The organism is Labrys sp. 22185 (assembly GCF_052045555.1).
Classification (GTDB): Bacteria; Pseudomonadota; Alphaproteobacteria; order Rhizobiales; family Labraceae; genus Labrys; species Labrys neptuniae.
Genome location: NZ_JBQEPH010000015.1, coordinates 1 through 40,750 on the forward strand (window position 1 = coordinate 1; position 40,750 = coordinate 40,750).

Annotated in this window: 42 protein-coding genes and 1 tRNA gene; 30 read left to right on the top strand and 13 right to left on the bottom strand. The window is 61.1% G+C overall.

What is annotated here, in order from left to right; all coding sequences use genetic code 11:
* Window positions 1-10 precede the first annotated feature (10 nt).
* From ACTJKX_RS24325 to ACTJKX_RS24345, 5 genes are all read left to right on the top strand, one after another.
* On the top strand, window positions 11-349 hold the full coding sequence (locus ACTJKX_RS24325) for a P-II family nitrogen regulator (RefSeq protein ID WP_068296275.1): 339 nt from the start codon (window positions 11-13) through the stop codon (window positions 347-349).
* Between the two features lie 167 nt (window positions 350-516).
* Window positions 517-1,926 (top strand): type I glutamate--ammonia ligase, encoded by a 1,410-nt coding sequence (glnA, locus tag ACTJKX_RS24330; protein WP_322430268.1) that lies wholly within the window; start codon window positions 517-519, stop codon window positions 1,924-1,926.
* Window positions 1,927-2,144: 218 nt separating this feature from the next.
* Window positions 2,145-3,296, top strand: coding sequence for a carboxylate-amine ligase (locus ACTJKX_RS24335; protein ID WP_440726805.1), 1,152 nt, complete (start codon window positions 2,145-2,147; stop codon window positions 3,294-3,296).
* A gap of 165 nt (window positions 3,297-3,461) precedes the next feature.
* A complete protein-coding gene (locus ACTJKX_RS24340) occupies window positions 3,462-5,093 on the top strand; it encodes an HAL/PAL/TAL family ammonia-lyase (protein WP_440726806.1) in 1,632 nt (543 codons plus the stop codon).
* Window positions 5,094-5,102: 9 nt separating this feature from the next.
* Entirely contained in the window at window positions 5,103-6,032 is a 930-nt protein-coding gene (locus ACTJKX_RS24345; RefSeq protein ID WP_311934894.1) for a carbohydrate kinase family protein, read from the top strand.
* A gap of 54 nt (window positions 6,033-6,086) precedes the next feature.
* Here ACTJKX_RS24345 and ACTJKX_RS24350 read toward each other — a convergent pair whose 3' ends face one another.
* Complete coding sequence (locus ACTJKX_RS24350) at window positions 6,087-6,482, bottom strand: DoxX family protein (protein ID WP_367622955.1); 396 nt, start codon at window positions 6,480-6,482, stop codon at window positions 6,087-6,089.
* An 856-nt stretch (window positions 6,483-7,338) separates the two neighbouring features.
* Between ACTJKX_RS24350 and ACTJKX_RS24355 the strand changes: the two genes are divergently transcribed.
* The 11 genes from ACTJKX_RS24355 (at window position 7,339) to ACTJKX_RS24405 (ending at window position 15,455) form a co-directional block, all read left to right on the top strand.
* Window positions 7,339-9,150 carry a DUF6538 domain-containing protein gene (locus ACTJKX_RS24355; RefSeq protein ID WP_440726807.1) on the top strand — a complete coding sequence of 604 codons (1,812 nt, stop codon included), beginning with the start codon at window positions 7,339-7,341 and terminating at the stop codon, window positions 9,148-9,150.
* A gap of 112 nt (window positions 9,151-9,262) precedes the next feature.
* Window positions 9,263-10,537, top strand: a complete 1,275-nt coding sequence (locus tag ACTJKX_RS24360) for a phage portal protein (protein ID WP_440726808.1) — start codon at window positions 9,263-9,265, stop codon at window positions 10,535-10,537.
* Entirely contained in the window at window positions 10,530-10,925 is a 396-nt protein-coding gene (locus ACTJKX_RS24365; protein WP_440726809.1) for a gene transfer agent family protein, read from the top strand. The genes ACTJKX_RS24360 and ACTJKX_RS24365 overlap by 8 nt, the downstream gene beginning before the upstream one ends.
* Window positions 10,918-11,421: an HK97 family phage prohead protease gene (locus ACTJKX_RS24370; RefSeq protein ID WP_440726810.1), complete on the top strand. Its 504-nt coding sequence runs from the start codon at window positions 10,918-10,920 to the stop codon at window positions 11,419-11,421. The genes ACTJKX_RS24365 and ACTJKX_RS24370 overlap by 8 nt, the downstream gene beginning before the upstream one ends.
* Window positions 11,422-11,457: 36 nt before the next feature.
* Window positions 11,458-12,726 (top strand): phage major capsid protein, encoded by a 1,269-nt coding sequence (locus tag ACTJKX_RS24375; RefSeq protein WP_440726811.1) that lies wholly within the window; start codon window positions 11,458-11,460, stop codon window positions 12,724-12,726.
* Between the two features lie 21 nt (window positions 12,727-12,747).
* On the top strand, window positions 12,748-13,356 hold the full coding sequence (locus tag ACTJKX_RS24380) for a hypothetical protein (RefSeq protein ID WP_440726812.1): 609 nt from the start codon (window positions 12,748-12,750) through the stop codon (window positions 13,354-13,356).
* Window positions 13,350-13,613: a spike base protein, RCAP_Rcc01079 family gene (locus ACTJKX_RS24385; protein ID WP_440726813.1), complete on the top strand. Its 264-nt coding sequence runs from the start codon at window positions 13,350-13,352 to the stop codon at window positions 13,611-13,613. The genes ACTJKX_RS24380 and ACTJKX_RS24385 overlap by 7 nt, the downstream gene beginning before the upstream one ends.
* A 3-nt stretch (window positions 13,614-13,616) precedes the next feature.
* Window positions 13,617-14,279, top strand: coding sequence for a tail assembly protein (locus tag ACTJKX_RS24390; protein ID WP_440726814.1), 663 nt, complete (start codon window positions 13,617-13,619; stop codon window positions 14,277-14,279).
* Complete coding sequence (locus ACTJKX_RS24395; protein ID WP_440726815.1) at window positions 14,272-14,601, top strand: HNH endonuclease signature motif containing protein; 330 nt, start codon at window positions 14,272-14,274, stop codon at window positions 14,599-14,601. The genes ACTJKX_RS24390 and ACTJKX_RS24395 overlap by 8 nt, the downstream gene beginning before the upstream one ends.
* Entirely contained in the window at window positions 14,598-14,807 is a 210-nt protein-coding gene (locus tag ACTJKX_RS24400) for a hypothetical protein (RefSeq protein ID WP_440726816.1), read from the top strand. Before ACTJKX_RS24395 ends, ACTJKX_RS24400 begins: the two co-directional genes overlap by 4 nt.
* Window positions 14,808-14,810: 3 nt before the next feature.
* The gene (locus ACTJKX_RS24405; RefSeq protein WP_440726817.1) at window positions 14,811-15,455 is read left to right on the top strand and encodes a hypothetical protein; all 645 of its coding nucleotides are present in this window, start codon (window positions 14,811-14,813) and stop codon (window positions 15,453-15,455) included.
* Between the two features lie 421 nt (window positions 15,456-15,876).
* On the opposite strand, the gene ACTJKX_RS24410 is transcribed toward ACTJKX_RS24405, so the two are convergent.
* Complete coding sequence (locus ACTJKX_RS24410; protein WP_440726818.1) at window positions 15,877-16,515, bottom strand: hypothetical protein; 639 nt, start codon at window positions 16,513-16,515, stop codon at window positions 15,877-15,879.
* A gap of 189 nt (window positions 16,516-16,704) precedes the next feature.
* On the opposite strand from ACTJKX_RS24410, the gene ACTJKX_RS24415 reads away from it, so the two are divergent.
* From ACTJKX_RS24415 to ACTJKX_RS24450, 8 genes are all read left to right on the top strand, one after another.
* Complete coding sequence (locus tag ACTJKX_RS24415) at window positions 16,705-16,998, top strand: head-tail connector protein (protein ID WP_440726819.1); 294 nt, start codon at window positions 16,705-16,707, stop codon at window positions 16,996-16,998.
* A gap of 2 nt (window positions 16,999-17,000) precedes the next feature.
* Window positions 17,001-17,420 carry an HK97-gp10 family putative phage morphogenesis protein gene (locus ACTJKX_RS24420; RefSeq protein WP_440726820.1) on the top strand — a complete coding sequence of 140 codons (420 nt, stop codon included), beginning with the start codon at window positions 17,001-17,003 and terminating at the stop codon, window positions 17,418-17,420.
* Window positions 17,413-17,826, top strand: a complete 414-nt coding sequence (gp17, locus tag ACTJKX_RS24425; RefSeq protein WP_440726821.1) for a tail completion protein gp17 — start codon at window positions 17,413-17,415, stop codon at window positions 17,824-17,826. Before ACTJKX_RS24420 ends, gp17 begins: the two co-directional genes overlap by 8 nt.
* Window positions 17,823-18,143 (top strand): head-tail adaptor protein, encoded by a 321-nt coding sequence (locus tag ACTJKX_RS24430; protein WP_440726822.1) that lies wholly within the window; start codon window positions 17,823-17,825, stop codon window positions 18,141-18,143. The genes gp17 and ACTJKX_RS24430 overlap by 4 nt, the downstream gene beginning before the upstream one ends.
* A complete protein-coding gene (locus ACTJKX_RS24435; protein ID WP_440726823.1) occupies window positions 18,140-18,544 on the top strand; it encodes a phage terminase small subunit P27 family in 405 nt (134 codons plus the stop codon). The genes ACTJKX_RS24430 and ACTJKX_RS24435 overlap by 4 nt, the downstream gene beginning before the upstream one ends.
* Complete coding sequence (locus ACTJKX_RS24440; RefSeq protein WP_440726824.1) at window positions 18,519-20,153, top strand: terminase large subunit; 1,635 nt, start codon at window positions 18,519-18,521, stop codon at window positions 20,151-20,153. Before ACTJKX_RS24435 ends, ACTJKX_RS24440 begins: the two co-directional genes overlap by 26 nt.
* Before the next feature lies 1 nt (window position 20,154).
* Window positions 20,155-23,031, top strand: coding sequence for a tape measure protein (locus ACTJKX_RS24445; RefSeq protein WP_440726825.1), 2,877 nt, complete (start codon window positions 20,155-20,157; stop codon window positions 23,029-23,031).
* A 112-nt stretch (window positions 23,032-23,143) separates the two neighbouring features.
* On the top strand, window positions 23,144-23,410 hold the full coding sequence (locus ACTJKX_RS24450) for a hypothetical protein (protein WP_440726826.1): 267 nt from the start codon (window positions 23,144-23,146) through the stop codon (window positions 23,408-23,410).
* A 104-nt stretch (window positions 23,411-23,514) separates the two neighbouring features.
* On the opposite strand, the gene ACTJKX_RS24455 is transcribed toward ACTJKX_RS24450, so the two are convergent.
* Window positions 23,515-24,225: a hypothetical protein gene (locus ACTJKX_RS24455; RefSeq protein ID WP_440726827.1), complete on the bottom strand. Its 711-nt coding sequence runs from the start codon at window positions 24,223-24,225 to the stop codon at window positions 23,515-23,517.
* A gap of 73 nt (window positions 24,226-24,298) precedes the next feature.
* Window positions 24,299-24,778 carry a hypothetical protein gene (locus tag ACTJKX_RS24460; protein WP_440726828.1) on the bottom strand — a complete coding sequence of 160 codons (480 nt, stop codon included), beginning with the start codon at window positions 24,776-24,778 and terminating at the stop codon, window positions 24,299-24,301.
* An 896-nt stretch (window positions 24,779-25,674) separates the two neighbouring features.
* On the opposite strand from ACTJKX_RS24460, the gene ACTJKX_RS24465 reads away from it, so the two are divergent.
* On the top strand, window positions 25,675-26,208 hold the full coding sequence (locus ACTJKX_RS24465) for a hypothetical protein (RefSeq protein WP_440726829.1): 534 nt from the start codon (window positions 25,675-25,677) through the stop codon (window positions 26,206-26,208).
* Between the two features lie 80 nt (window positions 26,209-26,288).
* Here the strand turns inward: ACTJKX_RS24465 and ACTJKX_RS24470 are convergent.
* Together ACTJKX_RS24470 and ACTJKX_RS24475 are read right to left on the bottom strand one after the other, a co-directional pair.
* Window positions 26,289-26,362 (bottom strand) — tRNA-Gln (locus ACTJKX_RS24470).
* A gap of 244 nt (window positions 26,363-26,606) precedes the next feature.
* Complete coding sequence (locus ACTJKX_RS24475; RefSeq protein WP_440726830.1) at window positions 26,607-26,909, bottom strand: hypothetical protein; 303 nt, start codon at window positions 26,907-26,909, stop codon at window positions 26,607-26,609.
* 383 nt (window positions 26,910-27,292) lie between these two features.
* Here ACTJKX_RS24475 and ACTJKX_RS24480 point away from each other — a divergent pair, with 383 nt between their 5' ends.
* The gene (locus ACTJKX_RS24480; protein WP_440726831.1) at window positions 27,293-28,030 is read left to right on the top strand and encodes a hypothetical protein; all 738 of its coding nucleotides are present in this window, start codon (window positions 27,293-27,295) and stop codon (window positions 28,028-28,030) included.
* Between the two features lie 20 nt (window positions 28,031-28,050).
* Here ACTJKX_RS24480 and ACTJKX_RS24485 read toward each other — a convergent pair whose 3' ends face one another.
* Window positions 28,051-28,914: a hypothetical protein gene (locus ACTJKX_RS24485; RefSeq protein WP_367622958.1), complete on the bottom strand. Its 864-nt coding sequence runs from the start codon at window positions 28,912-28,914 to the stop codon at window positions 28,051-28,053.
* Window positions 28,915-29,185: 271 nt separating this feature from the next.
* Here ACTJKX_RS24485 and ACTJKX_RS24490 point away from each other — a divergent pair, with 271 nt between their 5' ends.
* Both ACTJKX_RS24490 and ACTJKX_RS24495 read left to right on the top strand, forming a co-directional pair.
* Entirely contained in the window at window positions 29,186-30,295 is a 1,110-nt protein-coding gene (locus tag ACTJKX_RS24490; protein WP_440726832.1) for a hypothetical protein, read from the top strand.
* A gap of 303 nt (window positions 30,296-30,598) precedes the next feature.
* Window positions 30,599-31,345 (top strand): hypothetical protein, encoded by a 747-nt coding sequence (locus ACTJKX_RS24495; protein ID WP_394308540.1) that lies wholly within the window; start codon window positions 30,599-30,601, stop codon window positions 31,343-31,345.
* Between the two features lie 28 nt (window positions 31,346-31,373).
* Here the strand turns inward: ACTJKX_RS24495 and ACTJKX_RS24500 are convergent, their stop codons facing one another.
* Genes ACTJKX_RS24500 through ACTJKX_RS24525 form a run of 6 tightly spaced genes read right to left on the bottom strand, consistent with a single transcriptional unit; the run spans window position 31,374 to window position 37,620 of the window.
* The gene (locus ACTJKX_RS24500) at window positions 31,374-32,300 is read right to left on the bottom strand and encodes an RDD family protein (RefSeq protein WP_440726833.1); all 927 of its coding nucleotides are present in this window, start codon (window positions 32,298-32,300) and stop codon (window positions 31,374-31,376) included.
* 27 nt (window positions 32,301-32,327) lie between these two features.
* Window positions 32,328-33,479 carry a stage II sporulation protein M gene (locus ACTJKX_RS24505; RefSeq protein WP_440726834.1) on the bottom strand — a complete coding sequence of 384 codons (1,152 nt, stop codon included), beginning with the start codon at window positions 33,477-33,479 and terminating at the stop codon, window positions 32,328-32,330.
* The gene (locus tag ACTJKX_RS24510; protein WP_440726835.1) at window positions 33,476-34,786 is read right to left on the bottom strand and encodes a DUF58 domain-containing protein; all 1,311 of its coding nucleotides are present in this window, start codon (window positions 34,784-34,786) and stop codon (window positions 33,476-33,478) included. The genes ACTJKX_RS24505 and ACTJKX_RS24510 overlap by 4 nt, the downstream gene beginning before the upstream one ends.
* Window positions 34,783-35,739, bottom strand: coding sequence for an AAA family ATPase (locus ACTJKX_RS24515; RefSeq protein WP_311934914.1), 957 nt, complete (start codon window positions 35,737-35,739; stop codon window positions 34,783-34,785). Before ACTJKX_RS24515 ends, ACTJKX_RS24510 begins: the two co-directional genes overlap by 4 nt.
* Complete coding sequence (locus ACTJKX_RS24520) at window positions 35,708-36,943, bottom strand: DUF4350 domain-containing protein (RefSeq protein ID WP_440726836.1); 1,236 nt, start codon at window positions 36,941-36,943, stop codon at window positions 35,708-35,710. Before ACTJKX_RS24520 ends, ACTJKX_RS24515 begins: the two co-directional genes overlap by 32 nt.
* On the bottom strand, window positions 36,940-37,620 hold the full coding sequence (locus ACTJKX_RS24525) for a hypothetical protein (protein WP_440726837.1): 681 nt from the start codon (window positions 37,618-37,620) through the stop codon (window positions 36,940-36,942). Before ACTJKX_RS24525 ends, ACTJKX_RS24520 begins: the two co-directional genes overlap by 4 nt.
* Window positions 37,621-37,914: 294 nt before the next feature.
* Between ACTJKX_RS24525 and ACTJKX_RS24530 the strand changes: the two genes are divergently transcribed.
* Together ACTJKX_RS24530 and ACTJKX_RS24535 are read left to right on the top strand one after the other, a co-directional pair.
* Complete coding sequence (locus ACTJKX_RS24530) at window positions 37,915-40,002, top strand: ATP-dependent helicase (protein WP_440726838.1); 2,088 nt, start codon at window positions 37,915-37,917, stop codon at window positions 40,000-40,002.
* A 31-nt stretch (window positions 40,003-40,033) separates the two neighbouring features.
* Window positions 40,034-40,732: an SOS response-associated peptidase gene (locus tag ACTJKX_RS24535; protein WP_440726839.1), complete on the top strand. Its 699-nt coding sequence runs from the start codon at window positions 40,034-40,036 to the stop codon at window positions 40,730-40,732.
* Window positions 40,733-40,750: the final 18 nt, after the last annotated feature.

Here is a 40,750-nt window from a genome sequence, read left to right on the forward strand (position 1 = left end):
AGGAGACCCCATGAAGAAAATTGAAGCCATCATCAAGCCCTTCAAGTTGGACGAGGTGAAGGAAGCGCTGCAGGAGGTCGGCCTGCAGGGCATTACGGTGACGGAAGCGAAGGGCTTCGGGCGGCAGAAAGGCCACACGGAACTGTATCGCGGTGCCGAATATGTCGTCGATTTTCTTCCCAAGGTGAAGATCGAGGTCGTGGTGCCGGACGAGCGCGTCGAGCGCGCCATCGACGCCATCCGCAAGGCCGCCCAGACGGGCCGGATCGGCGATGGCAAGATCTTCGTCCTCAACATCGAGGAAGCCATCCGCATCCGCACCGGCGAGAGCGGCCTCGACGCCATCTAGAGCAAAGCGCGTTCCTGACCGAACGCTTATTTGCCCTAGCCTTCTGTTTAGACGCGTCTTTGTGATTCCAGGTGATCCCGTCCAATCGCAAAACGCTCTGGCAATCGGCGGGCTTTAGCCCGCACCGTAAAAAGATCGTGCCGAAACGAACGAAAGGTTTACACAAGATGAAGACCGCCAAGGATGTCCTGAAGGCGATCAAGGACAACGACGTCAAATATGTCGATTTCCGCTTCACCGATCCGCGTGGCAAGTGGCAGCACGTGACCTTCGACGTCTCCCTGGTGGACGAGGAGATCTTCACCGAGGGCACGATGTTCGACGGTTCCTCGATCGCCGGCTGGAAGGCGATCAACGAATCCGACATGTGCCTGATGCCCGACCCCACCACCGCCACCATGGACCCCTTCTTCTCGGCGGCCACGATGTCGATCACCTGCGACGTGGTCGAGCCCTCCACGGGCGAAGGCTACAGCCGCGACCCGCGCGGCATCGCCAAGCGCGCCGAGGCCTATCTGAAGTCGACCGGTATCGGTGACGTCGCCTATTTCGGCCCGGAAGCCGAGTTCTTCGTGTTCGATGACGTTCGCTTCAAGGCCGACCCCTACAACACCGGCTTCAAGCTCGATTCGACCGAGCTGCCCACCAATTTCGACACCGAATATGAGGGCGGCAATCTCGGCCACCGCATCAACACCAAGGGTGGCTACTTCCCGGTTCCCCCGCTGGATTCGGCGCAGGACATGCGGTCGGAAATGCTCGCCGCCATGCAGCAGATGGGCGTGGTGGTCGAGAAGCATCACCACGAAGTCGCTTCCGCCCAGCATGAGCTCGGCATGAAGTTCGGCACGCTGGTGACGATGGCCGACCACCTGCAGATCTACAAATACGCCATCCACAACGTCGCCCACACCTACGGCAAGACGGCAACCTTCATGCCCAAGCCCGTGTTCGGCGACAACGGCTCGGGCATGCATGTGCACCAGTCGATCTGGAAGGACGGCAAGCCGGTGTTCGCCGGCAACAAATATGCCGACCTCTCGGAGACCTGCCTTCACTACATCGGCGGCATCATCAAGCATGCCAAGTCGCTGAACGCCTTCACCAACCCGGCGACCAATTCCTATAAGCGCCTGGTCCCCGGCTACGAGGCCCCGGTGCTGCTGGCCTATTCGGCCCGCAACCGCTCGGCCTCCTGCCGTATTCCCTACACCACAAGCCCGAAGGCCAAGCGCGTCGAGGTTCGCTTCCCCGATCCGGCGGCGAACCCCTATCTCGCCTTTGCCGCCCTGTTCATGGCCGGCATGGACGGCATCCTCAACAAGATCGATCCCGGCCCGGCGATGGACAAGGATCTCTACGACCTGCCGCCCAAGGAACTCAAGAAGATCCCGACCGTCTGCGGCTCGCTGCGCGAGGCCCTCGCGGCCCTCGACAAGGACCGCGAATATCTCAAGAAGGGCGGCGTGTTTACCGATGACTTCATCAACAGCTTCATCGAGCTGAAGATGCAGGAAGTGATGCGCTTCGAAATGACCCCGCATCCGGTCGAATTCGAGATGTACTACTCGGTCTAAGAACTCAAAAACCATCCAGAGAGAGCCGAGCGGGGGGGGCCGGTGCAGCAATGCACCGGCCTTTCCCTTGCCACCGGCATCGCGGACAGCTGCACGAGAAGCACTCCGCCTTCGCCGATATGGGGGAATTGTATCTGCCCGGGACCTTCTGCGGGCGACCTGCGTTAGAGAGCTGGATCGAGGCCCGGATCACTGCCCGACACCGATCGGAGGACAGCATGGAGCATCCCTACACCTTCGGTATCGAGGAGGAGTATTTCGTGTTCCAGCGCCGGACCGGCGCCGTGCAGGAAACCATGTCGGCCCAGTTCTTCGACGAGGCCCGGCAGATGCTGGGCAAGCACGTCACACGCGAATTGCTGCAATCGCAGATCGAGATCGCGACGACGCCCTGCCGCAACATGAGGGATGCGAGGCTGCAACTGGTGGGCTGCCGCCAGGCCTTGCAGGACCTGGCCTTCAAGCACGATCTCGGCATCCTGGCCGCGGGAACCCATCCTTCCGCCGAATGGTCCGAGCAGCATCCCACCCAAGCCTCGCGCTATGGCAAGGTCACGCGTGACCTGCAGATGCTCGCCCGCCGCAAGATGATCTGCGGCATGCACGTCCATGTCGAGATTCCCCAGGAACGGTCGCGGGTGGACTTGATGACCCGCATGCTGCCTTATCTGCCGCTGCTGCTGGCGCTTTCCACGTCCTCGCCCTTCTGGCAGGCACGCCCGACCGGCCTGATGGGTTACCGCCAGAACATCTATGCCGAATTGCCCCGCTCGGGCCTGCCCGACCTCTTCCGGAGCGAGGAGGACTATCGGACCTATGTCGACACGCTGGTGAGCAACCGCATCATCGACGACGCCAGCTTCCTGTGGTGGGCGATAAGACCCTCCAGCCATCTGCCCACGCTGGAGCTGCGGATCACCGATGTCTGCACGAATGTGGAGGACGCCCTTGCCATTGCTGCGCTTTATCGCAGCCTCGTGCGGTATCTCTCCCGCAAGCCGGATCTCAACCGTGGCCTGACGTCGCCGGGGCGTGCGATCGTCGAGGAAAACAAATGGCGGGCGCAGCGCTACGGCATCCACGGCTCGCTCATCGACCTTCATAGCGGGCAGGCGCGAAGCGCCGCCAATATGCTGACCGAACTGCTCGATCTCGTTTGGGAAGACGCCGAACTGCTCGGCTGCAGCGAGGAATTGGCGACGGCCCAGATGATCCTGCGCACCGGCACCAGCGCCGATGGACAATTGGCAGTCTATGAGGAGCGCATTGCCGCCGGCGCCACAGCCGAAGAGGCTATCCGCGCGGTGGTTTCCTGGCTTGCCGACAGGACCGCAGCGCCACTTGCCGCAGGCCTTGCCGCCAGCGGCTGATGGCCGGTTGCGTTTCGATCCGCTTCTGCTAGAGCAAAGCGCGTTTTGACGGAAACGCTTGTTTGCTCTCACTCTTTGGTTCGACGCGTCTTTGCGATTCTTGGCGTACCCCCCAAATCGCAAAACGCTTAGGTCAAGGATATCGAGCGTGACGCGGGAGGGGCCATGACTGTCACCATAGACGGGCGACGTATGACCAGTGCCAAGGTCGTCCGCGTCGCGCGCTCTGAGAAGGCAGGCCGGTTCGAGAAGGCAGGCATCGAGGCCAAGGCCCGCGCCGCAGTGGCGACCGCACGCGACTACATCGATGCCAACTGGCTGAACGATCAGGCTCCGCTGATGTACGCCTTCAACACCGGCGTCGGCCTGTTCAAGGAAGTACGCATCCCCATCGCGAATATGGCGCATTACCAGGACCAGACCATTCGCGCCCATGCCACCGGCATCGGAGAACCCTTCGCGCGTGAGATCGTGCGGGCGACCATGCTGCTACGCGCCAATGCCTTTGCTTCCGCCTATTCAGGCGCGACACTGCCGCTGATGGACCGTCTCGTCGGCTTCCTCAATGCCGGCCTGCACCCCGTGATTCCTTCCAAGGGCTCGGTCGGCGCTTCCGGCGACCTCGCTCCCCTCGCCTATCTCGCCGGCGCCATCCGAGGGTTCGAGGACGTCCAGGTCGAGTATAAGGGCAAGGTCTATCCGGCGCCCGAAGCCGCGCGCCGGGCCGGCTTCGAGCCCGAATACAAGATGGGGGCCAAGGAAGCCTCGGCCATCGTCAACGGTTCCACCGTATCGCTGGCCATCGCAGCCCTTGCCCAGGAGGATGCCAGACGCATCCTCAAACATGCCGACATCGCGCTCGCTCTGACGCTGGAGGCCCTGCGCGGAGAACTGGCCGCTTTCGACCCGCGCGTGCATGCGGCGCGGCCGCATCGCGGCCAGGCGCGCACCGCCCGCAACCTGCTGCGCATCGCCGGCGATTCCAAGCGCTGCTCGGAAGGCGCTCGCGCCATCCTCTATCCCGACGAGGCGCGCGATCCCTCCAAGCCCGTGCCGCCGCGCGTACAGGACGTCTATTCGCTGCGCTGTGCGCCTCAGGTCCATGGCCCGGTCTTCGAGGCCCTCGCCTATACCGACGGCATACTCGGGGTGGAGATGAATTCCGCCACCGACAATCCGCTGATGTTCGCCAATGACGACGCCAGCTACGTCTCGATCTCGGGTGGCCATTTCCACGGCGCCTATGTCGCCCAGGCCATGGACCTTCTCGCCATCGCCATGACCGATCTCGGTGCCATTTCCGAACGGCGCCTTGCCCGCCTGATCGACCCTGTGATGAGCTATGGGCTGCCGCGAAACCTGCTCGCCGGCGAGCGTGGCCTCAACACCGGCTTTGCCACGGTGCAATGCTCGATGTCCGCGCTGGTCATGGAAAACCGCGGCCTCGCCACGCCCGGCTCGGTCGACTCCATCCCCGGCAAGAGCAATGCGGAGGATCATGTCTCCAACTCCACCTGGTGCGCGCGCAAGGCCCGCACCGTGGTGGAGAATGTCGAGCAGATCGTCGCCGTCGAGATGCTGATGGCGGCCCAGGCGCTTTCGCTGGTTGCCGATCGCAGCAAGGACTACCCGATCGGCAAGGGCTCGCAGGCGGCCCTGGAGGCCATCCGCGCCGAAATCGCGCCGGCCCTTGACGGGGACCGCTGGTACCACCACGAAATGCAATCCATACTCGAACTTGCCCGTAGCGGCCGCATCCTGGCGGCCGTCGAAACGGCAGTCGGCGGCCTGGAGTGAGGAGACCCCATGATTCTTGTGTGCGGCGAAGCCCTGATCGACTTTCTGCCGGTCAAAAGCGCCGATGGCCGGAACGCCTATCGGCCGGCTGTCGGCGGCAGCCCGTTCAACACGGCCGTCGGCATCGGCCGGCTCGAAGGTGATGTCGGGTTCTGTGCCGCGCTGTCCACCGACTTCTTCGGCGAGGACCTTGCCGCTGCCCTGACCCGGTCGAAGGTCAAGCAGCACTACGTCGCCCGCTCGAAGCACTCCTCGATGCTCGCCTTCGTCTCCGTCGGTGAAGGCGAACCCGAATATGCCTTCATCGACGAAGCCTCCTCCAATCGCCTGTTTTCGCCCGAACGCGACGTTCCACCGGTCGGGCCGGAAGTTTCGATGATCTGGACGGGCTCGGTCGCCCTCATCAACGACCCGATCGCTTCGGCCTATGAGACGCTGTATTTTGCCAACAAAGGCAAGCGCGTGCTCGGCATGGATCCGAATGTGCGGCCGACCGTGGTGGGCGATGCCGTCGAATACCGCTCCCGCATGAAGCGCATGACGGAAGCCGCCGAGATCATCAAGATCTCCAAGGCAGACCTCAACTGGCTCTATCCCGGCATCGATCCCGCGGCCTGGGCGCAGGATCTGGTGGCCAAGGGTGCTCATTTCGTGGTGCTGACGGATGGCGGCAATGGCGCGGAAGGCTATGGCAAGGGTTTTGCCGTGAAGAGCCCCGTGGTCAAGGTCGAGAAGGTCGCCGATACGGTCGGCGCCGGCGACAGCTATTCCTCGGGCCTGCTCACCATCCTGCAGCGGCGCAACGTGGTTTCCATCGATACCGTGAAGAATCTCGATGAGGCCATTGCCCAAGAGGCCATGGACTACGCCGCACGGACGGCGGCAATCACGGTCTCGCGCGAGGGCGCCGATCCGCCCTGGAATCACGAAATGGCCTGATCGCCATCCCGTCCGGTATCTCATCCCTGAAGAGCGGCATTGTCACCGATGCCGCTACTTCTCCAGTTCAGCCAACTTCCTGTCGAAACGCCCACTCTGCAGGCTGATCAAAGCGAGCAGCGGCAGCGCGAACAGCGCCAGATGCACATAGCCGCCGCGAACCAGCAGAAATTGCGCAATCAGCGTGCCCGCATCGATCAAGAGCAAAAGCACGGCCGCCGCCAGGCTTGCCACGGGCACGAGCACCAGCAGTGCCGCGAGCACCTGCGTCGACGATAAGGCGATGCGCATCCAGGGCGCAAAGCCGAGCGCGTCGAACTGGCGAACCATGATCCGATGCCCCCACAGGGTGAGCAATGCGGGCGCGAGGAAAATCAATGCCACAAGAATACGCAAACCCCAGGTAACCAGAAGCTTGGTACGGGACTGGGGAGAAGACTCGGACTCCATTCGTGTACTCGCCAACAACGCCTTTGACGCGGCTCACGCACGATGAAAGTGCTTGCAGACGTCCACGAGGCCAACATTGAATAATCCGCCTGCTTCACCGTATTGGCAACTGTTAAAATTGCACGAGAGCGCGATCTGTAACCTGCGAAACGCCCTGCCCCTCTTGCCACCTGAGGTGGCCTCCACTTGCCGCCGCAGAGGAACACTTTCCGCAGCGCGCCGGAAGGACAGTTTCATTCTGGCAACGGCGCCGTCGCAGGTGCGTTACTACACGGTGCACCGCATGCCCCGGCGGACCTCACCATGCTGGATGCCTGACGCCGGCAGGACAGACAGCGGGCGGAAACGCGACGTTGGATGGCAGTGAGGGCGCAACATGGTTTTCCCAGCGCGCCTCCAGTCATATCCTTTCCGGAGATTGACCGGCTCAACAATACGTTCGCCGAGCTAACGGCCCGACCGGCTGGAAGACGATACTACCGGCCCTTGCGGGCGGTGTCTCTCGATCACACGTCATGTCGGAAGCTCATCTCTGTGCCCGGGTCCCGGTTGCCCGTCAGAGATTGATTCTTTCAACGAGCGCCTTGCCAATCACCGATTCCGAATGGCGACACTGCGCCGTCTTTGGGAACAGAATGACCAATGGCCAGCCGACCCGGCTCTGTATCTTCGGCGATTTCCTGGAGAAAGTGGCTCGGGGACCTGGACCCCGAGCCATTTTCGCTTGCAGTGCAATAAGGCATTGAAAACGCTAATTTTCGGCCATTATTGCCTCATTTCTCTTGCGAATACCCCAAAACCTCATATCAAGGGTGGACACAATTTAGTGTGTCCATCGCACGCGACAGAGGAACAGATGGCGAATTCGAGGAACGGCATTACGTGGCGCGGCAAGCGCGACAACGGCCCTAAGCGAGCGTTCCTAAAGGTCAGAGTTCCGACCGATGTTGCGGCAGCAGCCGGTAAGCAGTTCATCCAAGAGGCACTTGGCACAAGCGACCCGAAGGAAGCGGCGAGGCTCGCGGCCCACCGGCTTGCCCAGCTTCGTGATGAGTGGAAAGCATACCGTGAGCACCAACTCACGCCCGATGACTTCCGGCGAATCGGCGCGGCCTTCTATACCCGCGAGATCGAACAGGATCGAAAGCGCCGGGCAACCTATGCCGACGCGGTTGAGATCGATGCTATCAAGCTGCCCCCGGCGCAAACTGATAGCGACGAAGCGCTAGATGACGACGCGCTGGCATTCCTCGACGCGCTGATTCAGCCTGAACAAGACGCCGACGACAGGCAGGAAACCCTTGCGGCACTCCGAAGCGGCCTCCGCACCGGGCGTCCTGCCCTTCTCAGCCAGCTATCAGCTAAGCTCTCAGTCGAGACGCGACGCTCGCTGGCCGATGCGAAGCTTGCCGTCACCGACAACGCGCCCGAGTTCCGCGAGGCCCGAGACACGATCCGCCGTGCATGGATTGCCAGCCTAGAAACAGCGATCGAGCGGGATGCTGGCAACTTCGGACATCAACCCGCCGACGAGATCGTGATACCGCCTCCCGCCGCCCCCAAGATCAAGGGCGATGACGTGATGAGCCTATGGGCGATTTACGAGCGCCAGAATCCGAACAAGGTCGCGACCGACACGCTGACCTACAGCCGGCGCGCCATCGAGCAGTTTGCACAATGTCAGCCGAAGGGATTCATCGCCCAGCAGATAGACAAGGCGGCGGTCCGCCGCTGGCACGACATTCTCGTTGAAATGCCGGTCAAGGCTAGCGAAACGAAGGAGTTCAAAGGCCTCACGCCGTCGCAGACAGTGGCGCGCAACAAGGTGATGGAGGCCCCAAAGCCCGCGATCAGCACAAAGACTGTCAACAAGAGCCTATCGGCTCTTGGCTCATTCTGTGTGTGGCTGATCAAACGCGGAACGATCGACACAGCGAATCCGGTCGAAGGCTTCTATCACGCGAAGCCAGAATCGACCGTACGCGCTTATTCGAGCGCCGAACTAACCAGTCTCTTTTCCTCGCCGGCTTTCATCGGATGCTTGGGAGACGACAAACTCAGCCAGAACATAAAACCCGGTGATCTCAAGATCCGCGACGAGAGATTTTGGTTGCCGTTGGTGAGCTTGTTCTCTGGCGCTCGCCTTGGCGAGCTGGCGCAACTGCTAATCGATGACGTTCGCATCGAGCATGGGCGGCACGTGTTTTTCATTACGCCCGAAGGCGACGCGTCGAAAACTCTCAAGACGAAGCAGTCAGCCCGCATCGTTCCAGTGCATCGCGAGCTAGAGCGCCTTGGATTCATCGCCCATTGGCAAAGCATGAAAGACAAGGGTGAAACTCGCCTATTTCCAGATATCGAGCGCAACGACCAAAACCGCATCGGCGGCGGCTTTTCTCGCTGGTATGGGCGCTACGCTACAGCGATCGGTCTCAAGAGCGACCGAACCGTGAATTTCCATAGCTTCCGGCACTCATTCATTGATGCGTGCAGGAGCGCCGATTTCCTCGATAGTGAGTTTGCTTTTGCCGTAGGTCATGCTCGGTCAGGAACGAAGACGACACGCGGATATGGCAGCATCAGCGAAGGAACGATCAATCGTGCATGTGAAATCGTTGACGCGGTATCTTACACTGGCTTGGACCTGAAGCACCTATACGCTCAATAATTCCTTTCAACTGGCTAAAATCAAATAGTCACTTAAATATTTATTAAAAATTCCGTTTGGTAATCCATGAAAAGCGCGGTACACTTATGGGGTTCATAGGTGTTGCGTAGCGTTGCGTTGGTTTTCTAAAAAGAACCGGGTAGTTAGTCAGCAGGCAGTAGCTAGTCTGTCTGATGAAGCGGAAGTGAAGACGCCCTCCGAAAACGAGCAGAGGCAGGCGTCTTCACTTTCCACGCCCGAAGCTTGGCTTCTCGAAATCATGGGCGCGCAGCCCGCACTATCTGGCGTTACCGTCAATCCGCGCACTGCAATGGGATGCACGCCAGTCCGCGCCGCTGTGCAAGCAATCGCGGAACCGCTCGGCTCCCTCCCCGTCATCGTCTACAAGCGTACCGGCGACGGCAAGGAACGCGCCTCCGATCATCCCGTCTATCGCCTCTTGCACGACAGGGCGAACCCTTGGACCTCCGCAACCGATTTCCGCGAACAGCTTGCCCGCGACGCCCTGCTTCACGGTGACGGCCTCGCATTCATCAACCGCGATAGCTCCGGCCAGCCCGTCGAGCTTCTACGCCTCACCTCCGATGCAATCCAGATCAGCCAGGACGATCTAACCGGCGAGCCCAGCTATAAGGCCACGACCGGCAGCCAGCGCGTGTTTGCCGCCTCTGACGTTATCCATATCAAGGCCCCGTCGCTCGACGGCTATTCCGGCCTTTCGATCGTGTCGAGCTGCAAGGAGGCGATCGGCCTCGCCCTGGTGCTCGAACAGCATGCGGCCCGGCTCTTTGGTAACGGCGCAAAGCCTTCCGGCATTCTCAGCGTCAAGAATACGCTGAAGGATGGTGCGCTCGCCAATATCCGTGCAGCTTGGGTAGCAGCGCACGGCGCTGGTAAGAGCGGCAACACCGCCGTGCTCGACGCTGACACCGAATATCAGCAGCTCACCATGTCGAGCGTTGACGCGCAGTTTCAGGAAATGCGCGCCTTCGCCGTCGCTGAGATCGCCCGCGCCTTCCGCGTCCCGCCGATCCTGTTGCAGGATCTTGGCCGCGCCACCTTCAACAACTCCGAAGCGCTCGGCCAGCAGTTCCTCACCTTCACGCTTCTCCCTTGGATCAAGCGCATTGAGGGTGAAATCGCCCTGAAGCTCTTTGCCGGCGATGACGAGCACTTTGCCGAATATCTGGTGGATGACCTGTTGCGCGCCGACTTCGCGGCCCGCGCTGAATCCTATTCCAAGCTGATCGCGGCCCGCGTGCTCAACCCGAACGAATGCCGCGCCATGGAAAACCGCCCGGCTTACGAGGGTGGCAACGCCTTCGAAAACCCCAACACCTCGACCCAGGGCGCGGCCCAGACGAAGGAGCCCGCAGCCAATGGCTGACACCTCAATCACCCGGTTTTTCGGTGACGCTGAATATCCCCTCAAGCTCACCGGCGTGCAGATTGTGGAGCTTGAGCGCCTCACCGGGAAGGGTATCGGCGCGATCTATTCCGACGCTCTCGCAATGCGCTTTGCCTATGCCGAAGTTGCGGAAACGCTGCGCATCGCCCTGATCGGCGGCGGCATGGATCACAAGCGCGCTTCCGAGTTGGTCGCGGCCTACACCCTCCCGCTCACGCCCTCTTACACGCTCGTCGTGGAAGTGCTGAGCGCCGCATTCTCCGGCCCCCAGGCAGAAGCCGCGCCGGATGATGAGCCCGCTATCTCCCCTGACATTTCAAACGCGACCTATGCCGACGCCATCAATGCGAGTTTCAACAATGGCTGATCATCTCGACCTTGAAACCCGCTTTACCTCCGTCTTGGATGACGGAACCATTGAAGGCGTTGGCGTTGCCTACAATGTGGTCGATTCCTACCGCAGCGAGTTTGCCCCCGAGGCCTTCAATCCCAAGGGCAAACTCCCCATGCTCTGGGCGCACGACAGCACCCTTCCGATTGGCAGTTGGTCCCGCTTCGAACAGCGTGCAGACGGCTTGCACGTTACGGGGAAGCTCAACCTCGCTGTCGCCAAGGCCTTGGAAGTGCGCGCCCTGCTTCAGGCTGGCGATATTAACGGCATGTCGATCGGCTTCCGCACCCTCAAGGATACCCGTCTCGCCAATGGCGTCCGCCGCATTCTTCAGGCTGATCTCCGCGAAATCTCGATTGTGACCTTTCCAGCCGTTCCCGGCTCGACTGTCTCGACCGTGCGTACGATCGGCCCTGACCTCACCGAATTTCACCGCGCCCTTACCGGCGCAATTGCAACGCTTCGCCGCTAAGGAGATCCAATGTCGAAGCACGTAGACCCCGCCGGTTTGGAGATCCGCTCCGAAGTCGGTAGCGACGCCCTCGCCGCAAGCTGGGAAGCTCTCTCACGCGCCGTCGAAGGCTTCACCAAGGAAGATTCGGCGGCCCTTGCTCGCTTCATTGAGGAGCGCGCCGCCCCTCTGGAAACTCGCTCGGACGATGGCAATGCCGACCTCGCCGCCGTGACGCGCGCCGTCGAAGAATTCCGCACCTCGGCAGAGGCCTTCCAGACGCGCCACACCGACGAGCAGAAGAAGCTTGCCGACACGCTCGATAAGCGCATGTCCGCCCTGGAGGTTCGCTTGAACCGTCCCGGCCATCAGGAGCAGCGCCAGGACGAAACCCCGATCGAACAGCGCGCCTATGGCCGTTTCCTCGCCCATGGCCGCGCCGCCCTGGAGCCCGAAGAAATTCGCGCCCTCACCGTCGCCACGGATGCCACGGCGGGTTATGTGCTGGCACCGGAAGAAATCAGCAAGGAATTCATCAAGAATCTTGTCGAGTTCTCCCCGATCCGCACCGTTGCTGATGTGCGCAGCACCGGCTCGCACACCGTTGTGCTGCCGAAGCGCCTTTCGATCACGAACGCCAAGTGGAAGGGCGAAACCGTCGCTTCCGAAGGCTCCGAACCGACGTTCGGCACCGACGAGATCGAAATGTTCACGCTGAAGACGCACGTCGATCTTTCGACGCAGCTTCTGCGGGATTCCGTCAACAACCCGATCGCCCTGGTGAATGAGGCCCTCGCCGAAGATTTCGGCCAGAAGGAAGGCCTCGCTTTCCTGAAGGGCAGCACCGCCGGTCAGCCCGAAGGTTTCATGAGCAATGCCGATGTTGGCATTTCGCTCAACGGCCACGCCACGAACCTGTCGGCTGATGCTCTGATCAAGATGAAGTATGGTTTGCAGGCCGCATACCGCAATCGCGGCACGTGGATCATGAATGCGAACACCCTCGCCGTGCTCCGCACGCTCAAGGATGGCGCGGGCAACTATCTCTGGCAGCCGTCCTATCAGGCTGGTCAGCCCGAGACCATTCTCGGCTCTCCGGTGTTGGAAGCGGTCGATATGGACGACATCGCCGCCAACGCTTTCCCGATCGCGTTTGGTGACTTCAAGAGCGGCTATCGCGTTTATGACCGCGTTGCTCTTGAAACCTTCTCGAACCCGTTCCTTCTGGCAACCGAAGGCCTTGTGCGTATCCACGCCCAGCGCCGTGTCGGCGCGAAGGTGATCCGGCCCGCCGCTATCCGCAAGCTGAAGATGGCGACGGCCTAACCAATGCTCGGAGCGGAACCCTTGGCGGTCGCCTTAGGTCGCAAGACCTTTGCGCTTGGGTTTCCGCTCCGCGCTGCGCTCCGTCTGGTGCGCTGCTACCCCGCTCCCCTCGACCTGCTACAGGCCCTTGCGGAGTGCAACACCTCGGCAATGGCCCAGGTCATCAGCGAATGTTCCGGCACCCGCTACAGCCCCGAACAACTCTTTGATGACCTCGCCCCGGCGAACCGTGGAATGCAGTTGCGCACCCTTGCCGGCATGCTTGGCGCGCATGTTGCTTCACTTCTCACAGATGGTCTCGACATCAAAGACGACGAGCCCGCCAAAGAGCCCCAAAAACCCGTGAAGCACGCCAGGAAGCTCGAAACCCGCGCCGAAGGCTATGAGGCCTTGTACGAGATCGCCGGTGGTATCGGCTGGCCTCCAAATGACATTTGGAACGCCTCTCCTTCAGAGATCTTGAGGGCAGCTAAAGGGCGCGGCGAACTAATCGGGGACATTCTCAAGGCCGTCTTTGGCAGCGCCGACGACGAACCAGACAACGACAATCGCACCTACGATCCGGCCCGCGATGACGGTGTTTTCGACCGCGAAGGCCTTCAAGCACTCAAAGGAATGGGAAAATGGTAGTAGCTAAGGACGAATTCGAAAGCTTCAGCGGCGGCCCGTATAATGCGCATGCCGCCGCCGAAATCGTCCCGTCTGATGATAACGAGCTCGCTTTCATCACGCTCGCCATTTGGATTGGCACTGCCGGCAATCTCAAGGTGACAATGATGAATGGCAGTACCGCCACATTCCAGAATGTGCACGGCTATTTTATCGGTCGCGTGCGCAAGGTATGGGCAACCGGCACCACGGCAACCGGCATTGTTGCGGTGTGGTGATTCATGCGTGACGTTGTTCTTCATGGCCGCCTCGGCAGCACCTACGGTCGACGTTTCACGCTCGACGTGGTTTCCCTTGCCGACGCTATGCGCGCCCTTGGCGCTCAGCTTCCCGGCTTTCGTAAGACCGTTCATGACGGGAATTTCCGCGTCATCGTACGACGCGCTGGCAAGGATATCTTGCACCTTGGCGAAGACGAGATCGGCATGAATCTCCCCAAGGGCGACCTTCATGTCGTTCCCGTGGTGCAGGGCGCTAAGAAGGGCGCGGGCATCGGCAAGATTATCGCCGGGCTTCTGATCGCCGCCGTTGCATGGTGGAATCCCGCTGGCGCTTTCAGTGCTGGTGGCATGCTCGCAAACGCCGGTATGACCTCCGGTCACGCCATGATTACGGGCCTTGGTATCGCAGCCGGTGGCCTCGCTCAGGTGCTTTCACCAACTCAGAAGGCAGGTAAGGACGAGAAGAAGTCCGACAGCTTCACCCTCGACGGCGTGATGAACACCGGCGAGCAGGGCGTGGCTGTGCCGCTGATCTATGGCGAGATCATGGTCTCCGATCCGACCCCGATCAGCGCGGGCATGAGCACCACCAAGATTCCGAACGGTTCGACAAAATCCTCGGGTAGCTCGGGATCTATCGGCTTCGGTTGGACCAATGCCTAGCCGTGCGCCTCGCCTATGCATTTGCGGCAGGATTGTTGCTGGCGGCGCTCGTTGCGTATGTCAGCAACAGCGTAAGGCCGAAACAGACCGACGCCGCCCCACCGCCCACGATCGAGGTTATGGGGCGAAATGGCGCTCGGCACGCGAAGGATTCCTAGCCAAGCATCGCCGTTGCATCAGGTGCGATCAGCCGGCGACCGTTGTCGATCACAAGATCCCGCACAAGGGCGATATGCGGCTGTTCTGGGACCGCAACAACTGGCAACCGCTTTGCAGCCATTGCCACAACAGCTTTAAGCAATCTTTGGAGAAATCACGATGAGCAACACTCCCCATCAGGACGCTAATCTTAAGCAGCAGATTAAAGAGCACGATGCCGCCCTTCCGGCAAACGTTCCCCTTCTGTTGTTTAAAGAACAGGAAGCTCATTCGCTTGAATTTCACCTCGCCTTGCGTAAGGCGTGCGGCAATAAAGCCCGCGTGCTCGTTATACCCTACGGGCTCGAATACCTCGGCACCATTGACTAAACCATGAGCGCCTCTAGCGACAAGCGGCTTTGGGCTGCTGTAATCCATCAGGCCATTGTAGACGCAACCGCAACGGTCACAGCGAGTTCGGGTGGCATCTCGGAATACGAGGTAATGCAGGCCCGCAACTGGTTCGAACGCGCCGGCCCTGACTTCCGACGCGCATGTGCTCTTGCCGACCTTGAGCCCGACTACGTGCGCACCAAGGCCCTTGCTGCCATCGCCGCTTGTGACGCAGGCGAGAAGATTCAGCGCAAGCCAGAGAAGCCAGTACCCGGTCACTCGGTTCGCACTCACTTGTATCAAGGCAAGCCCTACACGATTGCCGAATTGGTGAAGCTCAGTGGCCTGAAATACAGCATGATCACTTGGCGTCTCAATAACGGATGGACCGTTGAGCAAGCGGTTTCGACGCCCAAGCGCAAGCCCGGTACCAATTGGGGTAGCAGCACGGCCCGCAAGCCCACCAAGCGTTACGACTACGAAGGCCGCAAGATCACGATCAGCGAAATGGCAGCGCACTGCGGTGTCTCGCGCCCGGCAATCCATCAGCGCCTAAGCAAAGGATGGAGCATCGAGAAGATTATGCAAACGCCCGCGTCATCCAACAATCTGGCCTATTACGAAGGCCTTAGAGACGCGACCTGATAAGCTCATCGCCTCGCATCCTCACCACGCCCACGATCAGCCGGGAATGCGATGAAGGCCTAACAGAAAGGGCGCCCTTTTGGGGCGCCCCTCTGCTTAGAACAGCCTCGCAAGAGCGAAGATCCATGAAGCCAGATACAAATCGCATCCAAAGGCCACGCGGCGCATCGTTCCGTCCGGCTGGCTGGCTTCGATAGTGACGAACACCGACATGCGGAGTTCTCCTCTATCTTTGTGGGAGGGCCCTTATAGTAGCCGCCATCCCACACCAGGCCATCGCTTGAGGGTTTTGATTTTAGCCATTCGTCGACCCTCGGCACGCTCGGCTATTTCGGTGTTAGGATCGAAGATACGGTCAGCGGGCGAATCCCGCAATAGCTCACCACATCGTTACACATTAAAATTTTCTCAAGGCAGCGGCCTAGAAGTCCCGGCTCATCAAATGCCCAAGGGTCTGTGTCTTAAATAGTGTGTAAGGCCACTCTCCCGACATTCCCAAGATAGCCATTAGCTTATGATGAAAATTATTCTCGGTAATATCCATCTCTTTAGCTTGTTGCAGCGTCAGAGTAGACGTTTCCCAAAAATCATCCATCATCAGATTTGGCCTATACGCCATATATAGCGCATAGAAAATCTTCATTGGTTCGGTCCAGATCTCTCCAAATTTACAATAGCGTGCGATATTAAGAAACGTCCGCAGACGATCGCCCCGCATTAAGCGTTCCTCGCTTGGCCAAGGATATTCACTTCCTCGACCGCGAATCTTTCTACCTACATGTTTCAGGTAATTATAGGTTTGGCCGACAAGCTTATTATAATCGCCAACATATTCCGGCTTAATCCTATTCCTCATATCCATTTCATCGAAACGACCCGCATCTTGATACATGCGAGACAGCACCTCTTGCGCTGCCATAACTACAAGGTGCGTTGTGTAGGGACTGGCATTGATCGCGATTAGCTGAATGCAGGTATCGATGTGATGCCGTGCTACATCAGGTTGGCTAAGAGGGTGGTCTGAATCATCCCACGAACGCCTAACACCTTCCAACATCATTGATTCCCCAAACAGAAACCGACGGGCAACTATACGCCTCGACCCGGTCTAGAGGTAGGTATGGGGGGTAGAGCCGAATATTTGCCCACAACGAAAAGACCGGCGGACATCCTTCGTGCAAGATTTTTCCTAAATAGGATTTTTTAGAATAAATATTCCATTATTGGAATGCCGTGCTATCATAGTGGCATGATGATTTCGCTCGAAGATATGAAGGCCCATCTCAACGTCACCTTTGACGATGACGATGCATTGATCACGGCAAAGATCGAAGCGGCCCAGGCTTGGATTGAATCCTACATTGGTGCGCCCTTCGCGGATGCTGAAGCTATTCCTGCCGATGCCAAAGAGGCATGCCGGCAGCTCGCCGCGTTGTTTTACGAGAACCGCGAGACTTCCATTATCGGCAACGGTCTCACCATGCATGACATGCCGTTTAGCGTGCAGGCCTACGTTCTCAACAACCGGGCTTGGAGCTTCTGACGATGGCCGATGATGGCGGATTGTCCCGAATTCAGAAGCGCCTTGCTGCTATCCCGGCGAAGGTGAAGGAGGCAGCGGCTCAGGCCGTTGTGAAGGGCGCGGAAGAGCTTGCTGACCTTCAGCGCGACCTTGCCCCGGTCGAGACTGGCGCGCTGAAGGATAGCATTCACGTCACCCTCCCCGGCGAAACGACGCCGCCCTATTCGCAGCCAGGAGGCCAGCAGGTCGCGCCCGAAACCGGCGCGCTGGTGACGGTCGGCAACAGCGAAGTGCGCTATCCGCATTTGGTTGAGTACGGCACCGCCGACGCGCCGGCCCAGGCCTTTTTCTGGCCCGCCTATCGGTTGCTTCGCAAGCGCATCACGAACCGCGTGAAGCGCAGCATTCGCACCGCCATCAAGAGCACGAAGAACAATGGTTGAGGCTGGCCTTTCCCTTCAGAAGCTCATTGCCGATCGCCTACTAGCGAGCGCTGACTTGCTCGCCCTGGTCCCGGCTGATCAAATCCGCGCATCGAATGCACGGCCCGAAGCTGATCGCGTAGTCATCCTCGGCTCTGGACATACCGTCTATGGCGACGACTACACGCAGTTTTATGACCGCCCCGCGCTGGATATCCACGTCTACACCCGTGAGTCGCACCCCAACATCGCCCGGCAGGTCGCGGGCATCATCCGCGAAGTGTTGCGTGCCCGGCCCTGGTCTGCCGATGGCTGGATCGTGCATGGCTTATCCGCGAACAACGGTAGGTTCTTTCGCGATCCCGGTGGTGAGTACGCCCACGCCGTTATCTCGATTGACGCCGTGATGCAGAAGGCAGCAGCATGAGAGCTGGCAAGCTTGATCGCGTTGTCTATGTCGAGCGCGTGAGCGTGACCTATGACGAGTTGCGCGCCCCGGTTGAAGCGTGGACACGCCTCTTCTCTTTGCGCGCCGAAGCGATCCAGAACGGAATGAAGGATTTCCTTCTCGGCGGTGAGGAGCATGCCAGCCGGAACACGATCGTATTCCGCACCCGATTCGTTCCCGGTATCACCCTTAATGATCGTGTTTCCTACGGAGAAAATCTCTTTAAGATCCTCGAAATCAAGGAGATCGGCAGGCGGCGCGGCCTTGAGCTTCGATGCGAGAGGATCGGCAAATGAGAGGCCGCAAGCCCGCCGCTATCGTCGCAGGATCCTCCCCGGTGGTTTCCGTTCCCAAGGCCCCGGCTTGGCTTAGCGCCGACGCCAGGAAGGAATGGAAGCGCACGGCGCAGATCATGGTCGAGCGCAAGACCCTCACCGAAGGCGACCTTGCCGCCCTTGAGGCCTTTTGCGTTGCCGTGGCGACCGTGCGCGAATGTCAGCGCGCCCTCGCCGCCGATGGCATGTTTGTCACCAATGCCAGGGGCGAGGTGAAGCGCCACCCCGCAGCCGGCACCATGGACGCGGCGAGCAAGACCTTGCGCCTCTATGCGGCGGAATTGGGCTTAACGCCCGTCAGCCGCAGCCGGCCCGCAATTCGTAATGATAGCGAAGATGACGAAAACCCCTTCGACATCTGAAAGCTTCCCGCATTGGATCTATGACGGCTCCCCGATCGAAGACCCCTTTGGTTACGGTCAAAGGGCCGTCGATTTCGTCCGCAGCCTGAAGCATCCGCAGAGCAAGCTTCCGGGTAAGCCGCTCATTATCCCTATGTGGGTTGAGCGCTACCTTATGCGCGTCTATGGGCCACGACACCCCGACGGCACGCGCATCGTCAAGACGGTGGTGCTTTTGCTCCCTCGCGGCTCCGGCAAGACCACGTTTGCCTCTGCGCAGTCTCTCTTGCATCTGCTTGGCCCCGAACGCCGCCCCTTCGGACAGTCGATCCTAGCCGCCTCCGATCGGTCGCAGGCTGGTATCGCCTTCATGGAGGCACGCGGCATTGTCGAGTGCGACAAGCGGCTCTTCAGCGCTACGAAGATCTATGACGCGCATAACAGCCGGAAGAAGCTCGACTATCGCAAGATCGGATCATCGCTCGAGGTGATTTCCGCCGATGGCGGTAAGCAGCATGGGCGTACGATCAGCTTTGCCTTGTGCGACGAATTGCACGTTTGGAAGGGCCGCGACCTCTGGCAGGCGATCCAGACCGGCGTCGATAAGGTGGATGACAGCTTGCTTGTGATCGCCACGACCGCAGGCACCGGGCAGACCTCCGTCGCTTATGAGAAGATCGAAGAAGCTCGCAAGATCGCCCGTGGTGAAATTGTCGATCCGTCGATCCTGCCAGTGCTCTTTGAGGCAGACCCGGATTGCGATTGGCGCAACGAAGAGCTTTGGCACAAGGTTATGCCCGGTCTCGCCCACGGCCTCCCGCCGATCGGTGGCGTGCGCCGCCATGCCCGGCGTGCAGAACGCAGCATGAGCGAGCTTCGCGACTTCCTGCAATTGAAGCTCAATGTGTGGCAGGACGCGAGCAAGTCGCCTTTCGTGAACATGTCCGTTTACGACGAAGGCGCGGCACCCTTCGACCTGCAGGATATGAAGGGGCTTCCGTGCTGGCTCGGCGTCGATTTGTCATGGCACGGCGACCTTACCGCCCTGGTTGCTTGCTGGCGCGCAGAGGATGACACCTATTTCGTGCATCCCTGGTTCTTTGCTCCGCGCGGCAATCTCGACGAGCGCGAGCGTATGTCTAAGCTCCCCTATAAGCAGTGGGAGAAGGACGGCCTTATCGAGATTCACGAAGGCCGCGATATCGATCACGGCTTGGTTGAAAAGCGCATCCGGCAGCTTTGTGAAGACTTCGACGTTCAGCAGATTGCCTTCGATCCCGCGCATGGGCGCGACGTGATGAATCATCTTGTAGACGATGGATTGCCGGTTGTTCAGCACCGGCAGATTCCCGGCCTCATGATGCCTGCTATCTCCGCGACCGAACATATCATTGTGGGCGGTAGGTTCCGGCATGGCGGTCACAAGCTTTTGCGTTCCAACTTCGCAAACGTCGAAGTTGAGAAGACCGGTTACGGCGACAAGTCGAAGCTGACGAAGTCGGAAGAATGGCTTTCGATCGATGGCGCGACGGCTACCGTTATGGCTGTAGGCCTTGCCAGCTTGGGCGAGGTTCGCCGCAGTATTTATGAATCCCCTGACTTCGACCCCTCTATGATGGTGCTTGCGTAACATGGCAGACGATACCGAACGGCTTTCGATCCTCTTAGAGGCCCGCGTTAATCAGCTTGAGAAGGATATGGCGCGGGCGAACCGCATCACCACGAATTCTTTCGCCCAGATGCGCAAGGCCTCCAAGCAGGCAGCCGATAACATGGCGAAGGATTTCGAAGGCGCTGGTAGCAAGATCGGCAATGCCCTCTCTGGCCTCGGCAAGGGCGGTATCGGTGATCTCTTCAGCGGCGGTATCGGCAAGGCTATTCCCGGCCTTTCTGGCGTGACTGTCGGGTTTGCCGCCGCTGGCGCTGCCGTTGTGGCAGCGGCAGGGAAGGCCGTCGCAGCCGGCGACACTTGGAATCAGCTTGGAAACCGCCTCAAGACTGCCGGTGTTGCGGCTGGCGATCTCGCCTTCGAACAGAACCGCATTGCCGACATGGCGCTCGCCTCTCATTCGAGCCTTGAGAGTGTCGCAGACGTCTATTCGAAGATGCTTGGCGTCTCGAAGGAGTTTGGCAAGAGCAACGAAGATGCCGCCAAGGCGACGGAGGCCGTTGCTAAGGCCCTCTCCCTTGCCGGTGTTGACGCTGGTACCGCAAACGGCGCTATCCGACAGCTTGGCCAGGCGCTTGGTTCCGGCGTGCTGCGTGGCGATGAATTCAACAGTCTGATGGAGGCGCTCGGCACCTCTTCACCGCTGATCAAGTCCATTGCGCGGGAATTCGGCATTGCGACGTCGCAGCTTCGCGCCTTCGCTGCCGAAGGTGGCTTGACCTCCGATCGTGTCTTTAAGGCCCTGGTCGCGGCAAAGCCCGAAGTGGACAGGCTGGCGCGTGATTCCATTCCGTCGCTCGCCCAGGCTTGGCAGAACCTCGACACGGCAACGACCCGCGCCGCCGCCACGATCGCGCAGGGAAGCAGCGCAGCGGGTTTCCTCGCCCGATCCTTCGACGGCCTCGCCCAGGCGATCAGCGATGCCGCTACCGCCTATGATCGGTGGCAGAGCAAGACCAACCCCAAGCAGGGTGATTTGCTTGGCTCGATTTCCGCCGCCGCTCAGCAGATGGCCCAGGCGCAGAGCGACCTCGATGCCGCCGTGAGGCAGGGGTACAGCATCGATGATCCCCGGCTTGCTCACCTGCGCGATAAACTCGCTTTGTGGAAGAGCATTGCAAGCGCGCTGGAACAGGCCGCAGCGGCACAGAGCACCGTCAACGAACAGGAGCGCATTGCCGCTCAGCAGCAGCGTGAGCGCGACAAGACCGAACCTAGCGCCGCCGATAAGAAGGTGCTCAGCGACCGCGACAAGGCCGCTGGCATCGGCATGAACGATCGCGAACAGAAGATCGCCGCCGCGACCGACAAGATTATCGAGGCCCTGAAGAAGTCGGGTAGCAAGCTCTCCGATGCGGCAATGCAGGATCTCGCCCGCACCCAGGCGACGCGGGAATATGATGCCGGCGTGTCGTCGGAAGGCGTTGCTTCGATCCTCAAGAGCTACACCGATCGCGTCATCCGGGCAGAGAGCGGCGGCAAGGCCAATGCGGCGAACCCCAATAGCTCGGCAGTAGGCTTCGGGCAGTTCATCGCCTCGACGTGGGTTGATCAGTTCAAGAAGGTGTTTCCGCAGCAGGCGGAAACCATGTCCCGGGAAGGCATTCTTGCCCTTCGCAGCGATATGGGCATCAACCGGGCGCTAATTGAGAACTACGCCAAGGAGAACGCCGACGCCTTGCAGAAGGCTGGCGTTGCCGTGAATGAGGCCGCGCTTCACCTGTCGCACTTCCTCGGCGTGGGCGATGCGATCAAGGTTTTGAAGGCCGCGCCGGGCACGCCCCTCGCCGGTCTGATCAGCGGCGCTAGCATCCGGGCAAATCCCACGATCTTGGGCGGCGGTCGCACGACCGACGATGCAATCGCTTATGCCAACAAGCGGGCGAACAACGCCCGCGTAGCTGCCGGCGACCTCAACCCGGCAGAGCGCCGCGCCAAGACGATCAAGGATCTTATCGACGCTTCGAAGCAGGACACGGCAGAGATCGAGCGCAACACCTCGACGCTCGGCAGGAACAGCTACGCCCAGGCCTACAGCGCCAAGCAGGCGGAATTGTTGAATCAGGCAAAGCGCGAAGGCGTCGAGATCACCCCGCAGCTTCGCGCCGCTATCGATCAGGAGGCAGCGGCTTACGCCCGCGCCACGACCGCCCAGGAAAGCCAGAAGAAGAGCCTTCAGCAGACCGCCGAAATGAAGGATTGGCTTGGCGGCGAGTTGACGAGCGTGTTTTCGGGCATCGTCACCGGCTCCATGAGCGCTTCCCAGGCGTTGCAGCGCCTCGCCGCCGCTTTCGCAGAGGCGGCAATTCAGGCCGCGTTGCTCGGCAAGGGACCGTTCGGCGGCATGTTTGGAGGTGGCGGCGGCATCTTGGGCGCACTGTTTAGTGGCTTTGGTGGCGGTGGCGCGGTCTCTGTCGGCACGGCTGGCTTGTATGCCGATGGCGGCATGATCAGCGGTCCCGGTGGCCCCAGGGATGACCGGATCATGGCGATGGTCTCGAATGGCGAGTTTGTCGTCAATGCAGCGGCGACAAAGAAGTATGGCGCGTTGCTTGAGGCGATCAACTCCGGGCAGATTCCTCGGTTTGCCGCTGGTGGTTTCATCGGCCCCAGGCGTGCCGGTGGTGCTGGCCTTGTCGGCGCGGCTGGACCTGCGATCACCTATTCGCCGGTGATCAATGTGAACGCCCAGGGCGGCACGAAGGAACAGAATCAGGACGCCGCCGACAGGACTGCGAAGGCGATCGAACAGCAGATCCGCGCCATTGTCGGTCAGGAAATTATCCAGCAGATGAGGCCGGGCAACGCGATCTATCACGCAGCAAGGGGGCGGCGGTAATGCATGAATCCTATGCTTATGCTATGCCAGACGACACAGCTTCAGGTTGTTACCTGGGATACTGACAACCGTAGTGACGATGGTTGTCACCACTCCAGATGGAACGAAGATCATGAAGAAGATTTTCCTCGCGACGGCCACAGCTATCATTCTTTTCGGCGCAACTTTCGGTTCTATCCATCATGCGTATGCGGTTAGCGATGCCGAAGCGGCTGCTGAGGCTAAAGCCGCCGCAGCTGACGCAAGAGCGCAGGCCGCCGCCGAGAAGGGTCGCATGTTGCAAGCGATTAAGGAGGCGGCCGAGTACGAGAAGCAGCAAATGAAGCAACTTGACGCTGAAGATGCGAGACGCTCCGGCAAGACAGATTCGAGCCAGTAATTTGTTTAGGCACCTCGACGCGCCCGGCAACGATCCATTGGCCAGCAAGGGCGCTGAAAATGGAAGGGCCGGCATCGTTGCCGCCCCTTTCCATAGGTCGATTATTATTTCTTCGCGAGACCGTGCCAGGGCATGCCGGGCATTTCGAGCGCCCGGATGGTCGCCTGAAAATTTCGCGTCCGACGATCATGTGCCCGATGCAGCGCCGGGACATCAGCAGCAGACAAGACCGGGATAGGGAATTCCTGCGTTGTCGAAATCGCCTCTGCCATCTGGCCGATTGCCCAGCGCGTCGGCGCGGCGAAGGTTTTCTTGAGTGATGCCTCGGCAAGCCAGAAGCCGCAGAGATAGGAAACATGCGCCCGGCCCTTCGCCTTGATACGCCCAAGCCGGCGATCAAGCTTGCCGCTGGATAGCGCCTCTGTCAGTGCCCGATGCCTCCGGCTTGCAACCTCGCGAATGTCAGCATCGTTCAAGGCCGAAAGCTTGACGTCCTTTCTAGCCGCTTCCTCCGCCTCATTCTTCTCGCGCCGCGCCCGTTCCCGGCGCTCCTTCTGCTTCATGACCTTGCGCTCTGAAGCCTTCTCTACGCGAAGGTCACGATAGGGCTTAGACGCCGCAGGCGACACAACCGGCAGTGCAGCGGCCGAGCCGCTAGGAGTAGCCAACACGACCTCAGAGACGGGCGCGGCCTCATATACCGACCGACGAAGCTCTTCCGCCTCAATATCGGCCCCAATACTATCGATTAACGCAAGTTCTTTAGCGCTTAGCGTATTATTCTTAACGCCATTATCTTGACTATCTTCGCCCATTGCGCTACAAATACCTTATTCCATCTCTATCTTTCAAAGAATAAGCCCGGCGATTTCGATTGCCGGGTTTTTTCTATAGCGACTTAGGGATGGTCTCGATAGCCGACCTGATGAGCCGGACAAGATCCAGCGCGACCGCGCCAGTCATGCTTACCGCATCAGTGCTGGCGCCCTCGACCTTCACCACGATACCGCGTCCGGTGCGCCCCAGGGTCACAAGGCAATCGGCCTCAAGCTGGATCTTGTAGCCGCGTCCGACCATGTCATTCGTCGCCAGACGTTCAATCATCGTCGCCATGCTCTGAATAATCAGCCAGTCGGTCGCCGGAAGCCGCACAAGCCCTTTCTGGCCCGGCATGGAAACGACGACGCTCTCCCCCACGACCTGGACAGCGAACCCCGGAAGTTCATCGGGGAGTTCGCCTCGCGCAACAGCCTCAGAGAGCAGCCCCTCAAGAGCCGCAACAACGGAAACGTTCCGAGCCGCAGCCAGCCGGCGAAGCTGCTCAGCGCGTGCGGCGGGTAGCGTGATCGTGGACGAAGGGCGCGACATAGGAACCTCTTGAAAGCATCAACCTTCCCATAGGTTAACATGACCCGGCCCATAATGCAATTGCATTAATGCTTCACTTTTAGACCCGTAAATATCGGCTAATGCCATTGCGTCAAGGCTTCACTTCTTGACCCGGAAACCTTCACTTTTAGACCCGGATACCTTCACTCTCCAGACCCGGAAACATTGCCATTTGCTTCACTTTTTGACCCGATAAGGGTATCTAAGTGCTTGTTTTATCTCGACAATGTTTCCGGGTCAAAAAGTGAAGCAAAAAGGAATAGAAGAGAAGAGAAGGAAGAAAGAGAAAGATACATATAATTTTGGCGCCGGGGACGCGGTTACGGCTCGCGCTTCGCGCTCGCGTTCCTCCGCTCGCTTCGCTCGCTGCGTGCATCCTCGCTGCGCTCGGCTGCGGCATGAAGATAACTCTGCCCGGGAGTAGGAGCAGGAAGAGGAAGACCTCAAGCCAGGACACACCCCGGGAACGGCTTGCTCGCTGCGCTCGCCGCCGTTCCGGGCATGGATGACACCCAGGCCCACGCGACAATCACCCACCGGCCCCGCCTAGTCGCGTGGATGACTCACAGAATCCACAGGGAAGGCCGTCGAGCGCCCTCGGCTGGCATCTCGGCTACCCTGGTAGCTGCCGGCACCCGACGCCCGCCTGCGGACTCCACAGCGGAAAATCGTAAACGGCTCCACACCACATCACCGGACACATGTATAGACGACGATTAAACCGACTATATACAAACAATCATTTGAATAGAAAGCCCCAAAGAACAGTAAGTAAGCGCTTACTTATTGTATTTATTTTAGAAATTGGCTTGCAAATGCACCGCATTCGGGCAACACTTGCTGCGTCGAAAGAATTTTCACGCAGGAGAAATGCCTTGAGTAGTTTTTATGTTCAGGACGACCGGTATCAGACTTTGGTTGAGGCCGTCACAACCTTGGTTCGCGATCCCGGCATCATTCGTAACCCCGATCTAGCCAAGGTCGAGATCGCCAACGGCTTGACCGTCAAAGGCGATTTGGCCGTGATCAGCCCCGCCCTGCTCGCCCACTACCAGCCCTTGATCAATGTTATCAGCGCCATCTCCGCAGCCGGGCTTGACGACAGGTGCGAGCATCTAATCGAAGCCGCATCGGCACTCGTTGCGGATCCCGAGATCGTTCGCGATCCCAACTCCGGCGAGATCGATCCGAGCCTGATTAAAATCGAGATCGGAGAGCGGGCAGATGTTTGGCCCGAGGCGATCCGGGCAGATGTCGAGGGTGAGAAAATGCGCGTGGCGCGCCACAGGTTTCTCAAGGCTCAGGAGCGCCGCGATGCTGGTAACGCCGCCCTTACCGCGCTTCATACCCGGCAGCCCGATGACGATCACGCGCTGCGAATCCTCGACGTCGACGCACTCGGCGCATAGCACAGAGGTGCACACAACCGCGCCACACGCGATTTAGCGTGAAGTCGTTTTTCTCTTTAAAATCAACGATTTAGCTTGGATGGCTCGGGGACCTGGATTCGAACCAAGATTAACGGAGTCAGAGTCCGCTGTTCTACCGTTGAACTATCCCCGAACAAGGGGCCTTTCGATCAAACACTTAGCGGCAATGTTTTGCAATTCCGCCGAATGTTTTGCGGTGGGTGGCCCCGTTCCGTCCGGGCTTCATATTGAAGTCGCTGCCGCATTGCAAGAGGGCTTGTCGTTTTTCTGTGGCCGGAGCTTCTGTTTGCAACATCAAGGGGCAACGGCACCGGAGATCCCGGGGCTGGTTCGGAAAAAGGGGCGCCAAAGGGCGCCCGTGCCAATTGGAAAATGGCTCAATATCCGTCGTCGTAATAGCCACGGTGATGGTAGCTGCGATAGCCAAAACCGAACCCGAAGCTGGGTCGCTCTTCGTAATAGTAGTTGTTCGGGTTCTGGCCGGGATGGCGACGCAGATAATGGCTGAGCTTACAGCCACCATGGCTGGTCACCTTGTAGCCAGGCGGACAGCCACCGTGATACCGGACCTGGGCGACGCTGGAACCGTTGTCGGCCAGACGTGGCACGAGCGGGAGCGCCACCGACGAGCCCGTAATGCTCGCTGCCGCCACAAGACCTATCAGTATCGAGCGGGTCATCGAGCCCTCCTTTCTGAATCGATCTCCAATAGACTCAATGAGTCAAAACCTATTTTTAGCGCAAACGTTCCCTCTTCTGGATTTTGACGAAGCAAGATTCTTGGCGAACAACCGGAAAATCCCAGTGAGCGCCCGCCTTATGCGATCGAAAAAGCGCAATCCAAACTGCTCGTCGCGACGCTGACCGAGCTGAGACCAGGCAGAACGCCAGCCGCTTCTCCTGGATCGGTTGCTGTCCCGCATATCTCCACAAGGCACGCCCGGCGCTTCGGGGACCAAAGCGCGGCTCGGGCGTTAAAGCACTGCCACGCAGGCCCTTCCTCTTGCCGCCTACACGCGTCATAACAGAGTGATCGGCGTGGCCAGTCTCGATCGAGGTGCCCATGAGCAGACCTGCCTCCTCACGACCGCCCCTGCGCCTGTTCCTTCTTCTTGCGAATGCAGCGACAGGTTTGTGGCGTGGCCTCCTCCCGATCGTCCTGCTCAACACCCTGCCGAGCCTGCCGACCCTGCTCGCCTTGCTGGTGAACGGCGGGGTCTCGCAAACGCCGACGCTCGCCGACCTGGTAGCCTTGCCTATTGCCGTGATTCTCCTGGTCTTCGCCCAGAGCGCCACCATCGCAGGCACGCATCGCCTGCTGCAAGGCTCCGATTTCGGCCTGCTTCTGTCGATGCGGCAAACCTGGCAGAGGCTCCCCACCCTGCTGGGCACGGCCTTTCTCAGCGGCATTCTCGTCCTGCTCGGCCTCGCCGCGCTGGTGGTGCCGGGCCTGATGGCAATCGCGCTGCTCTATCTCGCTCTGCCGGCCTGCATGATCGAACGCACGGACATGGTCGAGAGCCTGGAGCGCAGCGGACAGCTCACCCAGGGTTATCGCTGGTCCATTCTCGGTCTCTTCCTGCTGGCGCTGCTGCCGACAGTCGGGCTCGGGGCTGTCACCGGCGATTTCGCCTATGCGCCCGTAACCGTGATGCAGGTGCTTGGCCAGGAAGCAGGTATGATGCTTTTCAGCATGTTCTCGGCCGTGATGGCGACGGCCGCCTTCGAACGGTTGCGCGAGATTCGCGGCATGCCGGCAGCCCCGCAGCCCTTGCCGGAATGGGCCAGCGGCAAGACCTGAAGGCTGCCCGTTGCCGTCTTTCAGGAGGGCTCTTCCCAGAGGAACGGATGATCTGGTGGCAGCTTGGCGTTGCTGATCCTGTCCCACCAGTTCGTGGGCTTGCGGCCATTGCACCAATAGGAATCGTAGATGGTGTCCACCTGCCAGCCCCACAGATGGGTCAGTCCCTTGAAGTCCAGAGGATACATGATGTTCTTGGCCGTCGCCGAACCGGCATCCGATTGCTGATGGTTGAGGCGGCAGGCGTGTCCCATTTCATGGATCAGCAAGGTCTTGGGATTGTCCTGCATCAGTTTGGGATCGGCGATGACCCAGGGCAGCCACTCCTGGCGCAGGACCGTGTAGCCGTTCGGCCCGCCATCGATGTGGGCGAACACCACGACCAGCCGCGTTTCATCCGGAATCGTGCCGAGGCTTTTCCTGAGGGCAGTGAGGCCGTCGATGGGAGCCTCGCCCTCCATGGGCACATGGACCGAGCCGCTGAAACCCAGGAGGCCGCGTGCCGCGGGGCCCTGCTCCTCGATCGCCTTGGCGGCAGCCTCGGTCTGCTTCTTGGCGACCTCTCCCTTGGCCTTCTTTTGCCGTGCGACCTGCTTGCCTACGGACCTGTCGAATTTGCGGGAGGCCTTGTCCTTGGCTGGAGCAAGTGCTGCCGGTTCGGTTTGCAGCGGCAGCATGTCGAGCGCCAGCGTATATTTGCGAAGAATCTCGTCGGCTCCCTTGAGCAATGCCCAGCTGTTGTTCCACAGCGATACGTCCCGCCAGATATCGGCAGCCCAATAGACCTGCACCCGCACGCCCTTGCCGCCAAAATTATGATATTGCTGGGGTTTGTTGTCGATGTCGTTGGCGGGATCTTTGTTGAAGTCGAGAAAACTCGTCATTTGAAGGACTCTCGCGCCATCGTCGCCTTGGGCTGAAGAAGGCGGCATTGACCGGATGTACGGCGTCGATCGGAGCGCCCGCTCTGGCGCTCCACGGCCTTGATTGGAGCACGAAAAAGACGGGGCCGCCTCCTCCGAACTCGGGATGACCGGACCGCTCTGCCTGCCCATACTATCCCACCAGGCAGGCGTCGCAGGCTGGTTGCGGGCGGCTCACCACGAGCCGCGATCATTCCGCCTCGCAGGCATGCTGCCGTTACGGGAGACAGTCATGGCTACACCGCTTGAAACAAAGCCCGCCAAGCTGGCCGCCATTCCCCGCGGCCGTCCCTACCGGGTGAAGGATGGCGACGACTGGCTTTCCGTCGCCAGGGCGCACGGCATCAACGTGCAATATCTGATCAGCTACAATTTCGACACGCTCAACACGCGCGAGGTGAACTGGTATCTGCGCCATCGTGTCGGCTGCGTCGTGCCAAGTCCGAAGGGCTGGAACTGGCGGTTCAGCAGCGGGGCCAATCCCGGCATCATCATGATTCCCCCCGATGACGGCCAACTCGTTCTCAAGATAAACAGCTTCACTTATTCGATTGCCACCATGAGCTGGATCGACCCGCGCTCCGGCCTGCCGGAACACGATGCCGGCAGCCCTGGGGAGCTCGTCGATCGCAAGCTCATTCTCGGCAGCAGCGGCTATCGTTTCGCCAATTTTCTCGAAGCCACCATCGAGAGCACCGATACCTCCTCCAAGGCGATCCGACTGCTCCACCGCGTCGCCTACGAGAAGGATACCGGCCTCTACCGCTCGCCATCCTTTCTCGGCTTTCCCTCCTATCCCTATCCGATCAAGCTGGAGGAGCCGCAATATATCGATGAAGGCGTGGTGTTCCGCCAGACCGTCGGCGCCCGCACCCAGAGCGCCGAACTCGCCGCGGGCGTGGCGCCTGCGCCCATCGGCTTCGTCGCCGGCAAGATCCTGCAAAAGGCCATGAACTTCCCGCCGATCTGGACGGAACTGAAGCTGACGATTCGCTATGACGGGACTTATGAGGGCGAACTGGTCGCCCACAGCCTCTATCCGAGCTGCTCCTATTATGAACGCTCGCCCCTCATGTGCCTCAATCTGGGCCCCAAGCCTGAAGCCTGCGAGGCCTATGAGCGCAAATACGAATATGACGGCCTGCCGAATTTCACCCGCTGGTTCGAACAGGACAAGGGCTGGGGTGCCAAGAGCGGCTATATGCCGGCCGACGGCAACCCCTGGGGGGTCACGGAGCCCGATCCGGACGTGCTCTTCGGACAGCAGCCGCCGGACCCAAACGAGGAGGCGCGGCACCCGCGCCAATACCCGCCAGAGACCTGGCGCCCTTCCAGCCGCTGAGGCCGCCCTCCTTCGAATGTTCCTCAGCTTCAGCGGCGCGCCCTGCGGCGTTGTCCGGACCTCGCGCTCTTTCCCTGCGCATGACGGACGTCATCCCCACGCCTCTTTCGCAAGAACAGAAGCAACAATTGCACTCCCAGTTCGCGTGGCTTAGGTTTCCGTACGCTTTCCTGAATGAGCTTTCTTGTCGTGTACTTGGCGGTTCGCAAAGGAAATCGTCGTCGATGGGTACTTCCATAAATATCGAACGCTACTGCCCCGGCCCAGCCGGGGGAACACCCTTGGTTAACAGGACGCGCTCTCATGACCAACTACAGTCAAGTCACTGGTTCCGGTGATTTCAACATCGGCGCCTTGATCAGCGAAAGCTTTGCCGTTCTCCACCGCGCCCTGCCGCGATTTCTGGCGCTAGGCCTGATCCCGATCATCCCTTTGATCTTCTCGACCCTGGTGGTCGGTGCCTCGGCTCCTGGAGAGTTGCCCTCGAATTTCGGCGCGGGGGTTTTCCTCGTCCTGCTCTATATCATCCTGCTTTTCGCCATCCAGGGCGGCATGATCTATGGTGCTTTCAGCGAGTTGCGTGGGCAGAGTTTCGCAGTCGGCGATGCCCTGTCCAAAGGCTTTGCTCGCTTCCTGCCCCTTCTCGGCGTGTCAATCCTGACCGGGCTTCTCGTCTTGATCGGCTCGGCTCTGTTCCTGGCGCCGGGCCTGTGGCTCCTTTGCATTCTCTACTCGGCGGTTGCGGTTTGCGTCGTCGAGCAGCGGGGCGTGTTCGACAGCATGTCACGCAGCGGCGAACTCACTTCAGGCTATCGCTGGCGGATTCTGGGACTCGTCCTGATCGTCTTCATCGCCAGCATCGTCACGTCGTCGATCATCGAATATGTTTTTGGCAGTGTGGGTGGGCCCCTGTTCGGCTCGCTGCTGGCCAATCTGTTCCAGGTGTACCTGACGGCGCTGAGTTGCGTGCTCTCCGCCCTGGTCTATTACCGCCTGCGCTCGATCAAGGAAGGCATCGACATCGACAGGCTCGCCGACGTCTTCGATTGAGCCCTTCGCTCGCAAGGCGAGCCGGCCCTCACCTGGCCGGCTCGCCGGCCTTGCGGGTGCCCGAGTTCTTGTCGTCGCGATAGCGGCCGAAAAGCTGGCCGCGCTCCAGTTCGGCCCGTTCCGCCGCATAGAAGGCCTGCAGGAAATCCGTCGCGGCATTGGCTTCGAAGGTGCCCTGCCAACCGATGCGCCGGATGATCTTCTCGGCGATCTCACGATGGATGCGCCAGGTCTCGGTTCCGCCGGGCCGGCGCAGAATCTCCTCAAGCACCTGCAACTCATAGGCGCCATAAGCCTGCAGCTGCGCCGAGGTGAAGCTGTAGCGGGCCGCAACCTTGGCCGCTCCCTGCGTGAGGTCGAGGGCAAGGGCGCGCTTCGGCAAGGCGATCACCAGCGTGCCGCCGATCAGGTCGCCCGCCCGCAGATGATCCCGGTTGAAGAAGGGCAAGGCGGCGAGCAGCACCACCCACGCCAGCATCGAGAGCGCCTGCCAGGATTCGCCGCTGTTGGAGGCGCCGATCCACATGAAGAAGAGCTGCAGCGGCAGGAAGAACTCGACCTCTCGGGTCAGGTTGCGGGCAACGACGGCGGTCGGGGTCAGGACGCCCCCCCGGCGATCGATCACCTTCAGTCCCGTGGCGCGCTTGCCCGGCGTCGAGCCCTGCCAGGCCAACTCGAAATGGATGAAATAGAGGTTGCGCAGCAGGAAGGAGAGGAAGGAGATCACCGTCACCGCGACATCGCTGCCGCCGCGCAGGAAGGTCGTCGCCAGGGCGATCCAGATCAGGATGGTGGCGCCGAACCAGATGACCAGATCGATCAGGAAGGCGCCCAGCCTTTCGCCACGGTCGGCGACCTCGACATGGATGGCGACGCCTTCCGGCGTGACGATCTCGCGGGTGCGGCGCTGCCGCCCCTCCAGCAGTTGGGAAACACGGTCACGCGGCGAGGCCATGCTGTGCTCCCTTGAAGCAAAACGCGTTCATGGCTGAACGCCTCCTTGCTCGAACGGTTTTTGTCGACGCGTCTTTGCGATTCTTGGTGAGCCCGTCAAATCGAAAGACGCTTTGCCGCAATAGAGGAAATAGACGCCCCACAGCACCGCGGTGACCGCGGCGAAGGCAAAACGCCAGGAGGTCACGTTGATGAGCTGGCGCAGGCCTCCCTCGATGAAGCCCGCGATGAACAGCATTGCAACCGCACCGCAAGCAATGATGGCGGCCTGCTTGCCATGAATGGAAAGCGCTTCGAGGCGCGAATAGCGGCCCGGGAAAATGATCTTCTCGGCCACGACGAGGCCTGCGGCACCGCACAGGATGAAGGCACCGAGTTCCGTCACGCCGTGAATGGAGAGCCAGCCGATGCAATCGATCAGAAGGCCGCGCTGATAGTGGATGGCCAGGAAGGCGCCGACGATCAGCCCGTTATAGACCAGCAGCAGCAGTGTCGGCACGCCCGCCATGAAACCGACCCCGAAGGAAAGGATGGCGACCATGCTGTTGTTCTGGAACAGGTAATTGGCGAAGACGATAAAGCCCTCCTTGAAGCCGTCCCAAGGCGCGAACAGGACGCTGCGCAGATATTCGGCGCTGGCACTCGGCCCCCGCCCTCCCGCCAGGCCGTCTGGAACGATGGCATTGAACCATTCGGCTTCGCTGTTCACCAGCACGAACCCGGCGGCGATGCCCAAGGCCATCGCCGCGAAAGCGATCAGGATATGCCAGCCTGCCCTGCGCACGGCGTCGGGGAAGCCATAGCGGAAGAAATGGCCCAATCCCGCCAACAGGCTGGTGCGCGGTCCATAGACCACCAGATAGGCCCGCAACGTCAGGGCCTCGAGATAGCGCAGCAGATTGCGGTCGAGCGCGATGCTGCGGGCGACGGACAGCGAGGACAGCGCCGAGCGGTAGAGCAGCGGCATTTTCTGCAGCTCATCGGCAGAGACGCCGTTGATCCCGCGCTTTTCGACGCGCGTGACCAGGTCTTCGAGTTCCCGCCAGCTTTCCTCGCGCCCCCGCCGAAACTCGGCCGAGCGCAGCACGATTTGGGCCCGGGGCTCGCTGGGCACGCCGATGATCGTCGGCGCCGGTCCGGCAGGACCGGCCGCAGGCACGCCCATATCCACGGTCGTCATAGCAGGCCCTCCTGCTTGATTTGGAGATAGCGGTTGAGCAGGGCGACACTGAGCCCGCCGACCGGAACGTCGACGCAATGCACGCCGAGGCGGGCGATGCGCTCCATCACGATCGCCCGTTCGCGTGCGAAATCATGGGCCACCACGGCCTCGGCCACGATGGTGAAATCCTGCGGCTCGGCATTGACCAGCCGCGTGGTCAGCGGATCCTGCAACGTGACGAAGATGACGGCATGGCGGTTGGCCATGCGCTTCAGGCTCTCGATCAACAGTTCCGCCATCACGCTGTCGACGAATTCGGTGAACAGCACCACCAGGGCCCGGCGCTTCAGCCGGGCGTTCAGCTCAGCCAGGCCGAGGGTGAAGTTGGTCTCCTCGGTGTGGTAGGCAAGCTGGGCAGCGGAGCGCTGCAGCCGGGCATAATAGGTGCTGCCCCGCCCCGGTTCGAGATAATGGCGGATGGTGGCATCAAAGCCGAAACTGCCGACGAGATCGCCGGCCCTCAATCCGGTCCAGCCCAGCATCAGCCCCGCCTCGATGGCATGATCGAGCCGCGCCAGGCCGTCGATCGGCTCGAGCATGAGATGGCCGGTGTCGTAGGCCAGCACGATCTGGTGGTTGCGCTCGATGCGAAATTCCTTCGACAGGAGTTTGCGATGGCGGGCCGACTGCTTCCAGTCGATCATGCGGGAGTCGAGGCCCGGCACATGTTCGCGCAACGTATCGAATTCCGTGCCCTCGCCCTTCTGGTTCTGGGTCTTGGTGCCGTAGATGGCGCTCTTGCTCAGCGCCTGGATGGCCGGACCGAAGGACATGCGAGCGGCAGGCAGGATCTCGATCCTGCGATCCAGCCCCTCCCTGAGGCGCCATTCCACCAGCCCCAGCGGCCCTCGCCAGCGCAGCCACAGGGCCTCGAGCGTCACCACCCCGCGCCGCAAGGCGGTGAAGGGAATGCCGAGTCTCTCCGGCGCACCGCCGAAATGGCCTGCCACCATCGGCGGCGTCTCCAGCGGTCCGTCGAGATCGACCACTGCCTCGATCCTCACCGGGCGTGCCGACCTGGTGCTGCTCAGGGTCACCTCGATCGTCCCCTCATTGCCGACCGGGAGCCGCTTCGGGGCTGTGAGGTCGACCACCAGGCTATGGCGCGGCGGGATCAGCAGCGCGTCGACGGCGATCACCACCAGGGCCAGCAGGCTGAGGTCGAAGGAAAACGGCCACAGGGCCGGGTTCCACACCACCATCAACAAAGCGACGGGAATGCCGAGGCTGAACAGCAGGACGGCACGCGGTGTCGGCCGGATCATCGGGGTGCAGCCGTCTGGTCCAGGATTTCGTTGACGATACGGTCGGGGGTGAGGCCATCGATCTCGGCATTGGGCGCGAGCACGATGCGGTGGCGCAGGATCGGCCGCGCCAACCGCTTCACGTCGTCAGGAATGACGAAATCGCGCCCGTTCAGCGCGGCCAGGGCCCGCACGGAGGCCGCGAGCGCATTGGCGGCGCGGGTCGAGCCGCCCGTCTCGATCGCCGGATGCTGGCGGGTGGCGCGCACCACGTCGACGACATAGTCGATGATCTGCGGCGTCAGCACGATCTGTTCGCTGGTGGCTCTGAGATCGGCGAGGACAGCCGGATCGGCCTGGGTCTGGATGCCGAAATCGGAGAGCTTGGGCATGGCCGAGCGGTGCCCGTGCTGGGTGACGATGGCCCTCTCCTCGTCACGGCTGGGATAGGTGACGTCGATCTTGAAGAGGAAACGGTCGAGCTGGGCCTCAGGCAAGGGATAGGTCCCCTGCTGCTCGATCGGGTTCTGGGTCGCCACCACCATGAAATCGGCACCGAGGGCATAAGTCTTGCCGTCGATGGTGACCGCCCTTTCGTTCATCGCCTGCAGCAAGGCCGCCTGCGTCTTGGGCGGGGTGCGGTTGATTTCGTCCGCCAGCAGGAGGTCGGTGAAGATCGGCCCCTCGGTCAGAACGAAGGCGTTGGTCTGGAAATTGAAGAGGTTGGTGCCGATCACGTCGCCCGGCATCATGTCAGGGGTGAACTGCACGCGGCCGAATTTGAGCGAAAGGGTCGAGGCGAAGGCCTGGGCCAGCAGAGTCTTGCCGGTGCCGGGCACGCCTTCGAGCAGGATATGTCCGCCGCAAAGCAGGCCGGTGAGCATCAGCTCGATGACCTCGTCCTGGCCGACGATGGCCTTGCCGACTTCCTTGCGGATGCCGTCAGCGATATGGGCGACGCGCTGCAGTTCCATCGGAGATCTCTTCCTTCCAATCATGAATATCGCGCGTGGCCTGGAACAGGCCGGTCAGGGACGTGCCCTGCCCCTCCTCCGCGCGGGCGAGAACGACGGAGGCTCTGGTCTCAAGCCCCCGCGACTCGCCGATTTTGTCGAGCCACTCCGCCAGTTTCTCGTCATCGAGCTGGCGGGGTGCGTGAAAAAGCCGGCCGACGTCGCGCAAGGTCGCGCGCACATAGCGGCGCATGACGAAGGCCTGGTGACCGGCCCGATCGAGCAAGGTGGCCGTGTTGGTGATCAGGCGCTCCTTGCCGAGATCGAAGGCTGGCGGCGCCAGGCGCGGCTTGCCGAAACGGCTCGTGGTGGCCCAGGCCAGCAGTGCCGTCGCGGCGAGCACGAGCAGGAGCACGATGACATAGGGGAACTGGAACAGCTTCTTGAAGGGGCTGTCGACATTGTTGACCATGCCGTGGATGGTTTCGTCGAACACCACCTTGCCGTCCCCGAGTTCGGCATCCCGCATGGCGTTCAGAAGCGCAAGGGCGAACTCGGCGTTCCTGCCCTTGATCAGGCCGTGGTTCTCGACGAGATCGGGATCGGCGAGCACCCAGACGCGGCGCTCGCCGTCGAGTTTCTCGCCGATGAGCATGCCCTGGCGATTGCCGATGATCGGGGTCAGTTCCTCGCTCTTGATGAGTTGGGCACCGTCGTCGAACGATGGGTTCACATTGAGATCGTTGCGGTCCCAGCTCTTGGGCGGATCTCCCCTGGTGACCTCGAGCTTGGGCTCGACCAGCCGCGCAATGCTCGTGACCCAGGGAATGTCCATCGGGGTGGCGGACCGGATCCAGGCGGGTTTGCTTCGGTCGGCCAGCGCCCAGCGCTTGGGCAGCACAAGCAGGACGTTGCTTTCGCGTCCCAGGCGAATGATGTCGTCCTTCGACAGGCTCGACGTCGGCTCGGCCATCACCAGCAAGCCGCCTTCGCCGGGCGCGACGGTACCGTTGATGCGGCTGCGCGCGACCGGGATCTCGAAGCGTTGCGCCAGTTCGTAGAACCCGGCATGTCCGATCGCCGAGACCGACCTGGTGGTGGTGCTGAAACCCTGTTCCTCGGATGGACCGTTCAGCATCAACAACATGGACAGGGCGAAGACGGCCGTGGCCCCCGCGATCAGCACGGCAAGGACGGGGCCGGAGAAGGTGGCTTTTTCGCTCATGCCGCCCTCGCCTGCATCGCTTCGGTCAGGACCTCGTAGCTCTGCCGGCAAGCGGTGTAGTCCCGCTCCTCGGCGGGGGTTTCGCCGAAATAAACGGGCTCGACCCGACCAATGATGTCGGCCAGCGCCTGCTTGCCACGATCGGGCAGCGACAAGGCTCGCAGAATTTCGCGGCTGGTCAGCGAATCCGCGAAGCTGACATTGAGCCTTTTTCGTACCTCGATCAGGCTGCGCAGCAGCAAGGCATGCATCGCCTCGGCAAGGCGGCCCTGGCGCGCCAGGTCGTCGGCCTCGATCTGGGCCACCACCATACGTTCGACCGAGGCGGCCTGGGCGGAGACCTCGGTCTCGTCCCTGGCAACCAGCTTGCGCCGGCCGAGCATCGGCAAGCGATCCCGCATCGTCCAGATCGCGAAAATGACACCGGCGGCGATGGCGGCATAGAGCAGGATGCTCAGCAAGGTCCCCAATGAAGGATTCCAGACACGCGGCGCCCGCTCGTCCTGCTTTGGCTCGGTCTTGGGTGTCACCACCTCGCCCTTGTTGCCGGGCAGATCGGGCTGGAGGCCAAGATCGCGCGCGATGTCCTGGGCCACGGCCTGGGGATCGGAAGCAGCGAAAGCCGGCATTGCCGGTGCCAATGCGAGGAGAACCGCCAGGCCGGCAACAGCCGGCATGTTCCTTCCCGTCGGATTTTTTCGACCCCGTTCCCGCACCAAACCGCCAATCAGCCCTGCCTCATATCCGCGAACATGGCGTGACGGCCGATCCGGAGCAAGCGCCCAGGGAACACATTCACGTCGCCCCCGTCGAATTCATCCACCAACGGGAGCGCGGCGGTAGGCCGTTGCCGGTGAACGGATCATTCGCGAATCCGTTCCATTTTTGTTCATATGTGCCTTCTACCCTTTTACAAAGCGCATCCGCCGAATCGGTAGGCGGATTCGTTTCTCACCACGCGAGAGCAAGGCATGAATGCGCAGGCAGCCCTTCTTGTCCCCGAGGAGTCAGCTCAATCGCCCGCCGATCTTCTGGCCGGGCTGAACGAGAACCAGCGCCGCGCGGTCGTTCATGGTTCGGGCCAGCCGGCCGGCCCCCTGCTGATCATTGCCGGCGCCGGATCGGGCAAGACCAACACGCTGGCCCACCGGGTCGCCCATCTCATCGCCGAAGGCGCCGATCCCAGGCGCATTCTTCTCCTGACCTTCTCACGTCGGGCGGCTTCCGAGATGATCAGGCGGGTCGAACGGATCACCGCCAAGGTCATGGGGGCAAAGGGGGCGACTCTGAGCGAAGGACTGGCCTGGGCCGGCACCTTCCACGCGGTCGGCGCCCGCCTTCTGCGCGAATACGCCTACCAGATCGGCCTCGACCCCTCCTTCACCATTCACGACCGGGAGGATTCGGCCGACCTGATCAATCTGGTGCGCCACGAACTCGGCTTCTCCAAGACGGAGAACCGCTTCCCGAACAAGGGCACGTGCCTGGCCATCTATTCCCGGGTGGTCAACGCGCAGGACGAACTCGAAAACGTGCTGAAGGAGGCCTTTCCCTGGTGCCTGGCCTGGGCAGCGGAGCTCCGCAGTCTGTTCGCCGGCTATGTCGAGGCCAAGCTCGCCAACAATGTGCTCGACTATGACGACCTGCTGCTGTGGTGGTCGCATATGGTGGCCGAGCCGATGATCGCCGCCGACATTTCGGTGCGTTTCGACCATGTCCTGGTCGATGAATACCAGGACACCAATCGCCTGCAATCCTCGATCCTCAAGGCGCTCAAGCCGGGCGGCCAGGGCGTAACGGTGGTCGGCGACGACGCCCAGTCGATCTATTCCTTCCGCGCCGCCACCGTGCGCAACATCCTCGACTTTCCGGCCCAGTTCTCGCCGGCGGCCGAGATCATCACGCTCGATCGCAATTATCGCTCGACCCAGCCGATCCTCGCCGCCGCCAATGCCGTGATCGCCCTTGCCAGCGAGCGCTTCACCAAGAATTTATGGACGGAGCGGCAATCGAGCGAACGCCCCCAACTCGTCACCGTGAGGGACGAAGCCGGACAGGCCGATTTCGTGGCCGGACAGATCCTGGTGAACCGTGAAAGCGGCATGACGCTCAAGCAGCAGGCCGTGCTGTTTCGCGCCTCCCACCACTCCGGCCCGCTCGAGGTCGAACTGACCCGCCGCAACATTCCCTTCGTGAAGTTCGGCGGGCTGAAATTCCTCGATGCCTCCCACGTCAAGGACATGCTGGCCCTGCTGCGCTGGGCGCAGAACCCGCGCGATCGCGTTGCCGGTTTCCGTGTTCTGCAACTGCTGCCGGGCGTCGGCCCCACCTCCGCCGCCAATGTCCTCGATGCCGTCGGCGTCGATGATATTGCCACCCTGCCGGCACCGCCTCGCGCCGGTGCAGACTGGCCGGATTTCGTCGACCTCGCCGCCAGCCTGCACAAGGGACCTAGTGACTGGCCCGGGGAGATCGAACGCGTTCGCCGCTGGTACGAGCCCCATCTCGAGCGCATGCATGAGGATGCGGTGACGCGCCGCGCCGATCTGCTTCAACTTGAGCAGATTGCGGCGGGCTACGAATCCCGCGAGCGTTTCCTCACCGAGCTGACGCTCGACCCGCCGAACGCCACCAGCGACGAAGCCGGCGCGCCCCTGCGGGACGAGGACTACCTCATCCTCTCGACCATCCATTCCGCCAAGGGACAGGAATGGAAGGCCGTCTTCGTGCTCAACACGGTCGACGGTTGCCTGCCGGCGGATCTTGCCGCCGGCACCAAGAACGATCTGGAGGAAGAGCGCCGACTGCTCTATGTCGCGATGACACGGGCACGCGACAGCCTGCATCTCGTGATGCCGCAGCGATTCTTCATCCATGGCCAGCATTCCCAGGGCGACCGGCACGTCTATGCCAACCGCACCCGCTTCATCCCATCCTCGATCCTCGATCGTTTCCAGCAGGTGATGTGGCCGAGGGTGGCAGCCTCCGGCGCCCGGCAACAGAGCAGCATCCACAGCTCGATCGACCTGCGTGATCGCATGCGTGGCATGTGGCGTTGAGACCAGAGCATGGGCGTGCCATGGTCCGCTCATGTGTGGACGGATCATGCAGCGCAGCCCGGACCTGCCGGGCCTTCAGACGGAACCAGGGGCTACGCCGGAAGAGGTCGCTCGTGCCTGGGAATCCCATTTCAATGGCGCACCGGCGCAATATTTCTGGGTGATCCGGCGCAAGCCCCGGTCTGCCGCCTATGTCCACGATCTCCTGCAATGGGGCCTCATACCCAACTGGGTAAAGGACCCCAGCGACTGGCCGAAGCCGATCAATGCCCGTTGCGAGGGCATCCAGACCAAGCCTTCCTTCCGCGATGCCTATAGAGCACGGCGCTGTCTCGTCCCGATCGACCTCTTCTTCGAATGGATGAAGATCCTCGAGCCGGATGGCAGGCCGGTAAAAGGAGCCAAGCAGCCTTACGCCATCGCCATGAAGGATCGCCGTCCCTTCGCCGTCGCCGGCATCTGGGAAAGCTGGATCGACAAGGCATCTGGCGAGATCACGCGCAGCTTCGCCGTCGTCACCTGCCAGGCCAATGCGCTGATGGCGACGATCCATGACCGCATGCCGGTGATCCTGGCCCCGCAGAACCATCGGCGCTGGCTCGACAATATCGAGCCCGATCCCTTCGACCTGATGGTGCCCTTTCCGCCGGAGCTGATGGAGATCTGGCCGATTTCCTCGCGCGTGAACAGCCCAGCGAACAATACGGAAGATGTTGCGGCGGCGGTGTGAGGAGGCTGGGAGCGCGGA

What these genes read in the sequence shown, in the direction of transcription:
- ACTJKX_RS24515 (WP_311934914.1), bottom strand. Translation starts at nt 35,739, where the DNA reads ATGGAACTGCAGCGCGTCGCCCATATCGCTGACGGCATCCGCAAGGAA.
- ACTJKX_RS24410 (WP_440726818.1), bottom strand. Translation starts at nt 16,515, where the DNA reads ATGATGTTGGAAGGTGTTAGGCGTTCGTGGGATGATTCAGACCACCCT.
- ACTJKX_RS24510 (WP_440726835.1), bottom strand. Translation starts at nt 34,786, where the DNA reads ATGATCCGGCCGACACCGCGTGCCGTCCTGCTGTTCAGCCTCGGCATT.
- ACTJKX_RS24430 (WP_440726822.1), top strand. Translation starts at nt 17,823, where the DNA reads ATGAGAGCTGGCAAGCTTGATCGCGTTGTCTATGTCGAGCGCGTGAGC.
- ACTJKX_RS24335 (WP_440726805.1), top strand. Translation starts at nt 2,145, where the DNA reads ATGGAGCATCCCTACACCTTCGGTATCGAGGAGGAGTATTTCGTGTTC.
- ACTJKX_RS24400 (WP_440726816.1), top strand. Translation starts at nt 14,598, where the DNA reads ATGAGCAACACTCCCCATCAGGACGCTAATCTTAAGCAGCAGATTAAA.
- ACTJKX_RS24455 (WP_440726827.1), bottom strand. Translation starts at nt 24,225, where the DNA reads ATGGGCGAAGATAGTCAAGATAATGGCGTTAAGAATAATACGCTAAGC.
- gp17 (WP_440726821.1), top strand. Translation starts at nt 17,413, where the DNA reads ATGGTTGAGGCTGGCCTTTCCCTTCAGAAGCTCATTGCCGATCGCCTA.
- ACTJKX_RS24365 (WP_440726809.1), top strand. Translation starts at nt 10,530, where the DNA reads ATGGCTGACACCTCAATCACCCGGTTTTTCGGTGACGCTGAATATCCC.
- ACTJKX_RS24500 (WP_440726833.1), bottom strand. Translation starts at nt 32,300, where the DNA reads ATGGCCTCGCCGCGTGACCGTGTTTCCCAACTGCTGGAGGGGCGGCAG.
- ACTJKX_RS24475 (WP_440726830.1), bottom strand. Translation starts at nt 26,909, where the DNA reads ATGACCCGCTCGATACTGATAGGTCTTGTGGCGGCAGCGAGCATTACG.
- ACTJKX_RS24480 (WP_440726831.1), top strand. Translation starts at nt 27,293, where the DNA reads ATGAGCAGACCTGCCTCCTCACGACCGCCCCTGCGCCTGTTCCTTCTT.
- ACTJKX_RS24385 (WP_440726813.1), top strand. Translation starts at nt 13,350, where the DNA reads ATGGTAGTAGCTAAGGACGAATTCGAAAGCTTCAGCGGCGGCCCGTAT.
- ACTJKX_RS24445 (WP_440726825.1), top strand. Translation starts at nt 20,155, where the DNA reads ATGGCAGACGATACCGAACGGCTTTCGATCCTCTTAGAGGCCCGCGTT.
- ACTJKX_RS24340 (WP_440726806.1), top strand. Translation starts at nt 3,462, where the DNA reads ATGACTGTCACCATAGACGGGCGACGTATGACCAGTGCCAAGGTCGTC.
- ACTJKX_RS24525 (WP_440726837.1), bottom strand. Translation starts at nt 37,620, where the DNA reads ATGCCGGCTGTTGCCGGCCTGGCGGTTCTCCTCGCATTGGCACCGGCA.
- ACTJKX_RS24535 (WP_440726839.1), top strand. Translation starts at nt 40,034, where the DNA reads ATGTGTGGACGGATCATGCAGCGCAGCCCGGACCTGCCGGGCCTTCAG.
- ACTJKX_RS24450 (WP_440726826.1), top strand. Translation starts at nt 23,144, where the DNA reads ATGAAGAAGATTTTCCTCGCGACGGCCACAGCTATCATTCTTTTCGGC.
- ACTJKX_RS24485 (WP_367622958.1), bottom strand. Translation starts at nt 28,914, where the DNA reads ATGACGAGTTTTCTCGACTTCAACAAAGATCCCGCCAACGACATCGAC.
- ACTJKX_RS24350 (WP_367622955.1), bottom strand. Translation starts at nt 6,482, where the DNA reads ATGGAGTCCGAGTCTTCTCCCCAGTCCCGTACCAAGCTTCTGGTTACC.
- ACTJKX_RS24520 (WP_440726836.1), bottom strand. Translation starts at nt 36,943, where the DNA reads ATGAGCGAAAAAGCCACCTTCTCCGGCCCCGTCCTTGCCGTGCTGATC.
- ACTJKX_RS24370 (WP_440726810.1), top strand. Translation starts at nt 10,918, where the DNA reads ATGGCTGATCATCTCGACCTTGAAACCCGCTTTACCTCCGTCTTGGAT.
- ACTJKX_RS24490 (WP_440726832.1), top strand. Translation starts at nt 29,186, where the DNA reads ATGGCTACACCGCTTGAAACAAAGCCCGCCAAGCTGGCCGCCATTCCC.
- ACTJKX_RS24420 (WP_440726820.1), top strand. Translation starts at nt 17,001, where the DNA reads ATGGCCGATGATGGCGGATTGTCCCGAATTCAGAAGCGCCTTGCTGCT.
- ACTJKX_RS24405 (WP_440726817.1), top strand. Translation starts at nt 14,811, where the DNA reads ATGAGCGCCTCTAGCGACAAGCGGCTTTGGGCTGCTGTAATCCATCAG.
- ACTJKX_RS24495 (WP_394308540.1), top strand. Translation starts at nt 30,599, where the DNA reads ATGACCAACTACAGTCAAGTCACTGGTTCCGGTGATTTCAACATCGGC.
- ACTJKX_RS24345 (WP_311934894.1), top strand. Translation starts at nt 5,103, where the DNA reads ATGATTCTTGTGTGCGGCGAAGCCCTGATCGACTTTCTGCCGGTCAAA.
- glnA (WP_322430268.1), top strand. Translation starts at nt 517, where the DNA reads ATGAAGACCGCCAAGGATGTCCTGAAGGCGATCAAGGACAACGACGTC.
- ACTJKX_RS24435 (WP_440726823.1), top strand. Translation starts at nt 18,140, where the DNA reads ATGAGAGGCCGCAAGCCCGCCGCTATCGTCGCAGGATCCTCCCCGGTG.
- ACTJKX_RS24530 (WP_440726838.1), top strand. Translation starts at nt 37,915, where the DNA reads ATGAATGCGCAGGCAGCCCTTCTTGTCCCCGAGGAGTCAGCTCAATCG.
- ACTJKX_RS24440 (WP_440726824.1), top strand. Translation starts at nt 18,519, where the DNA reads ATGACGAAAACCCCTTCGACATCTGAAAGCTTCCCGCATTGGATCTAT.
- ACTJKX_RS24460 (WP_440726828.1), bottom strand. Translation starts at nt 24,778, where the DNA reads ATGTCGCGCCCTTCGTCCACGATCACGCTACCCGCCGCACGCGCTGAG.
- ACTJKX_RS24415 (WP_440726819.1), top strand. Translation starts at nt 16,705, where the DNA reads ATGATGATTTCGCTCGAAGATATGAAGGCCCATCTCAACGTCACCTTT.
- ACTJKX_RS24395 (WP_440726815.1), top strand. Translation starts at nt 14,272, where the DNA reads ATGCCTAGCCGTGCGCCTCGCCTATGCATTTGCGGCAGGATTGTTGCT.
- ACTJKX_RS24325 (WP_068296275.1), top strand. Translation starts at nt 11, where the DNA reads ATGAAGAAAATTGAAGCCATCATCAAGCCCTTCAAGTTGGACGAGGTG.
- ACTJKX_RS24355 (WP_440726807.1), top strand. Translation starts at nt 7,339, where the DNA reads ATGGCGAATTCGAGGAACGGCATTACGTGGCGCGGCAAGCGCGACAAC.
- ACTJKX_RS24505 (WP_440726834.1), bottom strand. Translation starts at nt 33,479, where the DNA reads ATGACGACCGTGGATATGGGCGTGCCTGCGGCCGGTCCTGCCGGACCG.
- ACTJKX_RS24390 (WP_440726814.1), top strand. Translation starts at nt 13,617, where the DNA reads ATGCGTGACGTTGTTCTTCATGGCCGCCTCGGCAGCACCTACGGTCGA.